The organism is Streptomyces sp. NBC_00104 (genome assembly GCF_045160825.1).
GTDB lineage: Bacteria > Actinomycetota > Actinomycetes > Streptomycetales > Streptomycetaceae > Streptomyces.
In genome coordinates, this window is sequence record NZ_CP108215.1 from 5,343,438 (window position 1) to 5,398,171 (window position 54,734).

Sequence of the window (54,734 nt, forward strand, 5' to 3'; positions counted from 1 at the left end):
AGCATCTCGGCGGCGAGCCGGCGGAACTCCTCGCCGTACGGCGTCCCCACGGTGACGTGGCGGGCCGAGGAACGGTGCCGGGCCGGGGCGTCCGTGAGGATCGCCGAAAGACGGTCGACCAGCGCCGAGGGCTCTCCCGGGGCCCCGTCCGCCGCGCCGCCCCGGCGGGCGAGTTCGGCACGCAGGATGTCGATACGGCCCTGGAGCAGCCGCCGCAGATAGCTGAGGTCCGCCTCGTCCCGCTGGGCGTCCCGGCGCAGGGTGCGCAGTTCGGGCAGCCGCAGCCGGGGCAGGTCGCGCTCGGCCGGGTCAGGCGGCGGCAGTGGGTCGCTGTCCGTGCGCTGGACCGGTGGCCGGCGGACGCCGGGGCCGGGCCCCGGACTTGTACGGTCAAATGTCGCAGTGCCCGGGGGCTGCCCGGTACTCGATGTGCTCATGCGCCTCAACCGTCCCCTCGACCGGTGTGTGTGAGCATCGTGCCACTCTCGGTGGCCACCAGGTGACCGAGTCCCCGCGATCCACCCCGAATGGTCGGTAATGGATCAATGAGAAAGACCGGGCAAAGCACTCTTCAAACCCCCGTGATCACAAACCCCCCGTAAGGGGGACCCCCTCGCGCACGTCCGATGGACGTCGGCGGCATGATGGTCGGCATGCGTGCGGTGGTGCAGAGGGTCGACGGCGCGAGCGTCGTCGTGGACGGTGAGACGGTCGGGCAGATCGAGGGCGAGGGGCTGTGCGTCCTCGTGGGGGTGACCCACGAGGACACCAAGGAGAAGGCGGCGCAGCTGGCGCGCAAGCTGTGGTCGGTACGGATGCTGCACGACGAGAGGTCGTGCAGCGATGTGGACGCGCCGTTGCTGGTGATCAGCCAGTTCACGCTGTACGGCGACGCGCGGAAGGGGCGGCGGCCCACCTGGAACGCGGCGGCCCCCGGGGAGGTCGCCGAGCCGCTGGTGGAGGAGGTCGTCGCGCAGCTGCGCTCGCTGGGGGCGACGGTGGCCACGGGGCGGTTCGGGGCGTCCATGCGGGTGTCGCTGACGAACGACGGGCCGTTCACGGTGCTGCTGGAGATGTAGGCGGAGGCCGCCGCTCCGGGACCGGAGGCCGCCACTCCGGGACGCCCCCGCGCCCCGGGAAGCCCTGCCTACGGCTCGACCACGGTCTCCTGGGCCGCCGCGGTGGTGTCGGCCAGGAGCCTGGCGTCCACCGGGACGTTCCGCTTGATCAGGGCCAGCGCCACCGGGCCCAGTTCGTGGTGGCGTACGGACGTCGTGATGAAGCCGAGCTTGCGGCCGTCGGGGCCGTCGTCGGCGAGGCGGAGCTCCGCGCCGCGCGGCGGGAGATGGACCTCGCTGCCGTCGAGGTGGAGGAAGACGAGGCGGCGCGGGGGCTTGCCGAGGTTCTGGACCCGGGCGACCGTCTCCTGGCCCCGGTAGCAGCCCTTCTGCAGGTGGACGGCCGTACCGATCCAGCCCAGCTCGTGCGGGATGGTGCGGTGGTCGGTCTCGAAACCGAGCCGGGGGCGGTGGTGCTCGACCCGCAGCGCCTCGTACGCGAGCAGGCCCACCGCGGGGCCCGCCTTCTCCGCGTACGACTCCAGGTCCGTCCGCGGAAGGAACAGATCACGGCCGTACGGCGTCTCCCGCACGACCGTCCCCTCCGGGATGTCGGCGATCGAACCGGCCGGGAGGTGGACGACCGCGACGTCGCCCGTCCGGTCGGCCACCTCGACCCGGTAGAAGAACTTCATCGACTCCAGGTACGCGAGCAGCGCCTCCTGGGTGCCGGGCTCGACGTGGGCCCATACGGTCGTGCCGTCGTCGACCAGGTACAGCGCGTGCTCGATGTGGCCGTTGGCGGAGAGGATCAGCGCCTCGGTGGCCTCGCCGGTGGGGAGTTCGCTGACGTGCTGGGTGAGCAGCAGGTGCAGCCAGCTGAGCCGGTCCTCGCCGGAGACGGCGAGGACGCCCCGGTGGGAGAGGTCGACGAAGCCGGTGCCGTCGGCGAGGGCGCGCTGCTCGCGGAACAGGTCGCCGTAGTGGGCGGCGACATCCTCGTCCACGCCCTCGGCGGCGACGGCTCCGGGCAGGGACAGCAGAGGACTCTTCATACGCCTAAGCCTACGACTCGGTAGTTGAACTCTTGGCAGTCGAGCTCTTGGTGGGAGAGCTCTCGGTTGTGGAGTACTTGCGGGAGCAGTCCTCGCAGCGGCCGAAGATCGCGAAGTGCTTCATGTCCGTGTCGAAGCCGAACGTCTCGCGCAGCTTGGCCGTGAAGTCCGCCGCCACCGACACATCCGCCTCGATCACGTTCGTGCAGTCGCGGCAGACGAGATGGATGTGGTGGTGCCGGTCGGCCAGGTGGTACGTCGGCGCCCCGTGCCCCAGATGGGCGTGGCTGACCAGCCCGAGCTCCTCCAGGAGCTCCAGGGTCCGGTAGACCGTGGAAATGTTGACCCCCGACGCCGTCTTCCTCACTTCCACGAGGATGTCGTCGGGGGTCGCGTGCTCAAGGGTGTCCACGGCTTCGAGCACGAGTTGCCGCTGCGGCGTCAGCCGGTAGCCGCGCTGCCTGAGGTCACTCTTCCAGTCGGTGCTCACCACACCACGAGTCTAGGACCACTTCGGGTGGACCCACTCGGTGTGGGCCTACTTGAAGAAGGCGATGCCGTCGTCCGGCATGTCGTCGGGGAGGGCCTTGGCCCAGCGCTCGACGTCCTCGGGGGTGACGACCTTCTTCAGGTGCGCGGACATGTAGGGGCGCAGCTCGACGTCGGGGGTCGACTTCTCGCCGACCCACATCAGGTCGCTGTGCACATAGCCGTACAGCCGCTTGCCGCCGCTGTAGGGACCGGAGGCCGCCGTCCGCGCGACCGCGTCCGTGACCAGGTCGATCTGCGGCTTCTGCTTGGCCAGCTCGCCGTACCAGACCTCGACGACGCCGTCGTGACGGGTCATGACGATCTCGACCTTGCGGTCGGCGTCCACACGCCAGAAGCCGGACTCGGTCTCCAGCGGGCGGACCTTGTTGCCGTCGTTGTCGAGCACCCAGGTGTGGGAGCGGTACTCCAGGAAGTCCCGGCCGTCGTGGGAGAAGGTGACCTCCTGGCCGAAGTTGCATTTCTCCGAGCCGGGGAAGTCATGGACACCCGCGCCCGCCCAGTCGCCGAGCAGGAAGGCGAGGGGGACGAGGTCCTTGTGCAGGTCGGACGGGATCTCGATCATGAGTGGCGGTTCCTGGAGTCGTTGACGTGGGTCAGCGCTGGCCCTGGTACAGCTTCTTCACGGCCAGGCCGGTGAAGGCGAGAACGCCGACGCAGACCAGGACCAGCAGTGCTTCGAAGAAGATCTCCACGGGGTGCTCCTCGGATGAGCGGAGGTTCGGTACTACACAAGGCCGGGCCCCAGCTTACGTGCTGGGGCCCGGGGCGGTTCGCCGGGTTCCGCGTTCTGCTCAGTCGAGGAGCTGGCTCTGAAGGACGACCGTCTGCTGGAAGGGGATCGCCTCGGTGGCGCCCTTCCTGGACTGGACGACGACGGCGAGGGTGTCGGCGGCGGAGAGATACGCCTGCCGCACCTGTTCCTCACCGTACGGCTTGCTCTCGACGTACGCGGCGCGCTCGATGTCGAGCAGTTCGGAGCGTACGGGGAAGTCCTCGTCCCGGGAGACGGTTCCGTCGATGCCACGCAGGTCGTAGCGCGGGCTGCCGTACCCGGTCAGCTCTACCGAGAACACCGCGTCCGCGACGACCGCCGTGTTGAACTGCAGCAGGTAGATACGGGTGCGGGTGCCGTCTGGCGTGGTCCAGCCACGGGCGGCGATGTGCCGTAGGCCGTAGTCGGTGAACACCTGGTCGAGCTCGTCCACGGCGTCGTCCTCCGGCGCGAACTCCGCGAGGAAGTCCTTCGTCGGCAGCCAGCCGTCCGCGCCGCCCAGCACGGTGTCCGGCTTCGCGCCCTTCGGCGCCGGCAGGACGAGGTCCCGCAGGTCGACGTGGTGGGTCCCCGCCTTGTTCGTCTCCGCGAACGGGCCCGGGCTGCCCGACGGCAACACCGGCTTCGTCAGCGTCGGGTACTCCCACCGCCCGTCCGACTCCGTCGCCAGGCCCGGCACGTCCGTCCGTTCCATGCCGATGACCCCGGTCACGGCCGCCGTCCCGACCGCCGCGAACACGACGACGGCGGCGGTCCAGCGCAGGACGGCCCGCAGGGCGCGGCGGTCCTTCTTGACCGGGGATGCGGTGGGGAGGGGCGAGGGCGGGAGCAGCGGAGGTTCGGGGACGGAGAACGCGGAGGCCGGTGGTACGGCGTCCGACGGCTGGGGGGTCGGCTGCTTCTGGACGGAGGCGGCCGTGTCCTGCGCGTCGGCAGCGGAATGCGCTTGTACGGGTACGGCGGCCGACTGCGCGTCGGGAGCGGCCTGCTGGTCGACGGCGGCCGGCTGGTCCTGTACGGCCGTCGGCGTCTCAGCAGGGATGGCCGGGGCCTGTGCGGTTGTCTGCCGGCCGGCGGGCGGGGCCTGTCTCTGGTCCACGGTGGGGCCTTCCCCGTCCGTCGTCGTCTGCTGGTCGGTCATACCGCCTCCCCCGGTTCGTCGATGCGGTCGAGTTGCTCGCGGACGAGCCGGGCGACCGCCTTGGTGTCCATCGGCTTGACGCCGTACGCGTCGACGGTGACCAGGACGTCTCCCTGGGCGGCGATGCAGAAGACCGCGTCGAGCTTGACGTCGGCGTCCTTCGGCGGCAGGAAACAGCTCGCGTTCTTGCGGCCCTCGATCTTCGGGCCCTTGCGGAAGACGTCGAAGATCTCCAGGAAGTCCTTCTGGAACGTCGCGACGTCGTTGACCGTGCCCTTGTCCATCTGGACGAGTTCGACGCTCGCGGTGAAGGTGTCCTCCGAGGAGAGCGACTCGGCCTGCCCCAGATAGCTGCGCATCGCCATGCCCTGGATGTCCTGCCGGTCGATCTGCCGTTCCAGCTGGCGGCGCTGGGAGCGGGGGAGGTCGCGGAGGGACTCCTTGCGGAGGTCCGTGGCCTGGGCGCCGCTGAGCGCGGCGTCGGAGCCGAACTCGCCGATGTCCGGGCCTCGGGTCCAGGCGTCGTCGTAGGGGACGAGCATGGCGGCGAGGCCGGTCCGGGCGGGGGCCTTCTTCTGTTCGGCCGTGGCCTTCGGGAACTTCCAGAGGGGGGCGCCCGGGTCTCGGTCGGCGGCGTCGACCGTTCGTACGGTGTAGCCGACGGCGCCGATGGTGGTGGCGAGCAGCAGCGCGCAGGTGGCGAGGGCGGCGATACGGCCGCGTCGGCGGGGTGTCTTCCCGCCCCCGCCGCCCTCACCCGTTCCCCTCCCTGGGGGCCGCGCCTCCGGACCCCCGCGGGGGAGCTGCGGCTCGGCGGATTCGTCCGCGGGGGCGTGGGTGGTGGCTCGGCCTTCGGCCGCGTCCTCGAATGGCGGACGGCCTGAATCGGCCGGAACCTTCGGAGAAGTCTCGTTCACAGCCGCTCCATCTGGCGCTCGGCCACGTCGAGGATCTTGGACTTGGGGATGGGCTTGGTGTCGGTGAGCCAGATTTCGAGGGCGATGTCGCCACGCCAGGCGTGGGCCTCGGCGGTGTAGTAGGGCAGATACCCGGACTCGATCTCGGGCTGGTTGTGGACGAACGCCATGCCGTCGCCGGTGCCGGGGATGGGCCAGCTGTCGGTGTCGTCCTCGTCGCCGGCCCAGTAGTACCCGTTCTCGGCATTGCCGGAGGCGCCGAGGAACTCCTCCTGGTGGTACTGGACGAGGCGGATCTCCACCTGGAACGTGCTGCCGACCCGCCAGCCGGTGACGGCCGCCCGACGGAACTCCTCCTCCACGAGCGAGGTGAACGCGCCGTCCGGCTTCTTGAAGAAGCCCGCGTAGCCGGCCATGTCCACCCAGCCGTCGCCACCCGTCACGGTCCCGGACTCGGTCGCGCCCTTCGGCTTCTTCAGCAGCAGCTTGCGCAGGTCACCGTCGGTGCGCACCTTCCGGTCCTGCTCGGCCGAGAGCGGCTCGGGCCCCTTCCCCTTCGCCTGCGCGAGCACCGGCTGCGACAGCGGGGGCAGCTTGGTGGGCTCCCGGTCGGCCTGTACGAGGAAGCCGGCGCAGGTCCCGGCCACCAGCCCGAGGGCGGCCGCCCCGGCGATCAGCGCCGCCGTACGTCCACGCCGCCGCCGCGGCCGGTCGGCGGGAACAGGAGCTTCAGCCATCTCCGCCGGCGCCACGACCACCTCGGCGGCATCGGGCACTTCAGAGACTCTCGGTGCTTCCTGCACTACCGGTACTACCGGCGCTTCCGGCGCTTCCGGCGCTTCCGGCAGTTCAGGTACTTCCGCGACTTCCAAGGCGATCCCCCACAGAACGTGAAGCGCGGATTCCGTATCCGCGCACAGGAGACCCACGGCCGACGCACCGGGTTGCGCGGGCATTGATTACGATTCGGACTACCATTCGGCCATGGCGAAGAAGCTCGTGATCAAGGTGACGGCCGGGGCGGACGCCCCCGAACGCTGCTCCCAGGCCTTCACGGTGGCCGCCGTGGCCGTGGCCAGCGGGGTGGAGGTGTCCCTGTGGCTGACCGGCGAGTCCGCGTGGTTCGCGCTGCCGGGCCGGGCCGCCGAGTTCGAGCTGCCGCACGCCGCCCCGCTCCCCGACCTGCTCGACTCGATCCTGGCCGGCGGCCGCCTCACCCTGTGCACCCAGTGCGCCGCCCGCCGCGACATCACCGAGCAGGACGTCATCAAGGGCGTACGGATCGCGGGCGCGCAGGTGTTCGTGCAGGAGGCGCTGGCGGACGACACCCAGGCGCTCGTCTACTGAGACGCCCGGCTGACGTCCTTCTGGCATCCTTCTGGCGTCCGGCTACTGAGACGCCCGTCCAGCAAGGGTTCGTAGCTGCTCGCTAGGGAGTGTGCACGAGGTCGAGTTAGCTCGATCGTGTGATGGTCAGCCCGCAGGCTTGCGGTGCCCTGGGCCGTCCGGGTTAGCGTGATCGTGCGATCTGGGACGCCGGGTGCGGTGCCAGCGTGCGGGGCCCCTGCTCCACCGGAGTGATGGTTCAGGGCCTCCCCGTCGCCTCTGGCTGCATCCACAGGCCAGGTCGTGAGGAACTCCGCCCTTCCGGATCGGACCACGGACAGGATCCGTGTCGCCGCCCGGTTGTGAAAGCGGACGACCAGTGCGCCCAAGACCGTTCGGGGCGTGCCAGTGGGCGGACTCACTCCCGCTCACTGCAAAGGAACGGTCAAGGCTGTTTCCTCGGGCGCTTCTTGCCGTCCAGTTCGTCCCACCACTCGTCGGACTTCGGGTCGCCGGAGGGGTCGTCCCACCAGCGGTCGTCGGGGCCGCGCCGGTTGGCGACGACGGCGGCGAGCGGCGGGATGACCATGGCGACCACGCACATGCCGACCGCGACCTGGACCGACCAGAGGCGCACGACGCCCCAGGCCAGGACGAAGAGGGCGAGACACGTGCCCATCATGGCGAAGTACACGTGGCGCCGGCGGGCGTACATGTGTCCAGGGTAGGCCCGCTCACGGCTGAGGGCCGTACCGCGGGTCGGAACCCGGGGTACGGCCCTCAGCCGTTCGGACGAACGCCTCAGCCGTTCGCGGCGGCTGTCTCAGACGGCGATCGCGACCTCCGCCAGGCCGCCCTTCTCGGCGACGACGGTACGGTCGGCGGTGCCGCCGGGGACGAGCGCGCGGACGGTCCAGGTGCCCTCGGCCGCGTAGAAGCGGAACTGGCCCGTCGCGGAGGTCGGGACCTCCGCCGTGAACTCGCCGGTCGAGTCCAGCAGACGGACGTAACCCGTCACCGGCTCGCCGTCGCGGGTCACCTGACCCTGGATCGTGGTCTCACCGGGCTTGATCGTCGAGGCGTCCGGGCCGCCGGCCTTCGCTCCACACATGTCTTTCTCCTGAAAGGGTCTGACCGGAAGGAAGGCCGGTCGGGATGAACGGGGTGTTCGCTTACTGCTGGTGCTGCGGGTGCTACCGGTACTACGGGTGCTGCCGGCCGCCGGTCCTACTTGTTGGCGCCGAGCTCGATCGGGACGCCGACGAGGGAGCCGTACTCGGTCCAGGAGCCGTCGTAGTTCTTGACGTTCTCCACGCCGAGCAGCTCGTGCAGGACGAACCAGGTCAGCGCGGAGCGCTCACCGATACGGCAGTAGGCGATGGTGTCCTTCGCCAGGTCCACCTGCTCCTCGGCGTACAGCTCCTTGAGCTGCTCGTCCGACTTGAAGGTGCCGTCGTCGTTGGCGTTCTTCGACCACGGGATGTTGCGGGCGCTGGGCACGTGGCCCGGACGCTGCGACTGCTCCTGCGGCAGGTGGGCCGGGGCGAGCAGCTTGCCGGAGAACTCGTCGGGCGAGCGCACGTCGACCAGGTTCTGCGAGCCGATCGCGGCGACGACGTCGTCACGGAAGGCGCGGATCGCGGTGTTCTGCGGCTTGGCCTTGTACGCGGTCGCGGGGCGCGCCGGCACCTCGTCGACCAGCTCGCGGGCGTCCAGCTCCCACTTCTTGCGGCCGCCGTCGAGAAGCTTGACGTTCTCGTGGCCGTACAGCTTGAAGTACCAGTAGGCGTACGACGCGAACCAGTTGTTGTTGCCGCCGTAGAGGACGACGAGGGTGTCGTTGCCGATGCCCTTCTCCGACAGGAGCTTCTCGAAGCCCTCCTGGTCGACGAAGTCACGGCGTACCGGGTCCTGGAGGTCCTTCGTCCAGTCGATCCGGATGGCGTTCTTGATGTGGTTCTTCTCGTACGCGGTCGTGTCCTCGTCGACCTCGACGATGGCGATGTTCGGGTCGTCGAGGTTGGCCTCGACCCAGTCTGCGTCGACCAGGACGTCGCTGCGGCTCATGCTCTTTCTCCTCCGGGGCAGTTGCGGCGGGGCGTGCGAGGCGCCTGACGGCGGTCGGGCCGGGCGCGCACGGGTGTGCCCTGGCTGGGCAGGGCGACGGGGAATGCGGCAGTCGTGGCTGCCACTCAGAAAGCGCGACAGAGCATGGCGGCGACGCGGCACAGGTCTACTGCCCGCCGCTTCGTGAGATCCGCCTGTCGCTTCATGATGGTCGATCGTAGGGACGGACAGGCGGGCGTGTCACCGGCATGTCGTATTCTGAGACGCGATCGTCCGGAATGCGGGATGAGTGGGCCGACGGAGCCGCCGTGCCAGGCCCGACGGGCCGGTGTAGCCGTCATCACATCTACGGTACGGACGGCGGCGTCTCGCTTCCTGGACGCCGCCGGTTCGGTCGCCGACGTCCTACCCGGCCAGCCTGACGTTCGAACCCCGCACCGTGATCTCCACGCCGTCCGGCGCCGCCTCGACCTTGTCGAGCTTGATGCCGCCGGGGAGGTCGTCGATGGCCTGCTGGAAGTCGGTGATCGAACGGACCACGTTCTCGGCGAGATCGGCACCGCCCAGGGCGGGCAGGGAGTCGGCCTGCACCTCGACCGTGTCGCCCTTCACGCTGACGCTGCTGAGGACGGAGACGGTCTGGGGTTCGAGGGCCGGCGGGTCGATCTCGACCGCGACCTTGATCTTGCCCTTGCCGCCGTCGGAGAGGCCGACGACGCGGGCGGTGAACCCGAGGCCGACATCGGTGGGCTCGGACTTGGCGGCCTTGAGCAACTCGTCGTAGGCGATGGTCGCGGTGCCGGTGGCGCTGGCGGCCGTGGCGGAGCTGTAGTCGCTGGAGAAGGCGACGCCGCGCATGTTCGCCTTCAGATCGGCGATGCGGATGCTCTCGTCGGCCTTGCCGGTGCTCGCCTCGAAGTTCTCGATGCCGACCTCGACGTCGTCCAGTTCGCCGCCCGCGACCTGGGTGAGGAACGGGAAGCCCTTGATGGACACGTCCGGGGTGCTCGCCAGCCCCTCGCTGGTCCTCAGCTGCTCGGCCGCCTCGTCCTCGGCGAAGCCGACGGCCACGCGGTCCGCGATCACGAAGAGGCCGCCCAGGATCACGGCGACGATGACAAGTATTCGCAGTGCGCGCATGTCTCGGTGTTCCCCACGTAGTCCACTCGGCGGTCGTTCCGGCCTCAACGACCAGAGTGGCCGTTCTACGCGAGAGTAATCCGGCGGGTGTGGGTCGGGGTGGGTTCGTCAAGCCTTGTTGATCAGCTGTGACAGGGCGGGCGCGGGTTCGGCGCGGCCGTCCCCGGGGTTCCCCGCTCCCCTGGAATCAGCCCAGCGCGCGGCCCAGCAGGTACACCGCCGGGGCCGCCGCCGTCAGGGGAAGGGCGACGCCCGCGGTGAAGTGGACGAAGCGGGAGGGGTAGTCGTAGGCGGCGACGCGGTGGCCGACGAGGGCGCAGAGGGCCGCCACTGCGCCGAGGAGCGCGCCGGACGTACCCAGGTCGGTCGCACCGCCGACGGCGATGCCCGCGCCGGTGGCCGCCAGCAGGGAGACGATCACCGAGGCCGGCGTGGGCAGGGGCAGGGCGCGGGCCAGGACGGCCACCGCCACCGCGACTCCGCCCACCGTCACCGCGTCCGCCACGGCCCCCAGATAGCCGGTCGCGATGATCGACAGCGCCGACGAGGCCACCGTCGCCATCAGGCCGTACATCCGCTCGTCCGGGTCCGCGTGGCTGCGCAGCCCCAGCACGAGGCAGAGCAGCACCCAGACGCCGAGCGTGCCGAGGATCGCGGCGGGCGCGTGTTCCCGGCCGGCCGCGAACAGGGCCGCGTCCGCCGCGAGGGCGCCCGCGAAGGCCAGCACGATGCCCTGCCGGGCCGGCCACATGCCGTTCAGCCGGAACCAGCCCGCCGCGGTCACGGCCTGCAGGATCACCAGGGGTACGGCGAGGGCGTACGCGCCGATCGCCGCCGCGCCGGCCAGCAGCAGACCCAGTGCGGCCGTGATCAGCGCCGGCTGCATCCCGGGCTCGATGATCGGCGACCGTCCCTCGGCCCGCGCCCGCTGGGCGTCGGTGACCCGGGTGTTGCCGGTCAGGGTGGGCGGGCCGTAGCCGGGCGCGGCCACCGGAGCGGGGTCGGCCGGGGGCTGGATGCGGGGCTGCGCCTGCTGGGGCGGCTGGGCCTGCTGGGCCTGCTGGGCCTGCTGGGCCTGCGGATGGACCTGGGGCGCGTGCTGCGCGTGCTGCCCGTACTGCTCGTTCTGTCCGTACTGCCCGTGCTGGCCCTGCTGCCCGTGCTGGCCGTGCTGGCCCTGCTGCCCGTGCTGGCCGTACGGGCCCTGCTGACCCTGCTGCCCGTACGGGCGGCCCTCCGGCTGCGGGGGCAGGTACGCCGTCTCCGTCAGGTTGGCGGCGGGTGGGGTGGCGGGCTGGATCTGGGTCTCCCAGGTCTGGCCCTCCCACTGCTGGGTGTACTGCTGGGCGTGGGCGGCCTGGTTCTCGTCGTGGCCCTGCCAGTGCGGCTGTGCCTGAGGCTGGGCCGCGTACTGCTGAGGCTCCGCCTGCGGCTGCTGGTAGGCGTCGTAGCCCTGCTGTCCCTGGTGGCCCTCGTACCCGTACGGCTGGTTGCTCATGATGTGGGGGTCACCCTCCTGCGAACGGCGGGAGCACCTCGACCGTGCCGCCCTCGGCCAGACGTACCGTCTCATGTTCACGGGTGCCCACGGGGTTTCCGTCGACGAGGAACGAGCATCGCCGCAGTACGCGGACGAGTTCGCCGGGGTGTCGGTCGCGGGCCGCGTTCAGGGCCTCCGCGAGGGTGACCGCCTCGTAGGGCTCCTCGGCGATGCCGGCCGCGGCTTTTGCTGCGGCCCAGTAGCGGACGGTGCCCTTTGGCATCTGCGTTCCTCTTGATTAGTCGTGACGGGGGTCAGGCTACGGGGGAGTCGGCGTGGTGGGGAAACCGCGGGCGGGCGGGGGCCGGTCACGCCCACGCGGCGGAGCCGCACATCGATACAGCCCCGCGTCCCTTGTCGGTGCACGCTCATCGGGGCACGCTCTTCGCCAGCCACGCCCCGATCCGGTCCAGCAGTTCCTCGCTCGCCGCGTTCTCCGCGTGCCCCATCCCCTTCTCCAGCCACAGTTCGCCGTCGTCGCCCGCCGCTGCCGCCAGCATCTCGGGGTGGTCGACCGGGAAGTAGCCGTCCCTGTCGCCGTGGACGATCAGCAGCGGGGTGGGGGCGATGAGGGGGACGGATTCCACCGGGGAGAGGGGGACGGGGTCCCAGTCGCGGTGGTGGATACGGGTGCGGAAGCCGTAGCGGCCGACCAGGCGGCCGGCGGGGCGGGTGATGAGCCAGTGGACGCGGCGCATCGGGGCCGTGCCTCGGTAGTACCAGCGGGCCGGGGCGCTGACGGAGACGACCGCGTCGGGGCCGTCGGGGCCGTCGGGGAGGGCCGCGTGGCGCAGGACGACCGAGCCCCCCATCGAGAAGCCGACCGTGGCGACCCGCTCGTGGCCGAGCTCACGGGCCCAGCGGACCGCCGCCGCGAGGTCGAGCACCTCGCGGTCCCCGACCGTGGAGTGGCCGCCGGACCGTCCGTGGCCCCGGAAGGAGAACGTCACGACGGCCCCGTACCGGGCGAGCACGTCCACCACCCTTCGAACATGCGGACGATTAATGTCGCCCGTGAAGCCGTGGGCGACGACGACGGCGAGGTGGCCGGAGGATGGAGTTCCGGTGTCGTCGGAGGCGTTGTATACGACGGACTTCCGGTTGTATACGGCCTCGATATTCACCCCGTCGTCAGTGCGTAGAAACCTGCGCAAAGGGGTTCGGGGCGCCCTCGAGGGGGTTCGATCGGCCGTCTCAGAGTTCGGAATGTCGAAAGATCGCGTCACATGACCTGCCGGACCAGCACTCATGTGGGCTATTCTGCTGGACAGAGGACTCGGGCAATGTCGCCCCCGGGTCCTTTTGTGCTTTCGGAAGCGTTGTATACGAGCGGGAAACGCCAGGTGACCGCAGGTGTACGGGCCCCGGGATCGCAGAGCAGAACACTGTGAACCCCGCAGTCGCAATCGCGGTACCGCAGTGCCGTAAACGTCCTCGCAGGGACCGAGGAGGAACCAGACATATGAGTTCTCTGCTGCTCCTGACCAACGCCCTCCAGCCTTCCACCGAGGTGCTTCCGGCCCTCGGCCTGCTGCTGCACAACGTGCGCGTGGCCCCGGCCGAAGGCCCCGCTCTCGTCGACACCCCCGGTGCGGACGTCATCCTGATCGACGGACGCCGTGATCTCCCACAGGTCCGCAGCCTGTGTCAGCTGCTCCGCTCCACCGGCCCCGGCTGCCCCCTCATCCTCGTCGTGACCGAGGGCGGTCTCGCCGCCGTCACCGCGGACTGGGGCATCGACGACGTGCTCCTCGACACGGCCGGCCCCGCCGAGGTCGAGGCCCGGCTGCGGCTGGCCATGGGCCGGCAGCAGATCGTCAACGACGACTCCCCCATGGAGATCCGCAACGGCGACCTCTCGGTGGACGAGGCGACCTACAGCGCCAAGCTCAAGGGGCGCGTCCTCGACCTCACCTTCAAGGAGTTCGAGCTCCTCAAGTACCTCGCCCAGCACCCGGGCCGCGTCTTCACCCGCGCCCAGCTGCTCCAGGAGGTCTGGGGCTATGACTACTTCGGCGGTACGCGGACGGTCGACGTCCACGTACGACGGCTGCGCGCCAAGCTCGGCCCCGAGCACGAGTCGCTGATCGGGACCGTCCGGAACGTCGGTTATCGATTCGTTACGCCCGAGAAGGCGGAGCGCGCCACCGACGACGCCAAGGGCAAGCCCGCCTCCTCAAAGGCGGAGGATGCGGACGAGACGGCGCCCCTGGACAGCGTCGAGATCACGGCCGAGGCGTAGTGGCCGACCGCGCCGGGTCCCTGTGGGGCGGCATACGCACAGCCACCGCACAGGGAGGCTCCCGTACGCCCTGCCCAGGGGCGTTTTATCCGCGTAGACTCCGCGCGTGGCCAAGGTGACTCGGGATGACGTGGCAAGACTGGCGGGTACGTCGACCGCCGTCGTCAGTTACGTCATCAACAACGGACCCCGGCCGGTTGCCCCGGCCACGCGCGAGCGTGTCCTCGCCGCGATCAAGGAACTGGGGTACCGGCCCGACCGCGTCGCCCAGGCGATGGCGTCACGGCGCACCGATCTCATAGGCATGATCGTGCCGGACGCGCGCCAGCCCTTCTTCGGGGAGATGACCCACGCGGTCGAGCAGGCCGCCGCCGAGCGCGGAAAGATGGTGCTCGTCGGCAACACCGACTACGTCGCCGAGCGCGAGGTCCACTATCTGCGGGCGTTCCTCGGGATGCGTGTCTCCGGGCTGATCCTCGTCAGCCACGCCCTGAACGACAACGCCGCCGCCGAGATAGAGGCGTGGGACGCTCGGGTCGTGCTGCTGCACGAGCGGCCCGAGGCGATCGACGACGTGGCCGTGGTGACCGACGACGTCGGCGGCGCGAAGCTCGCCGTGGAGCATCTGCTGTCCCACGGCTACGAGTACGTCGCCTGTATGGGCGGTATCGCCGAGACCCCGCTCGTCGGTGACCCCGTCTCCGACCACGTCGAGGGCTGGCGGCGGGCCATGGACGAGGCCGGGATCCCGACCGAGGGGCGGCTCTTCCACGCGCTCTACAACCGGTACGACGCGTACCAGACGGCGCTGGAGCTGTTGTCGGGGCCGGCTCGGCCACCGGCGATCTTCTGCTCCACGGACGACCAGGCGATCGGTGTGCTGCGGGCCGCGCGGGAGCTGCGGATCGAGGTGCCGGGCGAGTTGGCCGTGGCCGGGTTCGACGACGTCAAGGAGGCGGCGTTGACGGATCCGCCGCTGACGACGATCGCGACGGATCGTACGGGGATGGCGCGGGCCGCGGTGGATCTGGTGCTCGATGACGGGATCCGGGTGCCCGGGTCCCGGCGGGAGCGGGTGAAGCTGTTCCCGTCGAAGCTGGTGGCTCGGCGGTCGTGCGGGTGCGAGTAGCGCGGGTGCGGGTAGCGCCGTAGGGGCTTCGGTGCGTTGTCGGCCGCGGGTGCGTCGTGGCTTGTCGCGCAGTTCCCCGCGCCCCTTGACGGCCCCGGCGCCTTTATATGGGGCGAACGAGGTTCTGGTGGGGTTCTCAGGGAGCGCTCAGGAACGTCTCATGGTCGGGCGGCAGGCTCTGAGTCATGACCGAGAGCTTCCGCCGCAGCGGCGAGTACGAGAACCCCTACCAGGGGCAGCAGCACTCCGGGTACGCCGAGGGCGAGACCCAGCAGCAGCCCGCGTACCCCCAGCAGCAGGCCCCCGCCCCGGTGAACCCGGAGTGGCCGCCCCCGCCGGCGTACGACCCGGTGGCGTCTACGACCGGCCACGCCGGCTACGGGCAGCCCGCCGCCACGGCGACCTCGGCTCCCACCGCGCTCCTCACCGAGCCGGTGTCCTCCGCCGCCACCCCTGACTCCGCCGGGTCCGCGCCCGCGTCGAGAAGGCGTGCCCGGGGTCCCATCGCACTGCTGGCGGCCGTGGCGTTCGTCGCGGCGGCGATCGGCGGCGGTACGGCGTACGGCATCCAGGAGCTGACCGGTACGGGCACCGTGGCCTCCAGCTCCACCAGCACGAGCGTGGTGCCGACCAGCCAGAAGGGCACGGTCTCCGGGGTCGCCACGGCGGTCAGCCCGAGCATCGTGGAGATCAGCGCCACGTCGAACGCGGGCGAGTCCACCGGTTCCGGTGTGATCATCACCAGCGACGGCGAGATCATCACCAACAACCACGTGATCTCCGGCGCCTCCCAGATCAAGGTGACGACGAGCAACGGCAAGTCCTACACGGCCGAGGTCGTCGGCACCGACAGCAAGAAGGACCTCGCCCTCATCAAGCTGCGGGACGCCTCCGGGCTGAAGGCCGCGACCCTCGGCGACTCCGCCGGCGTCAAGGTCGGCGACCAGGTCGTGGCGATCGGCTCCCCCGAGGGCCTGACCGGCACGGTCACCAGCGGCATCGTCTCCGCCCTCGACCGTGACGTGACGGTCTCGACGGGCGAGAGCCAGGGTCAGCAGCAGCAACAGCAGGGCGGCGGCGGCCAGTGGCCGTTCGAGTTCGGCGGCCAGGAGTTCAACGGTGACACCGGCTCCTCCACGACCACGTACAAGGCCCTCCAGACGGACGCCTCCCTCAACCCCGGCAACTCCGGCGGCGCCCTCATCGACATGAACGGCAACATCATCGGCATCAACTCCGCGATGTACTCCGCCGCGGACGCCACCTCGTCCAGCGCCGGCAGCGTCGGCCTCGGCTTCGCGATCCCGGTCAACACGGTCAAGGCCGACCTGAGCACGCTGCGGGCGGGCGGCTCGGACTGAGGTCCGCCTCTCCGACCAGGCAGTTCCCTTCCGGTGCCTCCCAGTCCTTTCCAGCCCCTTCAAGCCGGGCCCCTTCCCGTCCCGCTGAGTCCGAGGAGTTCGACATGATCACGCAGATCAGGAACGGCGCGCAGATCACACAGGTCTCGCACGACGCCGCGACCGCCGGCGACCCGGCCGGGCTGGGCCTCGCCCTCGCGGTGGCCGCCGAACTGCACACGCCGGTGACCCGGGCCCCCGAGGTGGCGTCCGCCGCCCGAGGCACGGCCCGCCGCACCACGTCGGCGCGCCCGCGTCGGCGTACGGTTCGCGGCTGATCCTCACGGGACTCTCACGGGCTACTGCGCGGCCAGGGGACGTGCAAGGCTAGGGCGGTACCGCGCGCGCCCCTCCAGGGGCGCGGGGAACTGCGCGACCAGCCCCAACGCACCCGCACCAGGCAACGCACAAAGAACCCCCACGGCGCCCCCGGCCCTGTAAACCACCGCATCCGAGGAACGAAACCACCATGAGCCCCGCCGAAGGCGCCCACGAACCCCAGCGCATCCTCATCGTCGACGACGAGCCGGCGGTGCGCGACGCCCTCAAGCGCAGCCTCGCCTTCGAGGGCTACGGCACCGAGGTCGCCGTCGACGGCGCGGACGCGCTGGAGAAGGCGACCGCGTACCAGCCCGACCTGGTGATCCTCGACGTCCAGATGCCACGGATGGACGGGCTGACCGCCGCCCGCCGGATCCGCGGCGCGGGCGACACGACCCCGATCCTGATGCTCACGGCCCGCGACACGGTCGGCGACCGTGTCACCGGCCTCGACGCCGGCGCGGACGACTACCTGGTCAAGCCCTTCGAGCTGGACGAACTCTTCGCCCGCGTCCGCGCGTTGCTGCGCCGCAGCACGTACGCGGCCGCCGCGGCCGACACCGCCGAGGTGGACGAGGCGCTCACCTTCGCGGACCTGCGGATGGACCTGGCGACACGGGAGGTCACGCGGGGCGGACGCCCGGTGGAGCTGACCCGCACGGAGTTCACGCTCCTGGAGATGTTCCTGGCCCATCCGCGCCAGGTCCTCACGCGCGAGCAGATCCTGAAGGCGGTCTGGGGCTTCGACTTCGAGCCGTCCTCCAACTCCCTGGATGTCTACGTCATGTACCTGCGCCGCAAGACCGAGGCGGGCGGCGAGCCCCGGCTCGTGCACACCGTGCGGGGTGTCGGGTACGTCCTGCGACAAGGCGGCGCGGAGTGAAGAAGCTCCTGAGCCGCTACCGCTCCCTGCCTATCCGGGCCCGGCTGTCGATGCTGGTCGCGGCGGCGGTGGCGTTCGCGGTGGCGGCGGTGTCGGTGACCTGTTGGTTCATCGTGCAGGGGAAACTGTACGAGCAGATCGACAACGAGCTTAAGAAGTCGATGGCCATGAGGGGCCTCGACCAGCAGGCCATGGACGCGATCGCCTACTGCACACAGACCGTCGACGAAGACGATCCCCGTCCCCGGAGCATCTACTTCCAGGTGGTGTTGAAGGACGGAAAGGCCTGTGTACTCGACTTCTCCGCCGGCGCGATCAAGGTCACCCAGACCGACAAGGACGTCGTCAACGACACCAAGCGCACTGAGGCCATCTACCACAACAGCGTCGCCTCGGACGGCACCGACGTACGCGTCATGTCCAAGCCCGTGAGCTATTACGACCCGCAGACGGGAGAACCGGCCAACGCGGCGTTCCTCACGGCCCTCCCTCTCAACGGCACCCAAGCCACCCTCAACGACCTCGCCCTGATCCTCCTCCTCGTCTCCGGCATCGGAGTCGTCGGCGCCGGTGCGGCCGGTCTGGCCGTGGCCCGCGCGGGGCTCCGCCCGGTCGACAAACTCACGGAAGCCGTCGAACACGTGGCGCGCACCGAGGACCTGAGCATCCGCATCCCGGTGGAGGAGGAGAGCGAGGACGAGGTGGCCCGCCTGTCCCGCTCCTTCAACTCGATGACGAGCGCACTCGCCAACTCCCGCGAACTGCAACAGCAGTTGATCGCGGACGCGGGCCACGAACTCCGTACGCCCCTCACGTCCCTCCGCACGAACATCGAACTCCTCACCCGCAGCGAGGAGACGGGTCGTCCGATCCCGGCGGATGACCGCAAGGCCCTGCTCGCCTCGGTGAAGGCCCAGATGACCGAACTGGCGGCCCTGATCGGCGACCTGCAGGAGCTGTCACGCTCGGAGTCGGGCCAACAGGGAGGCCGGCACCTCCAGGTGGTCGACTTCCAGGAGACCGTGGAGGCGGCCCTGCGCCGGGCCCGTCTGCGCGGGCCCGAGCTGACGATCACGGCGGACCTGCAGCCCTGGTACGTCCGCTCCGAGCCGTCCGCGCTGGAGCGCGCGATAGTCAACATCCTCGACAACGCGGTGAAGTTCAGCCCCGAGGGCGGCACGATCGAGGTCTCGCTCGACACGGGTGTCCTCACGGTCCGCGACCACGGCCCCGGCATCCCCGTCGACGAACTCCCCCACGTCTTCGACCGCTTCTGGCGCTCCCCCAGCGCGCGGGCCCTGCCGGGCTCGGGCCTGGGCCTGTCCATCGTGGCCCGCACGGTCGAACAGGCGGGCGGCGAGGTGTCCCTGTCACGGGCCGAGGGCGACGGCACGCTGGCCACGGTGCGGCTGCCGGGGGCGGCTACTCCGCCGCCGGAGGCGGTGTAGGGAACTCAAGCGGGTCAGCTTCCTGCCAGAAGACCTCGTACACCAGGATCTGCGGATCCTCTCAGCGCCGATCGAAGCTATAGACCAGCCAGCCATAGCCCTTGTCGAAGTACAGGATGCGCGGCCCCTTGGGGTCGCTGGACCGCACTGGCTCGACGCGCATGCCCTCTGGGAGATTGCCATCGGCGTCGATGCCCCGGAAATACGGGTCCTTTGCAGTGACCAGCTCAGCGCGAGCCTCGTCAACGATATTCCGCGCATTCTCGGGCAGCGCATCACGGCCGACGAGGGCATCGAGCCGCCAGTCCATCTGCCAAGGCGGCCCCATGAACTCATCGGTCACTCGCCGGGCTCCAGCTTCCGCGTGCTGTAGCGAATCTTCGCCACCTCGTCGATCAGAGCCTTGGCCTCAGCGATGTCAGTCGCCTCTGCAGCACGGTGCTGGAGCCCGGTCACATGGGCGTCGAGCTGCGGATCACGGGCGATCGCGTACTCGCACCACCAGCGAGCCATGAACGCAGGCACAGGACCAGGGTCGTACGCGTCAGCGATCGCCCACTTCCAGTGGGCATCGAAATCAGGGAGCAGCACGGGAGCGTGCTGGGCGATGGCCCTGCGCAGCGCCATCGGGGTCCGCTCGGGCATGGGAGGGATGACCGACTCGGATTCCGCAGCGTGGGGAGCCATGACCGGGGTCCTCCTTCGTCCTGCCGTGTCTACGACCATAGCCGCGCTCACCGCCCCCGCGCGGTGCGTCCACGCACCGGCTCCGGCCACGACGCGTAGGGGTCGGCCGAGGCGTCCACCCCTCGGTCGAACTCTCCATCGAAGATCGCATTCACTGTCATGACGCCACGGTGACCGAACCGCGTGCCTGCCCGTCCCGGTTTCCCCGCCGATTCACCCGACGGGATGCGCTCCGGCCCACACGTTGACGGCTTGCCCGCACCTCGGCCACACACCTGCCCGAGGGTGCTCAGCCGGCCGCGACGACCTTGACGAAGGCGGACCAGGCCCCGGCGGAGAACAGGAGCGGGCGGCTGTCCGGGACCTTGCTGTCCCGGACGGGGACTATGCCGGGGACTTCGTCGGTGACTTCGAGGCAGTTGTTGTCTCCCCCGTCGCTGTAACTCGACTTGCGCCAGGTGGCAGTGCTGAGGTCGGGGGTGCGGTTCATGACCTGTGCTCCTCCAGTACATCCCTGATGAACGCCAGCGAGTCCGACGGGGACAGTGCCTGATCCCGAAGCCGATCGTAGGACAGGCTGTGGTGCAGAACGTCTTCCGGATCGTCCATCAGCATGCCGCTGCTGAGGCCTTCCGTGTAGGCCACAGCGCTTCCGTCCTTCTGCCAGAGGAGGGTCAGCGATCCCTTCCCCATGAGGTGGTGAATGCCGGCGGCGAAGGGCAGCACCTGGACGACGACGTTGGGCCACTCCGCGACAGCCTCGATGCGGAGCAGTTGACCGTCCCAGGTCTCCGCACTGGCAGAGGGGCGACGGAGCGCGTTCTCGTCGATGACGAAGCGAACGCAGGGCGCCGGTTTCTTGCCCAGGAGAAGTTGCCGTCCGAGACGTGCCGCCACCTGCTCCTCGACCGCGTCGGTGTCCTGCTCGGCCGTTGCCTGAGGCCTGGACAACACCTCTCGGGCGAACTCCTCCGTCTGAAGCAGTCCAGGCACGTTCGGCGTGTACTTGTACATCAGCCGTGCCGTCCCCTCCAGACGCATGAACTCCTTGTACTTGTCCTTGAAGGCGTCGATCCGAGCTGACCTCCAGAGACAAACCAGCAGGTCACCGGAGTCGTAGTACCCGTCCAGGTCCTCCATGACCGTCATCTTGGACAGCCGCTCACCCGACTCCAGACGGCTCAGGTAGCTCTTGTCGTAACCGGTCTCCTCGGCCAACTGCCCCAGCGACCTGCCCGCTTTCTCCCGTAGGAACCGCAGCGCCCGACCGAGCACCACACGGCCCGAATCCACGTCTACGTCAACCAGTTCGCCCATGTCACCCCTCACCGTTGTCTGGCGCTCCAGACAACGCCAGGCCTCTTCCCCAACGTACGTCGCAGCAGTGACGATCGGAACACGAACGGTAATCACCGCTCGTCAGATCGACCCTGAAATAACCCTGAGACGAAAGAGGGGCACCGGCATGCGCGCACTCGTCGTGAGGCTCTGCGAGGCACTGGTTCGGTGGGCCGCACCCGGCCCACCGCCGCCCGAGGTGGAGGAGCCATTGGAACCCGCCCCGCCCCCGCCGCCCCGGAAAACCGTCGACATCTGGCCGTTCGAGCCCTACGACAACTTCGTACGGCCCTACGTGCTCAGCGCGGAAGAGTTGTACAGCCACGGCTTCCACGCCAGTCATGGCATCCACGGCATCGAGGTCCCCGCATGATGACCGGCCTGCGTCTGCTGCCGTGGACCACCCCCGACGGCAAGCCCTGCTATCTCGACCAGGACACGGCCCACCCCGGGGTCCTCTCCCTCCTCGCCGACAGTGTGGAGGCGTCCCAACTGGGTTCGGCGGAGCAGGTGTTGGCCGGGAGCAGGGCCGTGCTCCAAGACCCCGCGGCCGGGGAGCGGGCCGTGCGGTTCGCGCTGACGCGGGCGGCGGAGTCGTTGGAGGACGTACTGCGGATCGCGGACAGCAGGGGGCAGCGGATCGGTGAGGCCGATACCGATACTGGTGCCGATGCCGAGGTCGGTGCCGAAGTCCGCTACGGCGCCCCCTAGTTGTCGGCGTTGAGGTGCAGGACGCCGTCCGCTCCGTCGAGGGTCACCTCGTCCAGGGGGAAGTACCGCGACTGTTGTGCGGAGGGGTGCGTGCGGGTCCGGGCGGAGGCCGGTTCGGGGGCCGGGATCAGGGACCAGGAGGTGGTGGTGCGGCGTTGCAGGGCGGCCTCGTAGGTGTCCGGGGCGGGGTCCGTGAGGCCGAGCGCCTCGCTGCGGCCCAGGCTGCCCGCGATGAAGGCGTACCGCTCGCCCACCAGCGGGCCCAATACGGCGCCGGCGCCGTACCAGTGGAGGTCCAGGTCGTCGCGCATGCGCATATGGCTGCGGCTGCGCTGGAGGTGCACGTTGTGGGCGAAGACCAGGGTCGGGCCACGGCCGGCCTCGAGGGTGCGGATGTCGAGGAGGTTCTCGACCATGAGGGCGTCCCGGGTGGCGAGCAGGCGGGATATACGGGTGCTCTCCTCGACGGGCTGTGCCAACTGCCTGTGATAGCGCAGCAGGCCGAGACCGGCGGTGAGGTGGGCCTTCGCCCTGAACCACTCGGCACGCGAGGTCGCCGCGATCAGTTCCGGTGCGCGGGCGTGGAACTCGGTGAGCAGGTCGTCCGCGAGGCAGCGGAGCGTCTCGGCCTCCGCCGTGGCGCCGAGGGACATGGCCGGGTCCATGACCGCCTCCGTACGACTCCAGCGTTCGTCGTCCCCGGCGAGGCTCGCGATGTCGACGGCCGAATCGGAGGCGAGAGCGAGGGGGGAGACGGGGCCCGCTTCGCGGGCGAGGTAGGCACGGGCGTGTTCGAGGTAGCGGCGCGGGCTGGGCGCGCTCATGTTCTCCATCTCGGCGTCGATGCCGTGGAAGGCGAGGCGTTCCGCGGGCGGGCGGGTCCGGTTGTACTCGCGCATCCAGGTGATCAGTTGCCGGTTTGGGGCCAGTTCGCCGCGGCCGAACGCGATGCCTTCGCTCATCACCTCGTCGAAGTCGCCGGCCCCCTCCTGGACATGGGCGTCCACGGCCAGCGCGGGCACGCGGTCGGTTTCCAGGGCGATCGAGCGGAAGCCCTGATCGACGAGTTGGGCGAACAGTTCGTTGCGGACGCGCGCGAAGGCCGGTTCCTGGTGGGTCGGTTCGCCGAGGGCCAAGAGGTCGCACGACGGGGTCACGAAGTCTCGAATGTCCTGACTCATGAGCCTCGATCGTATCCTTGAAAGGTCGGTTGAGCCTTGGGAGGCCCAAGCCGCATGACGGCAGCGACCACGTCCCGTAAAGTCTCAAACCGGTGACCACCATGCGACCTTCCGACCTCGCCCGCGAGCACGGCCTCTCGACCCAGGCGGTCCGCAACTACGAGCGGGACGGGTTCATCCCGGCCGCCGAGCGCACGGACAGCGGTTACCGGATCTACACCGAGGTGCACGCGGCGGCCCTCCGCGCCTTCCTCGCCCTCGTCCCGGCCCACGGCCACTCGGCCGCGGGACAGATCATGCGCGCCCTCCACGCGGACGCCCCCGGCAACGCCCCTGCCGACGCCCTCGACGACGCCCTGACGATCATCGACCGGGGCCACCACCAGTTGCTCCGCGACCGGGAGACCCTCGACGCGGTACGGAGGGCGGTGGATCACCTGATGGCGGAGGCCGGCACCACGCCCGCCACCGACCGGCCAACAGGGGCCAGCCGGTCGACAGGTGACGGCCCGCCAACAGGTCCCGGCCGGTCAACAGGTGCCGACAGACGAACCATCGGCGAACTCGCCCACCGGCTCCAGGTCACTCCGGCGACCCTCCGCACCTGGGAGAACGCCGGCATCCTCACCCCCGCACGCGACCCGCTCACCGGCTACCGCCTCTACCGCGCGACCGACGTCCGGGACGCCGAGCTGGCCCATCTCCTGAGGCGCGGGGGCTACCCCCTGGACCACATCGCCACCGTGGTCCGGCAGATCCGGACGGCCGGCGGCACCGACACCCTCTCCGACGCCCTGGACGACTGGCGGCGCAGGCTGACCGCGCGGGGCCTCGCCATGCTCGACGCGGCCACCCACCTCAGCCACTACGTGAGCCTGCTCGGCAGAGGCCCCTGAGCACGAAGCACCGACCCCTGAGCGTGCAGCGCCGCCCCCCGTGCGCGAAGCGGCGCTCCCCGTGCACGAAGCGCCGGCCCTTGACCGGAAGCGCCGCCGCGTACCGACGCGCACGCGTTGTGGATCTTGAGTGACGTGTTCGTGACAAGTTTCTGAGAGGACTCCGAGAAACCTCTGAGGCGCCTGTGATGACGGTCGTGTTCGCTACTGGTGAGTTGAGTTCTTCGAGTTCTCCGTTCCCCCAGACGACAGAACCGGTGGCCGCCGACGCCGGCGTACAGCAGTAGGAGCGCACACCCATGCGAACTGCAGTCAAGGCATCCCTGAAGAGCACGCTGAAGAAGACCGCACTCGTCGCCGCGTCCACCGCCCTGGCCGTGTCCGGTGCCCTGGCCGGCGCCGGTTCCGCCCAGGCGGCCACCGGGCCGGGCGGCGCGACGAACATCCGGGGCGTGGACCCCGGCAACACCGACTCGATGATCGAGCGGCTCTGCGCCCAGAAGACGAGCATGACGGGCGTGTACGGCGCGCTCAACGTCCGGACCGGCGAGTTCAAGACGCAGGACGAGTACCTGCGGGACGTCTTCGGGCTGTTCGTGCCCGCCGGGGACTGGGAGACCTTCCGCGGCTGGTGCGGCAACGTGCAGGCGTCGACCTGGTCCATCAAGGGCGCCCCCGTCCGCACCTCCCCCTGGATCGGCAACCGGGGGTCGCAGGCCGACAAGGAGACCTTCGTCAGCAGCTACAGCACCAAGACGTTCGCCAAGAAGAGCGTCGGGGCCCAGCTGAGCCTCTCCGTCGCCAAGAGCATCTTCTCCGGCAGTGCGGGCGGCAGCTTCTCGTACGAGTGGGGCTGGGAGAAGACGGCGAGCTTCGAGCGCCGCAGCGAGAAGGCGATCCCGCCGTGCACCCAGATCGCCGTGACCTGGACGCCGTACCAGCGTGTGGTCCGCGTCACCCCGGTCTTCTACGTCGAGGACTACTCCTGGAACAAGGGCAACGGCGAGAAGACCGTCCACACCTGGCGCAACCGCTCCTACCGCACGATCTACTCGCACGGTTACTACATCGACGGCACCTCCGACAAGCTCCTCCCCAACGGCCAGCCCGACGGCCGCGAGGACAAGTGGGAGGAGAAGCTGGACCCGAAGAGCTGCGCCCGCTGAGGCCCGTTCCTCCGGGGAAGCTCCGGGGAAGCCGTAAAAAAGAACTCCCCGCGCCCCTGGTCGCTCTCGCTTCCAGGGGCGCGGGGCTGTGACAGGTGCGGCTCCGCCGCGTGGGCGCCTAGCTGATGACCGTGATCCGGTTGGCCGTCGGCGGCGCGAGCGGGCTCGCGGCCGAGGAGTTGGCCAGCAGGTACTGCTCAAGGGCAGCGAGGTCGTCCCCGCCGACCAGGTCGTTCGTGCCCTGGCCCAGCGTGGTGAAGCCGTCGCCGCCGCCCGCGAGGAAGCTGTTGGTGGCGACGCGGTACGTGGCGGCCGGGTCGATGGTGGCACCGTTGAGCTTGATGCTGTCGACGACGATGCGGGCCGCGCCGGTCTTCGTGAGGTCGAGCGTGTAGGTCAGACCGGACGACGGCAGCAGCACCTTCGGGGTGGCCGCGTTGACGCCGGTGACCTGCTCCTGGAGAACCGAGACGAGCTGGGCGCCCGTGAAGTTCTGCAGGTTGACCGTGTTGGAGAACGGCTGGACGGTGAAGCCCTCGGCGTAGGTCACCACGCCGTCGCCCTCGGTGCCCTTGGCCGCGTAGGTCAGCGGCGCGCGCACACCACCGGGGTTCATCAGCGCGAGGTCGACCTCGGGGTCCAGCGCCTTGCCGTACCAGTACTGCGCGTCGGCGATCAGGTCACCCATCGGGGACTCGGTTCCGGCGTTGGGCACGTCGGCGGATATGTAGCCGATGGCGCGGTTGCCGATCGGGGCGGCGAGGGTGTTCCACCTGCTGATGAGGGCCGTCATGTCGGCGGCCTTCTCGACGTCACGGGTGACCACGTGGTTCGCGGAATCCACGGCCGTGCGGGCGATGTCGCCGGTCTTGCGGTCGTACGTCAGCGTCGTGTCGGTGTAGAGGCGGCCGAAGGACGCGGCCGAGGTGACCATGCGCGGCTTGCCCGCCGGGTCGTTGATCGTGCAGGCGTACGCGGCGTGCGTGTGGCCGGTGACGAGGGCGTCGACCTTCGGCGTGATGTTCTTGGCGATGTCGACGATCGGACCGGAGATGCCGTCACCGGCGCCGGGCGCGTCGCAGTCGTAGTTGTACGACGTGGAGGCGGGGGCACCGCCCTCGTGGATCAGCGCGACGACCGACTTGACGCCCTGGCGCTCCAGCTCCTTGGCGTACTTGTTGATCGTCTTGACCTCGTCCTTGAAGGTGAGGCCCTTGACGCCCTCGGCGGAGACGACGCCCGGGGTGTCCTCCAGGGTCACACCGATGAAGCCGACCTTGACGCCGTTCTTCTTCCACACCCAGTAGGGCTTCAGGAGCGGCTTCTTGGTCTTGTTCTCGATGACGTTCGCCGCGAGGTACGGGAAGTCGGCGCCCTTGAACTTCTTGCCCTTGACGTAGCAGCCGGCGGTCGGGTGGCAGCCGCCCTTCTGCAGACGGGCCAGTTCCTTCGCGCCCTCGTCGAACTCGTGGTTGCCGACGCTCGTGACGTCGAGGTCGAGCCCGTTCAGCGCCTCGATGGTGGGCTCGTCGTGGAAGAGGCCCGAGATCAGCGGGGAGGCACCGACCATGTCACCGGCGGCGGCCGTGATCGAGTAGTCGTCGGCGCGGCGGGCGTCGCGCAGGTGCGTGGCGAGGTACTCGACACCACCGGCGTTGATCGTCGTGGTCGTACCGTCCTCGTGCAGCTCGGTCACCCGGCCCGAGGAACCGGCCGGCGGCTCCAGGTTGCCGTGCAGGTCGTTGAACGACAGCAACTGCACGTCCTGGTACCGGCTCGGCTTCTCCTTGCCGGGCTGGTTCGGCTTCGCCTCACCGGCGCTCGCCGGAAGCGCGGCGGCCAGCGCCCCGACGGTCGCCAGGCCGGCCGCGGCGGCGAGGATCCGGTTACGGCGGCTTCTACGGCGGTGCGCTTGGGGTGTGGCTGACATGTGCCCCCCTGGATTCGTGAGAAGTGTGAGAAACGTGAGAACAGGCCCCGTGCGGCCGAAGCCTAGGGTCAACGCGCGTAGCGCGGCAGGGGGTTCATGGTTACGACCTGGTTGCCATCAAGGAGGACTCGCAACGAAGTTGGACATTCAGCGCCCCGGAGAGGCCCGGGGAATCGCGCGATCGACCACATCCGGCCAGTGGCCGCGTGTCAACGGTTTCCAGCCGAGCTCGTAGGCACCCTCCCTCCCCACGACTAACCTCGAACCCATGACCAGCGACGACACCGCCCGGCCCGGCCCAGCCGCAAGCGCAGCCGCCCGCAGTATCGAAACCCGCCTGGAACTCACCCCCGACCAGAAGGCGGCCGTCCTCGCGCTGCTGGACGAGGCCGCCCAGGTCGACGGCCAACAGGCGGTGTCCGAGCAGGGCCGCCTCCAACTGCGCGGCGGCCCCCGCGACGGCGTGCGCCATCTCCTCCTCAGCGCCGGGGACGACCTGGTCGGCTACGCCCAACTGGAGGACAACGACCCCGTCGAGGCCCCCGCCGCCGAACTGGTCGTCCACCCCTCCCACCGGGGCCACGGCCACGGCCGGGCCCTCGGCTCCGCCCTGCTCGCCGAGTCCGGCAAGCGCCTGCGCGTCTGGGCGCACGGCGGCCACTCCGCCGCCCGGCACCTCGCCCAGGTCCTCGGCCTCACCCTCTTCCGCGAACTGCGCCAGATGCGCCGCTCGCTGGCCGATTTCGACCCGCCCGAGCCGGTGCTCCCCGACGGCGTCACCGTCCGCGCCTTCGTCCCCGGCGAGGACGACGCGGCCTGGCTCGCCGCGAACGCGGAGGCCTTCGCCCACCACCCCGAACAGGGCTCCCTCACCCAGCGCGACCTCGACGACCGCATGGCCGAACCCTGGTTCGACCCGGCGGGCTTCTTCCTGGCCGAACGGCAGGGCGGCGAGGGCGGGACCGGCGGCGCCGAACTGATCGGCTTCCACTGGACGAAGGCGCACGCCGATGAACAGCTCGGCGAGGTCTACGTCGTGGGCGTCCGCCCCGGCGCCCAGGGCGGCGGCCTCGGCAAGGCCCTGACCACGATCGGCCTGCGCCACCTCGGGGCCCAGGGCCTGCCCACCGCGATGCTCTACGTCGACGCCGACAACAAGGCGGCGGTGACCGTGTACGAACGCCTCGGCTTCGTGACGTACGAGACGGATCTGATGTACCGCAGCGAAACCTGACACATCCTCACGCATCCGCACGTACGCGGAGTTGTCCACAGGCTGGGGGCGGTGTTGTTGACACCGCCCCCTCTCTTGCACCACCCTTTCACTACTCAATTAGTGAAAGGGTGGTTGTCCGAGTGGTCGAGTACCGCATCGACCGGCGCAGCGGTGTCGCCACCTACGTGCAGATCGTCCAGCAGACCAAACAGGCCCTGCGGCTCGGCCTGTTGGAGCCCGGCGACAAACTCCCCACGGCCCGCGAGGTCGTGGAGGCCACCGCGATCAACCCGAACACGGTGCTGAAGGCCTACCGCGAGCTGGAGCGCGAAGGCCTGGTCGAAGCCCGCCGCGGTCTCGGCACGTTCGTACGGAAGTCACTGGGCAGCACGCCCGTCGACTCCCCGCTGCGGGCCGAGCTGGACACCTGGGCCGTACGAGCCAGACAGACCGGGCTCGAACGGGACGACGTGGAGGCGCTCTTCACGTCCGTACTGGACGAACACTTCACACAAGATCAGCGAGACCGGAAAGATCAGGGGGACGAGGCATGACGGGGACCGCGATGAAAGCGGCCGCGCTCGGAAAGAAGTTCGGGTGGCGGCAGGGGAACTGGGCACTGCGTGACTGCACGCTGCGGCTGCCGACGGGGCGGATCTGCGCGCTCGTCGGACCGAACGGCGCGGGCAAGTCGACGCTCCTGGCCCACGCGGCCGGGCTGCTCGTCCCCACCGAGGGCGCCATCAGCGTGCTGGGGACGACCCCGGCGGCGGCCCGCGAACGCATCGCGTACGTCGCCCAGGACAAGCCCCTGTATCCGCAGCTGACCGTCGCCGAGACCCTGCGGCTGGGCCGTGAGCTCAACCCCCGGCGCTGGGACGCGGCCGTCGCCGAGCGGGTGGTGGACGAGGGCGAGCTGAACCGGCACGCGAAGATCCGCTCCCTCTCCGGCGGCCAGCGCACCCGGGTCGCGCTCGCCCTCGCCCTCGGCAAGCGACCCGAACTGCTGCTCCTGGACGAGCCGATGGCCGACCTCGACCCGCTCGCCCGGCACCAGCTGATGGGCACCCTGCTCGCGGACTCCGCCGAGCACGGCACCACTGTTGTCATGTCCTCGCACGTAGTGGCCGAACTGGAGGGTTCCTGCGACCACTTGTTCCTGCTGGGCGCCGGACGTGTCCGGCTCGCGGGCCCGCTGGACGAGCTCCTCGCCGCCCACACCCTGGTCACCGGCCCGGCCGGCGACCTCGCCCCGCACACCGTCGTCGAGTCCCGCACGACAGGGCGTCAGCTCACCGCGCTCATCCGCCCGCAGGGCCCGATCGGCACCGGCCGGCAGACCGCCGAGCCGACCCTGGAGGAGCTGGTCCTCGCCCACCTGAGGGCACCTCAGGCACCGGCCCTCGTCCTCGACGAGGGCGACGGCGACCACGCCGATGGGACCGAGGCGCGGGAGGCGGCCGTATGAGCACCACGACCACCGGGACCGCCGCGACCCCGGCCGCCCGCTCAGAGCACCCGACCCCCGCCCCGGCCATGACCCCGGTCCGGGGGCTGATCCGGGCGACGCTCCGCCTGCACCAGTCGGCGCTGTGGTTCTGGGGGCTGCTGGTGGTCCTCATCGCCGGCGGGCTGGTGTGGGCCGCCGGACCGGGGCTCGACGCGGCCTGGACCGAGTATGCGAAGAGCGGCTGCGAGAGGACCGACTACTGCTCGACAGGCGCCGCGTACACCCGCTACGGGCTGGCCGTCACCCTGGGCTCCGACCTCCTCACCCTCGCTCCTGCCCTGATCGGCACCTGGGCGGGCGGCGCCCTGGTCGCCCGCGAGCTGGAGAGCGGCACCGCCCGGCTGGCCTGGACCCAGTCCGTCTCCCCGGCCCGCTGGCTCGCGGCCAAGCTCGCGGTCCCGGCCGCCCTGATCGTCTCGGGGACGGTCCTGCTGACCCTGCTGAACCGCCTGGTGTGGTGGCGGGAGGAGCGGCTGCGGCACGAGCTGGGGACACGGGACTGGTTCGAGTACAGCACCTTCATGGGCAACGGCACCCTCGCCACCGCCTACGCCCTGCTCGCCCTGGCCCTCGGCGTCCTCGCGGGCGTGGTGCTGCGCCGCTCGCTGCCCGGGCTCGCCGCCGGGTTCCTGGGCGTGATCGTCGTCATGGGCACGCTCCGCACGTGGCGCCACGCCCTGTGGCCGGTCGAGACCCTCGTCTCCAAAACGCCGGACCGGGCCTGGACGGGTGAGCTGGTCGACCGCGGCCTGATCACCACCTCGGGCGCCCGCGTCTCCAGCGCCGGGTGCGAGGACATCTCCTGCGACCGGACCGACGTCGCCGGGTTCTACGCGGACTTCCACCCCTCCTCCCACTTCTGGCCCCTCCAGCTCGTCGAGACCGGCATCCTCCTCGCCCTCACCGCCCTGCTGGTCCTGACCGCCTTCCACCTGCTCCGGCGCCGTACGGAAGGCCCCTCATCGACCCGTACGGGAGGCACCCCATGACCGCCACCACCAGCGCGCCCGCCCCTGTCACCCGGGGCGGGCCCCGCCCCCGGGGCATCGTCTGGACCGTGCTGCGGCTGCACCGCTCGGCACTGCTGGTGTGGGCCGCGTACGTGCTGGTCATGGTCGGGTGGATGCTCTGGCTGCAGTACGTCACGGGGGCGGAGGCGCGTGCGGAGCGCGCCGCCTGCCGGAAGCTGGAAAGCGGGTGCATCGACCTCGAGTCGGCGTTCGCCTACTCCCAGGCCATGAGCTGGGTCGGCACCCTCATCGCCTACTTCTCCTACGCCGTGGCCGCCTGGGCCGGCGCCTCGCTCACCGGCCGCGAGATGGAGCGGGGCACGGCCCAGCTGGCCTGGACCCAGTCCGTCACCCCGGTCCGCTGGCTCACCGCGAAGCTGGCCGTGTCCGCCGTCGCGCTGACCGCCGGCACCGCCGTCCTGGTGCTGGTCTACCGCTGGGCCTGGTCCTCGGACCGGGACCTGAGCGGCGACGAGTGGTACTACACCGACCCCTTCGTGAACCGCGGCCCCGCCGTCCTCGCGTACGCCCTGTGCGCACTGGCCGTCGGCGCCCTGGCGGGCCTCGCCCTGCAGCGGGCGCTGCCGGCCCTGACCGTGGCCTTCGGCTTCATGCTCCTGTTCCACCTGTGGCTCGACGACCACTCCAACGAGCTGTGGCCCGCCAAGACGCTCACCGGCACCGCCGCCAGCCGACTGCCGATGACGGCGGAACAGCTGGACCTGGGCGCGATCACCGGCCCGGGCAGCCGCGCCGCCGACCTGAGCTGCTTCGACGCCGACGCCGACGTCGACTACACCCGCTGCATGAGCCAGAACGGCTTCACCGACCTGTACGCCGAGGTGCACCCGGTATCCCACTTCTGGCCCCTGCACCTCATGACCACCGGCGTCATCCTCGCCGTCGCCGTCCTCGCCACCGCCGCCGCCTACGGGACACTGCGCCGCCGCGCCCGCTGACGGCCCCCTGACCCGGCACGCCCTTCCTACGGGGGGATGGGCGTGCCGAAGGCGTACGCCCGGTGAACAGCGTGCGACGGCGTGCGAGGACGAAGGAGCGTGCGCCGGGGGCGCACGCTGGCCTCCGCGGAACCGGCGGTCCTCCCCGCGCTATCCCATACGTAAGGTCTCCGTAACCGGTCATTCAGACGGCCTTGCGACGCTTCCGCAATGAACCCCGTCGTGCCCGAGCCCTCGCCTCCCCCACGCAGCGGCCCCAGCAACGGGAAAAGCGCGGGGAGCGGCCCCCGTGCGACCGCGCCCGGCGCCCCGCACGCCGCCGATGTCGTCGCGCGCATCGACGCGGACATCGCCGAGAACGACGCCGTGAACGCCGCCTCGCCCCTCCCCGCACTTCCACCGGCCCTGTCCGACGCGCCTGTGATGCTCGCGGCGCGGAACAATGGTGTTATGAGCCAGTCCAACACCCAGGCAGCCCAGGTCCAGCACGCGCAGCCGTCCGTCGGCTCCATAACCGGCCACCGCCCCCACACGGTGTCGGCCGTGGTGTCCGACCTGGAACCCGACATCGACGCCGACCTCGACGCGTACGAGGAGGACGACCAGGGTGGCGAAAGGCTGCCGCAGGGCCGCTTCCTCGACCGGGAGCGCAGCTGGCTCGCCTTCAACGAGCGCGTCCTGGAACTGGCCGAGGACCCGAACACCCCCCTCCTCGAACGGGCGAACTTCCTGGCGATCTTCGCCAGCAACCTCGACGAGTTCTTCATGGTCCGGGTGGCCGGCCTGAAGCGCCGTATCGCCACCGGCGTCGCCACGAGGTCCGCCTCCGGTCTCCAGCCCCGCGAGGTGCTGGAGATGATCTGGGCCCGCTCCCGCGAGCTGATGGCCCGGCACGCCGCCTGCTTCCACGAGGACGTCGCCCCGGCGCTGGCTGAGGAGGGCGTGCACCTGGTCCGCTGGAGCGAACTGGAGGAGAAGGAGCAGGCCCGGCTCTTCACGCTCTTCCGTCACCAGATCTTCCCGGTGCTGACGCCGCTGGCCGTCGACCCGGCGCACCCCTTCCCGTACATCTCGGGTCTCTCCCTGAACCTGGCCGTCCGCGTGCAGAACCCGGTGACCGGCACCTCGCACTTCGCCCGCGTCAAGGTGCCGCCGCTGCTGTCCCGCTTCCTGGAGGCCTCCCCGGGCCGGTTCGTCCCGCTGGAGGACGTGATCGGCGCCCATCTGGAGGAGCTGTTCCCGGGCATGGAGGTGCTGGAGCACCACGCCTTCCGGGTCACCCGCAACGAGGACCTGGAGGTCGAGGAGGACGACGCCGAGAACCTCCTCCAGGCCCTGGAGAAGGAGCTCATGCGGCGCCGCTTCGGGCCGCCGGTGCGCCTGGAGGTCGAGGAGAGCATCAACCAGGAGGTCCTGGACCTGCTGGTGCGCGAGCTGAAGATCAAGGAGTCCGAGGTCTACCCGCTGACCGGGCCCCTGGACCTCACCGGCCTCTTCCGCATCGCCTCCCTGGACCGGCCGGAGCTGAAGTACCGCAAGTTCGTCGCCGGCGTCCACCGCGACCTGGCCGAGGTCGAGTCGGCGTCCGCGCCCGACATCTTCGCCGCCCTGCGCAACCGGGACGTGCTGCTGCACCACCCGTACGACTCGTTCTCGACGTCGGTGCAGGCGTTCCTGGAGCAGGCGGCCGACGACCCGGACGTCCTCGCGATCAAGCAGACCCTGTACCGGACCTCCGGCGACTCCCCCATAGTCAACGCGCTCATCGACGCCGCCGAGGCCGGCAAGCAGGTCCTCGTCCTGGTCGAGATCAAGGCCCGCTTCGACGAGCACGCCAACATCAAGTGGGCGCGCAAGCTGGAGGAGGCCGGCTGCCACGTCGTCTACGGCCTGGTCGGCCTGAAGACCCACTGCAAGCTCTCCCTGGTGGTCCGCCAGGAGGGCGAGACGCTCCGGCGCTACAGCCACGTCGGCACGGGCAACTACCACCCGAAGACGGCGAGGCTGTACGAGGACCTGGGCGTGCTGACGTCGGACCCGCAGGTCGGCGCGGACCTCTCCGACCTCTTCAACCGCCTCTCCGGCTACTCGCGCCGCGAGACCTACCGCCGCCTCCTCGTCGCGCCCAAGTCCCTGCGCGACGGCCTGATCGCCCGCGTCAACAAGGAGGTCCAGCACCACCGTGCCGGACGTCCCGCGCACGTCCGCATCAAGGTCAACTCGATCGTGGACGAGGCGCTCATCGACTCCCTGTACCGGGCGTCGCAGGCGGGTGTTCCGGTCGACGTGTGGGTGCGCGGCATCTGCGCCATACGCCCCGGCGTGCCGGGCCTGTCGGAGAACATCCGGGTCCGCTCGGTCCTCGGCCGCTTCCTCGAACACTCCCGGATCTTCGGCTTCGGCAACGGCGGCGAGCCGGAGGTGTGGATCGGCAGCGCCGACATGATGCACCGCAACCTCGACCGCCGGATCGAGGCCCTGCTGCGGGTCACCGACCCGGCCCACCGGGCGGCGCTCAACCGCCTGCTGGAGACCGGTATGTCCGACACGACCTCCTCCTGGCACCTCGGTCCCGACGGCGAGTGGACCCGGCACGCGACCGACGCCGACGGCCAGCCCCTGCGCAACGTCCAGGAGATGCTCATTGACGCCCGGAGGCGCCGGCGTGGCACAGCAACACCTTGACCCCACGGACCCCACGGTCGTACCCGCCGATGCCGTCGCCGGCTATCTGCGGGCCCGGGCCACGGAGTTCCTCCGCGCGCTGCGCACCCACCGCGAGACCGGTGGGGGCGCGGCGGCGGGCGCCGAGGAGTCCACCGACGCGGCCCTGGCCCTGCGCCGCTCGGCCCGCCGCATCAGCGGCACGCTGCACACCTTCCGCCCCCTCCTGGACGCCGACTGGTCGGAATCCCTCCGCCCCGAACTGGCCTGGCTGTCCGGCACACTGGGCCGCGAGCACGCGTACGCGGCCCGCCTGCACCGCCTGGTGACGGCCCTGAACCGCCTGTCCGGAGCCACGAACTTCCCGACCCAGACGGCGATCCCCACCCGCACCACCACCGCCTCTACGGGCAGCCGCTCCACCACCGCCGCCTCCGGGGGCAGCCGCTCCACCACCGCCGCCTCCGGGGGCAGCCGCTCCGCCACCTCAGCCTCCGCTGTGGGCAGTCGTTCCGCTGGGGCGGAACGGGTGGGCACAGCGGACCCCGGGACCGCCGGCCCAGGTACCCGCCCCCCGGCCGCCCCCGATCGCGGCAACCTCACAGTCGGCGCGGCCAAGGCCGGCGCGCTCCTGGACCGCCAGCTCACCCTCGCCCGCACCCGGGCCCACTCGGCGGCCCTCCAGGCCCTCGGCTCCTCCCGCTTCCACGCCGTCGCCGACAGCGTCGCCGTACTGGCCAGCGAGGTCCCCCTCACCCCCACCGCCCCCACGGCCGACCTGCGCCCCCTGGCCGCCGCCGCCCACGACCGCCTGCGCGACGCGGTCACCGGCCTGCCCCTGCACACCGCCGGCCACCCCTACAACGCCGAGGCCCTCATCCACGGCCTCTCCCCCGACACCGCACCCCACCCGCAGGACGCCCCCTGGCACCAGGTACGGCTCCTGCTCCGCCTCCACCGCTACGCCCTGGAGGTCCTGTACCCCGAGGCCGTCCCCGTCGACGTACGCCTCCTCGCGGCCGGCGAGGCCCTCAACCGCCACCGCGACGCCTCCGAAGCGGCCTCCGCGGCGGCCGCCGCCGCCCGCACCCCCCGTATCGCCCCGGCCACGGCCTACGCCCTCGGCGTCCTCCACGCCGACCAGCGCCACGAGGTGGAGGCATCCCGGTTCGCGTTCCAGCAGTCCTGGCAGAAGGAGGCGGTGAGCACGTCGTGAACGAGAACACCGACGCCGTGATCCGGGCGGCGGGCTGCGTCCTGTGGCGCCCCTCCCCCGACGGCGGGGACCTGCGGATCTGCCTGGTCCACCGGCCGAAGTACGACGACTGGTCGCACCCCAAGGGCAAGTTGAAGCCCGACGAGGACGCCCTCGCCGGCGCGCTGCGCGAGGTCGAGGAGGAGACCGGCCACCGCTGCGCGCCCGGCCCCCGGCTGCCCACGACCCACTACTTCGTCAACGGGCGCGCCAAGCGGGTGAGTTACTGGGCGGCCGAGGCGCTCGACGGCCACTTCACACCCAACCGCGAGGTGGACCGCATCCTCTGGCTGGACCCGGCCGACGCCCGCGCCCGCCTCACCCAGCCCCGCGACCGGGAACTGATCGACGAGTTCCTGGCGATCCTCCGCCACGCGTAACCCTCACCACGCGACCCCTCACCACGCGACCCCTCACACCCCGCCCGCCGCGTGCCCCTCCGCGTCCGTCCGGGCCAGGCTCCGCGCCCGTCTGGCCGGCCCGCGCCACCCACAACTGCATCTCGCCACACAGAATCGGCCCTGCTCGACGGTGTTCGTACGGTGCTGCTGCGGGGGTACCGGCTCGTCCTGGTGCGCCACACCCACAACGTTACCCAGGGCAAGTAAGCGTCCCCCCCCTCCCGCCACGGGCTATTGGGCGCACCGCGTGACAACCCTCCGCACTCGTCGTTATCCGGACAAGCGGGAGGACCCGGTACGGACCCGGCCAGGGGGTTGGCAGGCGATGGTGACGCGGCGGCACGGCAGGACGGGCGCGGTGCTCGTCGCGGCAGGACTCATCGTCGGCGCGGCCGGTGTCACCGGCTGCGCGTTCGGCGGCCTCGCCGACGACCCCCTCCCCTACGACCCGGTCGACCTGCTGCACCGCGCCGCCCCCGCCCTCGTCCGCGCGGGCAGCTCCAGGGCCCGTACGGAGATGGAGATGGCCACCGGCGGTACCCGCGTGACCATCCGCGGCGAGGGCGTCTACGACTACGGCAGACAGCTCGGCCGGCTCAGGGTGCTGTTGCCGCACGACCCCGCCGGCCGCAGCGAACACCGCCCGATCACCGAACTCCTCGCCCCCGGCGCCCTGTTCATGAAGAACCGGGGCGCGGGCGTCCCCGCCGACAAATGGGTCCGCGTCGACACGGGCGCCCTCTCCGACGGCAATCTGGTCACCGGCGGCGCCACCGACCCGTTCGCCGCGGCCGAGGTGCTGCGCGGGACGCGTACGGCGAGCTTCGTCGGCGAGGCCGAGGTCGACGGCACACGGGTCCGGCACTACCGCGGCACCGCCGACCTCACGATGGCCTCCCGCGCGGCCTCCGAGGGCAACCGGGCCCCCCTGCGCGCCGCCGCCGAGGGCTTCGCCACCGCCCGGGTCCCCTTCGACGCCTACCTCGACGACGAGGGCCGCATCCGCAAGGTCCGCCACCGCTTCAGCTTCGTCAACGGCGCCCGGCAGGACACGATCGCCGTCGCCTCGACGACCCTGCTGTACGACTTCGGCGTCCCCGTCGACGTACGCCTGCCGCGGCCCGAGGACATCTACGCCGGGAAGATCGCGGAGGAGTAGCCCCGAGGGGTAGCGGAAAGTACGGGGCCGGAAATGGTCCGTTGGTGCCATGCGCGGGCTGTGGGCCGCTGCCTACCCTAGGGGTCGGTGACGGCGGAGAAGAGGTGATGCACGTGGCTCCGGCAGGCGGTACGGCGGTTCAGGACCACGTGGCCCTCGCCGAGATCGAGCTCTGCGGCGATCTCATCATCGCGGCCTCCGCCACCGACGGCGACCGCCTCAGCCCCGACCGCATCGACGAGGTCCTGCGGGTCCGGGAAGAACGCTCCCACGAGGACGAACCGCGCCGGTAGCGGACCCCCGCGCCGGACGCCGTACCCGGCCGCCGTACCCGACAACCGCGTCCGGCGGCCGTACCCGACGACCGTCCCCGATGGCCGAAAAAGACCCCCGGCGGCACGGGCGGCCCCAGGCCCTCCGACCCTCAGGTCCGCAGCAGCCGCCCGATCGCCTTCGTGGCCTCCTCCACCTTCGCGTCGATCTCGGTGCCGCCCTTGAGGGCCGCGTCGGCGACGCAGTGCCGCAGGTGTTCCTCGAGAAGCTGCAGCGCGAAGGACTGCAGGGCCTTGGTGGAGGCGGAGACCTGGGTGAGTATGTCGATGCAGTAGACGTCCTCGTCGACCATCCGCTGGAGCCCGCGGATCTGTCCCTCGATGCGCCGCAGGCGCTTCAGATGCTCGTCTTTCTGCTGGTGGTACCCGTGGATTCCACGGTCGTGGTCGGTCACGACACCCGGCTCCACTCCGTCTACGGCGGAGGGCACTTCAGCGCCGGCCCCTGTGGTCGTCATCGCAGCCTCCAGACATATACCCCTACCGGGTATATCGTATCGAACTTTGGCGGGTATACGCCCTGCGGGCAGCCCCCCTGCCGGTGAATCTGGCTGATGGGCGACACTGGGGGACGGCCCATTAGCCGTGGCCGGATGATGCGCCTAGCATCAGCCTGACCGAAACCAATGCATACCGAGGACCCCACGTGCGCTTTCGTCTGACCCCCAGGGAGACGAGCTTCTACGACATGTTCGCCGCGTCCGCGGACAACATCGTCACGGGCTCGAAACTCCTCATGGAACTGCTCGGGGCGGACACCGCCGGCCGGGCCGAGATCGCAGAGCGTATGCGGGCCGCTGAACACGCCGGTGACGACGCCACACACGCGATCTTCCACCAGCTGAACTCCTCGTTCATCACGCCGTTCGACCGCGAGGACATCTACAACCTCGCGTCCTCCCTCGACGACATCATGGACTTCATGGAGGAGGCCGTCGACCTGGTCGTCCTCTACAACGTCGAGGAACTGCCCAAGGGCGTCGAGCAGCAGATCGAGGTGCTGGCGCGGGCCGCCGAGCTGACCGCCGAGGCCATGCCGAACCTGCGCACCATGGCCAACCTCACGGAGTACTGGATCGAGGTCAACCGGCTGGAGAACCAGGCCGACCAGATCCACCGCAAGCTGCTGGCCATGCTCTTCAACGGCAAGTACGAAGCCATCGAGGTGCTGAAACTCAAGCAGATCGTGGATGTGCTGGAGGAGGCGGCGGACGCCTTCGAACACGTGGCCAACACGGTGGAGACCATCGCGGTCAAGGAGTCCTGAACTCTTCATGGACACCTTGGCTCTGGTCGTGACCATCGGGGTCGCGCTCTTCTTCACGTACACCAACGGCTTCCACGATTCCGCGAACGCGATCGCGACCTCGGTGTCGACCCGCGCGCTGACGCCCCGGGCGGCCCTCGCCATGGCCGCGGTGATGAACCTCGTCGGCGCCTTCCTCGGCAGCGGCGTCGCCAAGACGGTCAGCGAGGGCCTGATCTCCACGCCCGAGGGCTCCAAGGGGATGGGCATCCTCTTCGCGGCACTCGTCGGCGCGATCACCTGGAACCTCGTCACCTGGTACTTCGGCCTGCCGTCCTCCTCCTCCCACGCGCTGTTCGGCGGCATGGTGGGCGCGGCGCTCGCGGGCGGTACGACGGTCTACTGGTCCGGCGTCCTCGAAAAGGTCGTCATCCCGATGTTCGTGTCACCGGTGGTCGGCCTGGTCGTCGGCTATCTGGTGATGGCGGGGATCATGTGGATATTCCGCCGCGCCAACCCGCACAAGGCGAAGCGCGGTTTCCGTATAGCGCAGACCGTGTCGGCGGCGGGCATGGCCCTCGGCCACGGTCTCCAGGACGCGCAGAAGACGATGGGCATCGTGGTGATGGCCCTGGTCATCGCGGACGTCGAGGACTACGGCGATCCCATCCCGGTCTGGGTGAAGATCGTCTGCGCGGTCATGCTCTCCCTCGGCACGTACGCGGGCGGCTGGCGCATCATGCGCACCCTCGGCCGGAAGATCATCGAACTCGACCCGCCGCAGGGCTTCGCGGCCGAGACCACCGGCGCGTCGATCATGTTCATCACGGCCTTCATCTTCAAGGCCCCCATCTCCACGACCCACATCATCACCTCGGCGATCATGGGCGTGGGCGCCACGAAGCGGGTGAACGCCGTCCGCTGGGGCGTCGCCAAGAACATCATCCTGGGCTGGTTCATCACGATGCCGGCCGCGGCCCTGGTCGCCGCGACGAGCTTCTGGATCGTGAACCTGGCGGTTCTCTGACCGCACGACGGTCCTCTGACCGCACGAGGACGGGCCCGCCCCCGGGAACACCGGGGGCGGGCCCTTTCTCTACCTCGCGGTGGCACCGCCATGCAGCACCGTGAGGGGTCTTGGAGGGGTCTTGAGGGTCGGCGAACGCCGCCGGCCTAGCCGAAGCGGCCGGAGATGTAGTCCTCCGTGGCCTGGACGGACGGGTTGGAGAAGATCCGCTCCGTGTCGTCCAGCTCGATGAGCTTGCCCGGCTGCCCCACGGCCGCGAGGTTGAAGAACGCCGTCCGGTCGGAGACCCGCGCCGCCTGCTGCATGTTGTGCGTCACGATGACGATCGTGAAGCGTTCCTTCAGCTCACCGATGAGGTCCTCGATGGCGAGCGTCGAGATCGGGTCCAGCGCGGAGCACGGCTCGTCCATGAGCAGCACCTTCGGCTCGACCGCGATGGCACGGGCGATGCACAGCCGCTGCTGCTGGCCACCGGAGAGGCCGGAGCCCGGCTTGCCCAGGCGGTCCTTGACCTCTTTCCAGAGGTTCGCGCCCTTGAGGGACTTCTCGACGACGTCGTCCAGCTCGGCCTTCTTCTTGGTGCCGAGCAGCTTCAGGCCCGCCGCCACGTTGTCGTAGATCGACATCGTGGGGAACGGGTTCGGGCGCTGGAAGACCATGCCGACCTCACGCCGCACGGAGACGGGGTCGACCCCGGTGCCGTACAGGTCCTCGTCGTCGAGCATGACCTTGCCCTCGACCCGGCCGCCCGGCGTCACCTCGTGCATCCGGTTCAGGGTGCGCAGGAACGTGGACTTGCCACAGCCGGAGGGGCCGATGAAGGCCGTCACGGTACGGGGCTCGACGGTCATCGAGATGTCCTCGATGGCCCGGAAGGAGCCGTAATAGGCGTTGAGGCCGCTGACGTCGATTCGCTTGGCCATGGGGATCACTGCTTCTTTCGCGAGGAATTCGCGGGGAATTCGAGGGAATCTGGTCGCTGTCATGGCCGCGTCAGCGACCGGACTTCGGCGCCTTCCAGCGGGCGATGCCGCGGGCCGCCAGGTTCAGGATCATGATGAAGGCGATGAGCGTCAGGGCCGCCGCCCACGCACGGTCGTAGGCCGCACCGGAGCCGCCGCTGTTCGCGTACTGCAGGTAGATGTACATCGGCAGCGACGCCTGCGGGTCGGCGAAGGGGTTCGCGTTGATGAAGTTCGAACCCCACACCAGGAGCAGTACCGGAGCGGTCTCACCGGCGATACGGGCGACGGCGAGCATCACACCGGTCGTGATACCGCCGATGGCGGTCGGCAGCACGACCTTCAGGATAGTGCGCCACTTCGGCACGCCCAGGGCCAGCGAGGCCTCGCGCAGCTCGTTCGGGACGAGCTTGAGCATCTCCTCGGTGGAGCGGACGACGACCGGCAGCATCAGGATGGTCAGCGCCATCGCGCCGGCGAAGCCGGAGGGGCCCATGCCGAGCAGCAGGATCCAGGTGCTGAGGATGAACAGGCCCGCGACGATCGACGGGATGCCCGTCATGACGTCGACGAAGAAGGTGACGGCCTTGGCGAGCTTGCCCCGGCCGTACTCGACCAGGTAGATCGCGGTCAGCACACCGATCGGCACGGAGATCACGGTGGCGATGCCTACCTGCTCCAGGGTGCCGAGGATCGCGTGGTAGATGCCGCCGCCGGGCTCGGTGTCGGCGACCACGCCCATCGAGTGGCTGAGGAAGTATCCGTCGAGGACCTTCACACCACGGCTGATGGTCTCCCACACGAGGGAGGCCAGCGGGAGCACGGCGAGCAGGAACGCGACCCAGACGAGGCTGGTGGCGACCCGGTCCTTGGCCTGCCGCTTGCCCTCGACGCGCGCGGCGATGCCGTACGTGCCGAGGACGAAGAGGAGGCCGGCGATCAGGGCCCACTGGATCGAGCTCTCCAGGCCCGCCACGGTGCTGATGCCGAGGCCCAGGGCGACCGAGCCGACGGCGACCGCCCACGCGAACCACCTGGGCAGGGACGCGGCCCGCAGCGTGCTGGGGCCCTTCGGGGAGAGAGTTGCGTTGCTCATGCGTTGGCCCCCGAGAACTCCTTGCGGCGGGCGATGATCAGCCGGGCCGCGCCGTTGACCAGCAGGGTGATGACGAACAGGACCAGACCGGAGGCGATGAGGGCGTCCCGGCCCATCTCGGTGGCCTCACTGAACTTGCTGGCGATGTTCTGGGCGAAGGTGCCGCCGCCCGGGTCGAGCAGGCTGAGGTTGATCTCGAAGCTGGACGACAGGACCATCGCCACGGCCATGGTCTCGCCGAGCGCGCGGCCGAGGCCGAGCATCGAGGCGGAGATGACGCCGGAGCGCCCGAAGGGCAGCACCGCCATGCGGATCACTTCCCAGCGGGTGGCGCCGAGGGCCAGCGCGGCCTCCTCCTGCATCTGCGGGACCTGCCGGAAGACCTCACGGCTCACGTTGGTGATGATCGGCAGGATCATGATCGCGAGCAGGATGCCGACGGTGAGCATCGAGCGGGGGGCGCCACCCTGCCACGAGAGGATGCCGGTCCAGCCGAGGTAGTCGTTCAGCCAGCCGTAGAGGCCGTCGAGCTGCGGTACGAGGACCAGGGCGCCCCACAGGCCGTACACGATGGACGGCACGGCGGCGAGCAGGTCGATCACGTACGCGATCGGACCGCCCAGCCTGCGCGGGGCGTAGTGCGTGATGAAGAGGGCGATACCGACCGCGACCGGGACCGCGATGGCCATCGCGATGATCGACGAGACGACGGTGCCGAACGCCAGGACCGCGATGCCGAAGACCGGCGGGACCGCGGTGGGGTTCCACTCGAAGGTGGTGAAGAAGTTGGCCTCGTCCTTGCTGATCGCGATGGCGGCGCGGTAGCTGAGGAACACGGCGATGGCCGCCATCAGCGCAAGGATGAAGATGCCGGAACCCCGGGACAGGCCGAGGAAGATCCGGTCGCCGGGGCGGGTGGCGCCGCGGGCGGCCCGCTTCTGCTCGGCGGTCTCGGACGTCGGTGGGGTGGGGGGAGCGGGATTTTCTTTGGTCGATATGTCCATCAGGTTCTCCGGTCTGCGGAGCCGTCGCAATACGGGCGGCGACTCGGGGCGGAGCCGCCCGCGGTGGCGGGAGGCTCCTGGCGGCGGTGCACCGGACGATGCGGTCCGGCCCCGGTGGGGGCCGGACCGCACTCAGGTCAGCTCAGTTCCGAGATGGTCGTGCGGACCTTGGTGATGATCTCCTCGGGCATCGGGGCGTACCCGGCCTCGGAGAGCAGCGCCTGGCCGTCCTCGGAGGCGACGTAGGTGAGGAAGGACTTGGTGGCGGGCAGGGTCTCCGCCTTGTTGCCCTTGTCACAGACGATCTCGTAGGTGACGAGGGTGATCGGGTAGGCGCCCTCGGCGGTCGGCGTGTAGTTGAGCTTCAGCGCCAGGTCCTTGCCGGTGCCCACGACCTGGGCCTCGGAGATGGCCTTGGTGGCGTTCTCGACGGTCGCCTTCACCGGCTCGGCGGCACCGGTCTTGACGTCCACCGTGCTGATGCCGTCCTTGGCGTAGGAGAGCTCCATGTAGGAGATCGCGCCCTCGGTCTCCTTCACGCCCTGCGCGACACCGGAGGAACCCTGCGCGGACTGGCCGCCCTTGGCCTGCCAGGCCTTGCCGCCCTCGTACTTCCAGCTGTCGGGGGCCGCGGCGATCAGGTACTTGGTGAAGTTGTCCGTGGTGCCGGACTCGTCCGAGCGGTGGAAGGCCTGGATCTTGAGGTCGGGCAGCTTGGCGTCGGGGTTCAGCGCCGCGATGGCCTTGTCGTTCCAGTTGGTGATCTTGCTGTCGAAGATCAGGGCCAGGGTCTTGGCGTCCAGGACCAGGCTCTCGACACCCGGGACGTTGTAACCGACGGCGATCGGACCGCCGACCATCGGCAGGTCGATGCCCTGACCGCCGGAGCAGACCTCCTTGGAGGCCGTGACCTCTTCGGGCTTCAGCGCCGAGTCGGAGCCCGCGAAGGCGACCTGGCCCTGGGTGAACGCGGTGATGCCCGCGCCCGAGCCGCTGCCCTTGTAGTTGATCACGACGTCCTTGCAGGTGCTCTGGTACTGCTTCACCCAGGCGTCGATCGCGTTCTTCTGCGCGGAGGAGCCGTCGGCCAGCAGCTGACCCTTGGCGTCGCCGCAGTCGATGCTGCTGTTGGCGGACGCCGTGCTGTCGCCGGAGCCGCTCGTGCCGCCGGTGTCGTCGGACCCGCACGCGGTGAGGGTCAGGGCGCCGGTGACGGCGACAGCACCGAGAGAAAGGGCGCGCAGTCGGTTCTTGCGCTGAAGCTTCACTTTCGGGGGTTCCTTCCAGGAGCCGCCGTCCACATGGCGGCGTGCGAAGTCGTCGTATCAGCCTCGGGGCGCATCCAGCTGATGCCTTCAGTCCCTCAGACTGCTGTCGTCACGGGCCGTGGGGCCGCATTCAGGCCCACACCCCGCACCGGGTAAGGCCGAAATTAGGCAGATCAGGTGAAGCCGCCGATGGACGGAAGTGAACGGCGAGTGAACCCCTGCCGAAAGTGCGGTGAGGTCACGGAATGCTCACGGGGAGAGCACGCACGGGTCCCGATGTCGCGGCCTCGCCCCCCTCACCCCACCCACACCAACGGACCCGGGTGTTCCATGTCATCCTCACCACCCCCACTCAGTCCATAACTCTAAGCACTCAACCGACTACAAGGAGACACCATCCCCGGTTGAACCCGCCCCTACGCGCACTCGCCCACCCCGGCCTGGTGCAAGGGGCGCGGGGAACGGCGCGACAAGCCACGACGCTCCGACACGTACAAACCCGCCCATCCCCCTCCCCCGGCAGGGGCCTGGGGGCGGCAGCCCCCGGAAAAAGGGGGTCGAAGGGGCACAGCCCCTGGAGGATGGGGACGGGTAGGGGCGGCGGGGGCGAGAATCCGGGAACCCCACCCCCACCCACCTCGTCTCGTTCCACGACCCACCCCACGCGGCGCACCGGAGACGCACATGGAACGACGCACGTTCATAGGCGGCGGCGCAGCCGCACTGACCACCCTCACCGCTGCCGCCTGCACAGGCACCGACCCCGGCCCCGGCCCCGGCACCCGCGCGACCGAAACCGACACCACCCTGCGCACGACGGCCACCGGCACGGGCGCGGGCACCGCCTCCAAGGCCACCGTCGCCAACTGGTCCGCCCTCGCCCGAGACCTCGACGGCCCCCTCATCCGCCCCGGCGACAAGGCCTGGCCCACGGCCCGCCTGCTCTACAACACCCGCTTCGACACCCTCAAGCCCACCGCCGTCGCCTACGTCGCCCACCCCGACGACATCCGCACCACCCTCGCCTACGCCAGGGCACACGACATCAAGGTCTCGATCCGCAACGGCGGCCACTCCTACGGGGGCTGGTCCTCGGACAACGGCCGCCTGGTCATAGACGTCTCGAAGCTGAACAAGGTCCGCGCCTCCGCGAACGAGGCGGTCGTCGGCGCCGGCGCGAAACTCATCGACGTCTACCGAGCCCTGGCCGCGAAGGGCGTGACCATCCCGGCCGGCTCCTGCCCGACCGTCGGCGTCTCCGGTCTGACCCTCGGCGGCGGCCACGGCGTGACCTCCCGCGCCTACGGCCTGACCTGCGACAGCCTCACCCAGGCCACGCTGATCACGGCGGACGGCACACAGCTGATCGCGAACGCCACGACGAACAAGGACCTCTTCTGGGCCCTACGGGGCGCGGGCAACGGCAACTTCGGCGTGGTCACCGAACTCCGCTTCAAGACCCACGCGGCCCCTCGGAGCGTCACCGCGTACCTCACCTGGCCGTGGTCCAAGGCCGCCGCCGTACTGAAGGCCTGGCAGGAGTGGGGCCCGACACAGCCCGACGAGATCTGGTCCTCCTGCCACCTCCAGAACGGCGGCACCCCGTCCGTCGCGATCGCCGCGTTCTCCCTCGGCACCTACGGCGACCTGGAGAACGCCCTCGACCGCCTGGCCGACCGCGTCGGCACCCCGGCCCGCAGCGTCTTCCTCAAGCGCCGCTCGTACGAGGCCGCCATGGAGGGCTACGCCGGCTGCTCCTCCTTCTCGACCGACGCCCAGTGCCATCTGCCCGGCTCGACCCCGGGCCGCTCCCCCCAGGGCGCGCTGGGCCGCGAGACGTACGCGGCCCGCTCGGACTTCTTCGACCGCTCGATCTCGTCGGCGGGCATCCAGACCCTCCTGACCCAGGTCACGGGCGTGAAGGGCGGGGCCGGCAGCATCGCCCTCACCGCCCTCGGCGGCCAGGTCAACCGCGTCTCCCCCACGGCCACGGCCTTCGTCCACCGCCGCTCCCGGATGCTGGCCCAGTACCTCGCCTCCTGGAAGCCGGGCACCTCCGGTACGACGGCCCAGTCCTGGCTCGACACGGCCCACAAGTCCATGACCCGCCACGCCTCCGGCGCCGCCTACCAGAACTACGCCGACCCCACCCTCACCCACTGGAAGAAGGCCTACTACGGCGACGCGGCCCCCCGCCTCACCACCCTGAAGAAGAAGTACGACCCCCAGCGCTTCTTCACCTTCCCGCAGGCGCTGTAGAGCCCCTGGGCCCTCTTGACGGGCCGCAGGCCCCGTCAGGGGCGCGGGGAACTGCGCGATCAGCCACACACACCCCGCACCCGCCGAAAACCAGAACCCCCCGAGCTATGAGGCGCTCAAGGGGGTCGAAGGGGCACAGCCCCTTTTATGGATGGGACGGGTAGGGGCGGCGGGGGCGAAAGAATCCCGGGCACCCTCAGGCCACCAGATCCCTCAGGCCGCCAGATCCCGCTCCTCCGCCGGCACCGACTCGACCCGCGCCCCCGGAATCACCGCACGCTCCCCGCCCCGCCCCCGAGCCCGCACGACCCACCCCACCCGAGGCGACCGCTCCACCGCCCTCATCAGCGGTGTGAGCAGAGCCATCGCCAAGGGCGACAGCAACAACACGACCGCGGTCCCGAGCGCGAACCCACCGATCACGTCCGTCGGATAGTGCACACCCATGTAGACCCGGATGAACCCGCCCAGCAGTCCGATGACGAGCCCGACCATCCCGAACTTCCGGTTGGCGACGAACAACCCCACCGCCATCGCCATGATCAGCGTCGCGTGATCGCTCACGAACGAGTAGTCGGTCTTGCCGGAGACCAGCACCTCCAGCCCCTCATGATCGAGGAAGGGCCGGGGCCGCTCCACGAACCCGCGTATCGGCACGTTCACCAGCACGGCGATCCCGGCGGCCAACGGCGCCCACACCAGCGCGGCCACGGACGGGGCGGCATCCTCCCCGCCCCGCTTCCGCACCCCCCACCAGCACCCCAGGATCAGCAGCACCATCGCGAAGAGCAGCCCGTACTCGCCGACGAACTCCATCACCCGGTCGAGCCAGGTCGGCGCATCCTTGGCCAGACCATTGATGTCGTACAGCAGCTCGACGTCGGGGTTCGATCCGGATTCAGCGGCAAGTGCGGCATGCGCGGCGAGTCCAGCCATCGTGCTGCGGCCCTTTCGTCATCGTTCTCGCGACCGCACCCTTACGTGCGCCGCGCTCTGCCACCCCCGTGGTGTACGTAGTGCTTCCGCGTGAGCGTCAACGGGCTACGTCAAATAGGAACGCACACTCTTCTCCAATGCGTTCCACCCTCCACTGAATGATCACTCAGACGTTATCGAAGAGAGACACGTCTGCGCAGCTCAGGGCAGGGGTTCACGGAGAATTGCGGCACCCTCAGACCGTCGTGGGCAGCGCTTTCGCGCCATCTTCGGTAACCCGGGTGGCACCAAAGTAGTCGGGGGTGTCAATCGGGTCGAACCGGATGACGGCACCTGTCCGCGGCGCGTCAATCATGTATCCGCCCCCCACATAAATCCCGACGTGCCGAATGGCGCGGGAGTTGGTGAGGTCGTCGGAGAAGAACACCAGATCCCCGGGCAGCAGCTCGTCCCGCGACGGATGCGGCCCGGCGTTGTACTGATCGTTCGCGACCCGCGGCAGCGTGATCCCCACACTCTTGTACGCCGCCTGCGTCAGGCCCGAGCAGTCGAAGCGTCCGCCCTGCTCAGCGGTACCGGTACCACCCCACAGATACAGCGTCCCGAGCTTCTTCTGCGCGTACGCGATGGCCCCGGCCGCCTGCTCGCTCGGATCGACCCGGGACGTGGGCGCGGCGAAACTCTCCGACAGCGTCGTGATCGTCTTGACGTAGTTCTGGGTCTCCTTGTACGGCGGGACGCCCCCGTACTTGATGACGGCGTACGCCCCCGCGTTGTAGGAAGCGAGCATGTTCGCCGTCGGATCACCGGGTACGTCCTTCACGTACTTCGCGAGGGAGCAGTCGTACGAGGCGGCCGACGGAATCGCGTCATTCGGGTCCCACACATCGCGATCCCCGTCACCATCCCCGTCGAGCCCGTGCGTGGCCCACGTCCCCGGGATGAACTGCGCGATCCCCTGCGCGGCGGCGGGGCTCTGCGCCTTCGGATTGAACCCGCTCTCCTGATACAGCTGTGCGGCGAGCAACGCCGGATTGATGGCGTCGCACAGATTGCCCCACTTCTGCACGAGCGTCTGATAGGCGGCGGGTACGGCCCCCTTGGCCAGCCCGACGGACTTCCCGGCGATCCCGCCCGCGAGATTCCCGGCGACCAGATAGACACCCACGACCAGCACCATCACGAAGCCGAGCCCGGCGCTGCCGGCAGCGATCGCCACGATCCACGCCTTACGCACCGTCAACCGCCCCTCACCGCGCGCCAGTCCGCCGCCAGCAAGTGTAGAGCGGACCCCGCCCCGACGGAATGATCACCCGGCGGCCCCACAGTCGACCCACAGCAGCTTCCCACCCTGTGAGACACCGAGGTCGCGCAACACGGACACGCCCCGCTCCTGGGAACAGGCGCGCACGAGCTGCAGCCCACGCCCACGCTCGGCGTCGAGGTCGACGGGCCGGGCGTCCTCCGTGAACCCCACCGGCACCCGCCAGTCCCGATCCCACACCCCCACACGCAGCCTCCCGCCGATCTCCAGCACCCGCAGGGCGTACTCCTGCGTGGTGTGCCGATGAGCGTTGGTGAGCAGCTCTGCGGCCAACAGTTCGGCGGTGGGGGTGAGTTCGGAAAGACCATGGGCGTCGAGCACGGCCCGGAGAGTGGCGCGGCCGACGCCCGGGGAGCGGGGGTCCCGGGGGAGACGAAGGGTGTAGTTCCAGGACGGGGATACGGTGGCCATGGAAGTCTCCGGTTACTGAGGGGAGTTGGTCGGATACTGCTCCTGGGAACAAGGTAGCGTCGAGTTGTAAGTTGTTAGACCTAGAAGCGCGAACTTCTTCAGTGTTCATACGTGTGGGTGACACAGCCCGCCGAAGGAGAGCAACGTTGGCCATGAGAGGCAGCCCCACCGGGCGTCAACTCCGGCTGGGTACCGAACTCCGCAAGATGCGCGACCGAGCAGGCCTGACCTCGACCCAGGCCGCGCAACTGCTCGGCATCAAGCAGAACCAGGTCAGCAACATCGAGGCCGGCCGCCACGGCGTGAGCCCCGAGCGCCTGCGCACCATCGCCTGCCACTACGACTGCTCGGACAAGGCCCTGGTCGATGCACTCACCGCGATGACCCCCGACCGCAAACGGGGCTGGTGGGAGGAGTACCGCGAGCTGCTCTCCAGCGGTCTGCTCGACCTGGCCGAAGCGGAGCACCATGCCCACTCGTTGCGCAGCACGACCACGGCCCGCGTCCCCGGCCTGCTCCAGACCCGCGAGTACGCGCTCGAAATCTTCCGCCAGGCGGTCGTCGAGCTCTCGCCGCCCGACATCGAGCACCGGCTCTCGTTCCGCATCAAGCGGCAGGCCGTCCTCTTCCGCGGGGAGAACCCCACTCCGTACGCGGCGATCGTCCACGAGGCGGCTCTCCGCATGAAGGTCGGCGGCCCCACGGTCGCCCGGCAGCAGCTGCAGCATCTGCTCGACATGAGCGAACGGGACCACGTCACCCTGCGCGCCGTCACCTTCGACGTCGGCGCCTATCCGGGATCGGGACAGTCGATCTACTACTTGCACGGCGCCGTACCGCAGCTGGACACCGTCCAACTGGACCAGTCCCACGGCGCCACATTCGTCGACGCCGAGGCCCAGTTGCACAAGTACCGGACCCTCTTCGACCGGGTTGAGGCGATCGCGCTCAGCCCCGACAAGACCCGGGACCTCATCCACAACGTGATGCGAGACCTGTGAGGGAACGCCCATGACGCCGTACTGGCAGAAGTCCTCCTACTGCAGCGAAGGCGAGGCCTGCGTCCACATATCCACCGGCCCCGCCACCATCCAACTCACCGAATCCGCCGACCCCACCCAAGCCACCCTCACCACCACCCCCGCCTCCTTCCGAGCCCTCCTCCACGCACTCAAACTCGACAAGGAACCCGCCCGTGTCTGACATCCCCCCGGACCTCGACTGGATCCGCGCCGCCCCCGACGACGCCACCGGCCCCGGCCCCTGGATCGAACTCGCCTTCGGCGAGGGGAACGGCGAGGACGACCCGGAAGCCCCCGTCTACATCCGCGAGACGAGCGACCCGGACAACGTCGTGACCACAAACCGCCGCAAGTGGGACGCGTTCGTACTGGGCGTACAGGCGGGCGAGTTCGACCACTTCGTGGAGGGGGTCGAGGGCTTCGAACCGACGGTGCGGCAGCCGGAGGCCTGAGCAGAGCAACACCGACCGGCCGCCCGACCCCTCCGAAGACCGGGCAGGCTAGACCGGCTCGAAGATCCCGTCGATCCGAGGCCCGGCACTCGGCGTCATACGGCTCACGACACCGGCCTCCACGATCAGCAGATCCGGCAACCACTCCTCGTAGAAACGGACATGCCCCACCACCCCTACCGTGCTGGTACGCGCCCCGAGCCAGCCCACCAGCCGCCGCAGGTCGTCGAACTGGTCAGGATGCACCTCCTGCCGCACCGTCAGAGCCCACCCCGACTCCCGCCCGACCAGCTCCCCCACCAGGACCCCGCCGATCCGCCAAGCCGCCCCTCGCTCGGCCAACAACGGGAATTCGTACGCGCCTTGGCCCTCACCGTCGCCGTCGTCTCCGTCCCTGTCGTTGCCTCCCTCACCCAAGTGCCGGCGCAGCAAGGTGAGATCTTCGGCCGGAAGGGACGCAGGAAGATCGAGATTGAGCTGAAGCTCGTGGTAGTCACCCATGCCGGGAGGCTACGAGAGTGTGGGGAGAGCCGCTGCCCTCAGGACTTGAACCCGATCACCCCGAACCCGGGTCGCGACTCCGCGTGCCGCAGCCACTGCAGGACCTGCATGACCGCCTCCACGACCTCCGGCTCCAGCGGCGGCGGCGCCTCGCCCTTCGCCTTCGTCGCTTCGAACTGCTCCAACGCCCGCAGACACTGCTCGTGCCCCCACTCACCGCAGCCCGGCATGTACGTCGACGGCAGCGGAGCCGGCAGACCTCCGTACCCGAACTCCTCCACGGACACCGCGGTGACCCCCAGTGCGCTCAGCCCCTCGTCGACCACCGACAGCCAGTCGCCGCGGTGCGGGGTGAAACAACTGTTGTCCAGGAACGACCCCGTGAGGGAACACAGCCGCTTGTACGCATACCCGTACTGGAAGGCGTGCTCCTTATCCTCACTGAACGGCCCCCCGTGCACGACCGCCCGCAACGCCTCGTACGCCGTCGGCGCCCCGTCCTCGATCTCGGACGCGAACCACTCGTCGTCACGCGCAAGATCGTCCCCGAACCCGCCGCGCACAGCCTCCAGCAACTGTTCGTCCGCGGACCCGACCAACGCCCGGGTAGCAGCCACATCCAGCAGATACACACTCAGAGAAGAACTCATACCCCCAACGTAGCCACGGCCACTGACAGCGCCTCAGCCGGAACTCAGGGCGCGAAACGGCCCGTTGGATCGGCCTGCGGTATTGGCCGTACGTCGGCGTCCGGCGTCCGCCGCCTCACGGTGTCCATGTCACTCCTGAGGAGGGCGGGAAGTCGGGGTAGCCCTGACCCGTCCACACCGCGCCCGTGACCTCGGTGCCCGGGTCGGCGAAAACCGGTGCGCACGTCTCGTACGAGGCGCCGGGCGGGAAGCTCTTGGTCTTCGGGTAGGAGTCGCAGGGGGCGAAGGTCCCGATGAGCAGGAGTTGCCGGGCGGCGGTCCCGTCGTCGAGCAGCCCGCCCGGCGGGTCGACAGCCGCGTGGGAGAGATCGTTCTCGCCCGCGTTCTTGATGGTCGACCGCACGTAGTACGGCGTCATCTTCTTGGCGTCGCCCTTCAGCCCCAGCGGGGCCACATCCTCCTTGCTGCCCTTCTCGATGCCGGTGACGGTGACCTCGAGAATGCCCGCCTTCGTCGCCCCTTCGTAGCTGAGCAGGGTCGGCTCTCCGAGCTTCGCCTTGGTCCCCGCCTTCGCCGTACCGTCCTCGTTCACGCTGGACGTGGGGGACGGCGAGGACTCGGGGGAACCAGAGGCGGAGACACGCGGCGCAGGCTTGTCGGCAGAGGGACCCGCCCCGTCGTCGGCACCGCAGCCGACGAGGGTGAACAGGAGAAGCAACGAAGCCGCGCGCGGCGCTGGCAGACGACGAATGCGGGTGATCATGCCAGGCAGCGTATCCGTCAGTAGTACTGCTCCCTGAGGGGTGGCGGGACGACGGCGCCCCTATGCGCACGTGATCGGGCCAGCTCGTGATCCATGACCGGCCGTACCCACCGGCAGCACGCTGGCTCGCGTGTTCTCGGTGAAGTCGCCAACGGTCGGCTCACATGTCGATCTCGCCCTCCCAGGCGAATTCCAGCAGCGCCTTCGGCAGATACTCGGACTCGACCTCGATGGGGATGCCACGCTCGCGGGCGAAACAAGCGATGGCCAGGGGGCCCAGGGCGACGAGGCCGTCGCTGTTGACGGCTCGTTCGTCGTCGGCGCTCCAGTACAACTTGTGGTGCCGCAGGGCGTCCACCAGTGCCTCGTTGAACTGGTCGTGATCCCCACGCAGCATGCGATAGAAGAGGATGATGGGCGGGGACAGGAGATGTGTCATCACCTCCTGGTCGGCGTACCGGGCGGCATCCGGGCCGGTTCCGTCGACGGCCTCGACCAGCTTCGAGGAGACGTCTCCCTCGCGGAGCCAATGACGCTGCAGGGTTTCCACCCACGAGTAGATGTACTCGTCGAAGACCGCACCCGAGGCACGCAGCAGTGACACCGGCACTCGGGCCAACTGCGTCAGGCGCTCCTTGTCACGGCAGATCAGCGCCAGGTAGTACGAGTTGACCCAGGTCCCCGCGTTCAGATGGGACTGGGGGCCGGTGGCGGGGATGCGCCAGTCCTTCTCCTTGATTCGACACGTCACCGTGGTGCCCTCGTCCGCGACAGCGGCGGCGAACAGCGCGGATCCCAGCTGCATAGCCGTGACCCAGGCCTCCCAGGTCTCGAACATCGCCCCCTCGGCATCCGCGGCACACCGCGTCTCGGCGAGGATCAGCGTCGACTCCATCACCTGGGCCCGGGCGATGTCGGATTCCTCGATGACCTCCAGCAGCCAGGTGGCGGTCTTGTCGAGCGACCGGATGCCCGCAGCCTTGTCGGCCATGGAGTGGTCGTGGCGAGGAATGCTCGTGACCACTGGTTCTCTCCCCATCAGTAAAGGTCGAAGTGCTCAAGCTTCGCACCAGCGTACGAGCCGGTGCTCTCGTTGGCCTTCACCATGACGTACTTGAGCTTGCGGCCCACAAGCGCTCGCAGGACGTCATCCGCGATGTCGCCGTTGGTCACTGTCTCCCCAGCACTGTTCCGGACCGGGTTGCCGGCGCTGTCCCGCGCCACCAGCTCCGAGTTCTTCTGCATCTCGCTGATGATGGTCAGGACGTAGTCCTGCGTTCCCTGTTTGACCATCCAGCCCTTCGCGGCGCCGGCGCCCTTTCGCCACATCAGCCCGCTCTGCGGTGCTTTCGCCTCCACGATGAGCAGACTTCCGTCGTCGAGCCGGTAGAGCTGGTCGAACATGTTGGCGCCGTTGGAGGTCTTGGGCAGGTCGATCCACTGGGCGTCCGGATACTTGGTCGGGATGACGTGCCGCGCGGCCGCTTCTTCGCCCAGTGCCTCGGCTATCGAGCTGTTGTTGGGCCGGTCCGGCATCGCACTCCGGAACGCCTCCTGCGCGTCGGCGAGAGCCTTTGCGTTCGCCTTCGTGGGATGCGCCTCGTACGCCTTCTCGGCGGCCGTGAGGTCCTTGGACAGCTGACGGTTCCTCGCCGCGTCCTCAAGGTGGTCGATCTCATGGGCCGGGGCAGACCCCCAGTCGTATGTCCCGTCGTCCGCCCAGCTCCGCTCGCCCGGTTTGGCCGGAAGGGAGTCCTTCGCGATCCAGTTGCCGTGCTCGTCCTTGGCCAGGATGGGCAGCGGGTCGCCGTTCTCGTCGGTCGCCTTGGTGCTCCAACGGTGGCCGTCCGAGCGGTAGTACTTGTCGAACCAGGTCTTGTTGGGGTCGTTCGCCTTCCGGATCTGCTCCTCGACGATCTTCTTCGCCTCTTCCGGGGTCCGCTTCGGCGGTTGCTGCCCCTCGTCAGCGGCCCCGGCCCCGTTGTCCGCCGTGTGCCCGGCCCCAACAGCCTCATCCCCGGCACGCCCCGCGTCACCGAGCCCGTCTTCACCGGCTCGCCCGAGATCGTCCAGGCCCCCGCTCCCGCCAGACCCCCCATCGCGCCCCGATGGCGTGTTTTCGCCGCTACGGCTCCCGCCGCCGCCCAGGTTGTCTCCCCCGCGCCCACCGACAGCCGCCGAATCACCCCCACGCCCACCCACAGCCACGGAGTCGCCCACCCGTGTCCCGGCCCCGGCCCCCACCAGCTCGCGCTCGCCGAGAGATCCCGGCGTCTGCTGCCGTCCCCCGGCCTCCCCCGCCCGCTGTTCCGCGCTCGCCTCGTGCCGAATGCTGTCCAGCGACTCCCGTACCGTCCCGTCGGCGTTGTGCATCACCAGCGTCTTGGTGTCGAGGTAGACGACCTCG

The 54,734-nt window shown here is 69.8% G+C and carries 61 protein-coding genes (2 of these 61 cut by a window edge); 28 read left to right on the forward strand and 33 right to left on the reverse strand.

From position 1 onward, the window contains the following. A protein-coding gene (locus OG272_RS23500; protein WP_327728960.1) for an AmfC protein crosses the window boundary here: on the reverse strand, positions 1-437 show its 5' portion. 196 nt of this gene lie to the left of the window's left edge; only the first 437 of its 633 coding nucleotides appear in the window; it begins with the start codon at positions 435-437; its stop codon lies beyond the left edge, outside the window. A gap of 216 nt (positions 438-653) precedes the next feature. Between OG272_RS23500 and dtd the strand changes: the two genes are divergently transcribed. Continuing rightward, entirely contained in the window at positions 654-1,079 is a 426-nt protein-coding gene (gene dtd / locus OG272_RS23505; protein ID WP_326581321.1) for a D-aminoacyl-tRNA deacylase, read from the forward strand. Between the two features lie 68 nt (positions 1,080-1,147). On the opposite strand, the gene OG272_RS23510 is transcribed toward dtd, so the two are convergent. The 6 genes from OG272_RS23510 to OG272_RS23535 form a co-directional block, all read right to left on the reverse strand. Continuing rightward, complete coding sequence (locus OG272_RS23510) at positions 1,148-2,113, reverse strand: folate-binding protein (protein ID WP_326581319.1); 966 nt, start codon at positions 2,111-2,113, stop codon at positions 1,148-1,150. 10 nt (positions 2,114-2,123) lie between these two features. After that, entirely contained in the window at positions 2,124-2,606 is a 483-nt protein-coding gene (locus OG272_RS23515) for a transcriptional repressor (RefSeq protein WP_326581317.1), read from the reverse strand. A 45-nt stretch (positions 2,607-2,651) separates the two neighbouring features. After that, positions 2,652-3,227, reverse strand: coding sequence for an FABP family protein (locus OG272_RS23520; protein WP_326581315.1), 576 nt, complete (start codon positions 3,225-3,227; stop codon positions 2,652-2,654). A gap of 229 nt (positions 3,228-3,456) precedes the next feature. After that, positions 3,457-4,578, reverse strand: a complete 1,122-nt coding sequence (locus tag OG272_RS23525; protein ID WP_405894744.1) for a hypothetical protein — start codon at positions 4,576-4,578, stop codon at positions 3,457-3,459. Continuing rightward, the gene (locus tag OG272_RS23530; RefSeq protein ID WP_405894746.1) at positions 4,575-5,495 is read right to left on the reverse strand and encodes a hypothetical protein; all 921 of its coding nucleotides are present in this window, start codon (positions 5,493-5,495) and stop codon (positions 4,575-4,577) included. The genes OG272_RS23525 and OG272_RS23530 overlap by 4 nt, the downstream gene beginning before the upstream one ends. Further along, positions 5,492-6,271 (reverse strand): hypothetical protein, encoded by a 780-nt coding sequence (locus OG272_RS23535; protein ID WP_405894747.1) that lies wholly within the window; start codon positions 6,269-6,271, stop codon positions 5,492-5,494. The genes OG272_RS23530 and OG272_RS23535 overlap by 4 nt, the downstream gene beginning before the upstream one ends. A 208-nt stretch (positions 6,272-6,479) precedes the next feature. Here OG272_RS23535 and OG272_RS23540 point away from each other — a divergent pair, with 208 nt between their 5' ends. Further along, positions 6,480-6,842 carry a DsrE family protein gene (locus tag OG272_RS23540; RefSeq protein ID WP_326581310.1) on the forward strand — a complete coding sequence of 121 codons (363 nt, stop codon included), beginning with the start codon at positions 6,480-6,482 and terminating at the stop codon, positions 6,840-6,842. A gap of 424 nt (positions 6,843-7,266) precedes the next feature. On the opposite strand, the gene OG272_RS23545 is transcribed toward OG272_RS23540, so the two are convergent. The 7 genes from OG272_RS23545 to OG272_RS23575 form a co-directional block, all read right to left on the reverse strand. Continuing rightward, positions 7,267-7,536 (reverse strand): DUF3099 domain-containing protein, encoded by a 270-nt coding sequence (locus OG272_RS23545; protein WP_326581308.1) that lies wholly within the window; start codon positions 7,534-7,536, stop codon positions 7,267-7,269. A 108-nt stretch (positions 7,537-7,644) separates the two neighbouring features. Next, positions 7,645-7,932, reverse strand: coding sequence for a DUF1416 domain-containing protein (locus OG272_RS23550; protein WP_019755963.1), 288 nt, complete (start codon positions 7,930-7,932; stop codon positions 7,645-7,647). Positions 7,933-8,048: 116 nt separating this feature from the next. After that, on the reverse strand, positions 8,049-8,888 hold the full coding sequence (locus OG272_RS23555; RefSeq protein WP_326581305.1) for a sulfurtransferase: 840 nt from the start codon (positions 8,886-8,888) through the stop codon (positions 8,049-8,051). Between the two features lie 405 nt (positions 8,889-9,293). Beyond that, positions 9,294-10,028, reverse strand: coding sequence for a DUF2993 domain-containing protein (locus OG272_RS23560; RefSeq protein WP_327728958.1), 735 nt, complete (start codon positions 10,026-10,028; stop codon positions 9,294-9,296). 187 nt (positions 10,029-10,215) lie between these two features. Then, complete coding sequence (locus tag OG272_RS23565; protein ID WP_405894749.1) at positions 10,216-11,526, reverse strand: hypothetical protein; 1,311 nt, start codon at positions 11,524-11,526, stop codon at positions 10,216-10,218. 10 nt (positions 11,527-11,536) lie between these two features. After that, the gene (locus OG272_RS23570) at positions 11,537-11,791 is read right to left on the reverse strand and encodes a MoaD/ThiS family protein (protein WP_326581299.1); all 255 of its coding nucleotides are present in this window, start codon (positions 11,789-11,791) and stop codon (positions 11,537-11,539) included. A 145-nt stretch (positions 11,792-11,936) separates the two neighbouring features. Beyond that, positions 11,937-12,818 carry an alpha/beta fold hydrolase gene (locus OG272_RS23575; RefSeq protein WP_327728956.1) on the reverse strand — a complete coding sequence of 294 codons (882 nt, stop codon included), beginning with the start codon at positions 12,816-12,818 and terminating at the stop codon, positions 11,937-11,939. Positions 12,819-13,030: 212 nt separating this feature from the next. Between OG272_RS23575 and OG272_RS23580 the strand changes: the two genes are divergently transcribed. The 6 genes from OG272_RS23580 (at position 13,031) to OG272_RS23605 (ending at position 18,991) form a co-directional block, all read left to right on the forward strand. Continuing rightward, positions 13,031-13,810, forward strand: a complete 780-nt coding sequence (locus OG272_RS23580) for a response regulator transcription factor (protein ID WP_327728955.1) — start codon at positions 13,031-13,033, stop codon at positions 13,808-13,810. Positions 13,811-13,916: 106 nt separating this feature from the next. Then, the gene (locus tag OG272_RS23585) at positions 13,917-14,939 is read left to right on the forward strand and encodes a LacI family DNA-binding transcriptional regulator (protein ID WP_328223516.1); all 1,023 of its coding nucleotides are present in this window, start codon (positions 13,917-13,919) and stop codon (positions 14,937-14,939) included. Between the two features lie 185 nt (positions 14,940-15,124). After that, positions 15,125-16,300 (forward strand): S1C family serine protease, encoded by a 1,176-nt coding sequence (locus OG272_RS23590; RefSeq protein ID WP_405894751.1) that lies wholly within the window; start codon positions 15,125-15,127, stop codon positions 16,298-16,300. 104 nt (positions 16,301-16,404) lie between these two features. Beyond that, positions 16,405-16,617: a hypothetical protein gene (locus tag OG272_RS23595; protein ID WP_327728952.1), complete on the forward strand. Its 213-nt coding sequence runs from the start codon at positions 16,405-16,407 to the stop codon at positions 16,615-16,617. A 191-nt stretch (positions 16,618-16,808) separates the two neighbouring features. Beyond that, positions 16,809-17,543: a response regulator transcription factor gene (locus tag OG272_RS23600; RefSeq protein WP_326581290.1), complete on the forward strand. Its 735-nt coding sequence runs from the start codon at positions 16,809-16,811 to the stop codon at positions 17,541-17,543. After that, positions 17,540-18,991, forward strand: a complete 1,452-nt coding sequence (locus OG272_RS23605; protein ID WP_405894753.1) for an ATP-binding protein — start codon at positions 17,540-17,542, stop codon at positions 18,989-18,991. Before OG272_RS23600 ends, OG272_RS23605 begins: the two co-directional genes overlap by 4 nt. 61 nt (positions 18,992-19,052) lie before the next feature. On the opposite strand, the gene OG272_RS23610 is transcribed toward OG272_RS23605, so the two are convergent. From OG272_RS23610 to OG272_RS23625, 4 genes are all read right to left on the reverse strand, one after another. Then, the gene (locus OG272_RS23610; protein ID WP_405894754.1) at positions 19,053-19,334 is read right to left on the reverse strand and encodes a hypothetical protein; all 282 of its coding nucleotides are present in this window, start codon (positions 19,332-19,334) and stop codon (positions 19,053-19,055) included. Then, on the reverse strand, positions 19,331-19,678 hold the full coding sequence (locus OG272_RS23615) for a hypothetical protein (protein WP_326581284.1): 348 nt from the start codon (positions 19,676-19,678) through the stop codon (positions 19,331-19,333). The genes OG272_RS23610 and OG272_RS23615 overlap by 4 nt, the downstream gene beginning before the upstream one ends. A gap of 289 nt (positions 19,679-19,967) precedes the next feature. Beyond that, positions 19,968-20,168, reverse strand: a complete 201-nt coding sequence (locus OG272_RS23620) for a DUF397 domain-containing protein (protein ID WP_405894756.1) — start codon at positions 20,166-20,168, stop codon at positions 19,968-19,970. After that, a complete protein-coding gene (locus tag OG272_RS23625; protein WP_405894757.1) occupies positions 20,165-20,995 on the reverse strand; it encodes a helix-turn-helix domain-containing protein in 831 nt (276 codons plus the stop codon). Before OG272_RS23625 ends, OG272_RS23620 begins: the two co-directional genes overlap by 4 nt. A 148-nt stretch (positions 20,996-21,143) precedes the next feature. On the opposite strand from OG272_RS23625, the gene OG272_RS23630 reads away from it, so the two are divergent. After that, positions 21,144-21,389 (forward strand): hypothetical protein, encoded by a 246-nt coding sequence (locus tag OG272_RS23630; protein WP_405894759.1) that lies wholly within the window; start codon positions 21,144-21,146, stop codon positions 21,387-21,389. Then, the gene (locus OG272_RS23635) at positions 21,386-21,727 is read left to right on the forward strand and encodes a hypothetical protein (RefSeq protein WP_405894761.1); all 342 of its coding nucleotides are present in this window, start codon (positions 21,386-21,388) and stop codon (positions 21,725-21,727) included. Before OG272_RS23630 ends, OG272_RS23635 begins: the two co-directional genes overlap by 4 nt. On the opposite strand, the gene OG272_RS23640 is transcribed toward OG272_RS23635, so the two are convergent. Continuing rightward, positions 21,724-22,908 (reverse strand): erythromycin esterase family protein, encoded by a 1,185-nt coding sequence (locus OG272_RS23640; RefSeq protein WP_405894763.1) that lies wholly within the window; start codon positions 22,906-22,908, stop codon positions 21,724-21,726. The genes OG272_RS23635 and OG272_RS23640 overlap by 4 nt on opposite strands. A 101-nt stretch (positions 22,909-23,009) precedes the next feature. Here OG272_RS23640 and OG272_RS23645 point away from each other — a divergent pair, with 101 nt between their 5' ends. Beyond that, on the forward strand, positions 23,010-23,804 hold the full coding sequence (locus OG272_RS23645; RefSeq protein ID WP_327728944.1) for a TioE family transcriptional regulator: 795 nt from the start codon (positions 23,010-23,012) through the stop codon (positions 23,802-23,804). A gap of 299 nt (positions 23,805-24,103) precedes the next feature. Beyond that, positions 24,104-24,970 (forward strand): hypothetical protein, encoded by an 867-nt coding sequence (locus tag OG272_RS23650; RefSeq protein WP_327728943.1) that lies wholly within the window; start codon positions 24,104-24,106, stop codon positions 24,968-24,970. Positions 24,971-25,088: 118 nt separating this feature from the next. On the opposite strand, the gene OG272_RS23655 is transcribed toward OG272_RS23650, so the two are convergent. Then, positions 25,089-26,900, reverse strand: a complete 1,812-nt coding sequence (locus tag OG272_RS23655; RefSeq protein WP_405894765.1) for a bifunctional metallophosphatase/5'-nucleotidase — start codon at positions 26,898-26,900, stop codon at positions 25,089-25,091. A gap of 268 nt (positions 26,901-27,168) precedes the next feature. Between OG272_RS23655 and mshD the strand changes: the two genes are divergently transcribed. From mshD to OG272_RS23705, 10 genes are all read left to right on the forward strand, one after another. Beyond that, positions 27,169-28,134 carry a mycothiol synthase gene (mshD, locus tag OG272_RS23660; protein WP_405894766.1) on the forward strand — a complete coding sequence of 322 codons (966 nt, stop codon included), beginning with the start codon at positions 27,169-27,171 and terminating at the stop codon, positions 28,132-28,134. 122 nt (positions 28,135-28,256) lie between these two features. Further along, the gene (locus OG272_RS23665) at positions 28,257-28,670 is read left to right on the forward strand and encodes a GntR family transcriptional regulator (RefSeq protein ID WP_326585746.1); all 414 of its coding nucleotides are present in this window, start codon (positions 28,257-28,259) and stop codon (positions 28,668-28,670) included. Then, entirely contained in the window at positions 28,667-29,584 is a 918-nt protein-coding gene (locus tag OG272_RS23670) for an ABC transporter ATP-binding protein (protein ID WP_405894768.1), read from the forward strand. Before OG272_RS23665 ends, OG272_RS23670 begins: the two co-directional genes overlap by 4 nt. Continuing rightward, positions 29,581-30,615, forward strand: a complete 1,035-nt coding sequence (locus OG272_RS23675) for an ABC transporter permease (RefSeq protein ID WP_405894770.1) — start codon at positions 29,581-29,583, stop codon at positions 30,613-30,615. Before OG272_RS23670 ends, OG272_RS23675 begins: the two co-directional genes overlap by 4 nt. Beyond that, entirely contained in the window at positions 30,612-31,595 is a 984-nt protein-coding gene (locus OG272_RS23680; protein ID WP_405894772.1) for an ABC transporter permease, read from the forward strand. Before OG272_RS23675 ends, OG272_RS23680 begins: the two co-directional genes overlap by 4 nt. 450 nt (positions 31,596-32,045) lie before the next feature. After that, positions 32,046-34,280 carry an RNA degradosome polyphosphate kinase gene (locus OG272_RS23685; protein ID WP_405896063.1) on the forward strand — a complete coding sequence of 745 codons (2,235 nt, stop codon included), beginning with the start codon at positions 32,046-32,048 and terminating at the stop codon, positions 34,278-34,280. After that, positions 34,261-35,475: a CHAD domain-containing protein gene (locus OG272_RS23690; protein ID WP_405894774.1), complete on the forward strand. Its 1,215-nt coding sequence runs from the start codon at positions 34,261-34,263 to the stop codon at positions 35,473-35,475. Before OG272_RS23685 ends, OG272_RS23690 begins: the two co-directional genes overlap by 20 nt. After that, positions 35,472-35,894: an NUDIX hydrolase gene (locus tag OG272_RS23695; protein WP_326581261.1), complete on the forward strand. Its 423-nt coding sequence runs from the start codon at positions 35,472-35,474 to the stop codon at positions 35,892-35,894. Before OG272_RS23690 ends, OG272_RS23695 begins: the two co-directional genes overlap by 4 nt. Before the next feature lie 346 nt (positions 35,895-36,240). Further along, complete coding sequence (locus OG272_RS23700; protein WP_326581259.1) at positions 36,241-37,074, forward strand: hypothetical protein; 834 nt, start codon at positions 36,241-36,243, stop codon at positions 37,072-37,074. A 107-nt stretch (positions 37,075-37,181) separates the two neighbouring features. After that, positions 37,182-37,367, forward strand: a complete 186-nt coding sequence (locus tag OG272_RS23705; RefSeq protein WP_326581257.1) for a hypothetical protein — start codon at positions 37,182-37,184, stop codon at positions 37,365-37,367. A gap of 131 nt (positions 37,368-37,498) precedes the next feature. On the opposite strand, the gene OG272_RS23710 is transcribed toward OG272_RS23705, so the two are convergent. Then, on the reverse strand, positions 37,499-37,864 hold the full coding sequence (locus OG272_RS23710) for a metal-sensitive transcriptional regulator (RefSeq protein ID WP_326581256.1): 366 nt from the start codon (positions 37,862-37,864) through the stop codon (positions 37,499-37,501). A 188-nt stretch (positions 37,865-38,052) separates the two neighbouring features. On the opposite strand from OG272_RS23710, the gene OG272_RS23715 reads away from it, so the two are divergent. Continuing rightward, positions 38,053-38,673 carry a DUF47 domain-containing protein gene (locus OG272_RS23715; protein WP_037688246.1) on the forward strand — a complete coding sequence of 207 codons (621 nt, stop codon included), beginning with the start codon at positions 38,053-38,055 and terminating at the stop codon, positions 38,671-38,673. 7 nt (positions 38,674-38,680) lie between these two features. Continuing rightward, positions 38,681-39,679 carry an inorganic phosphate transporter gene (locus OG272_RS23720; RefSeq protein ID WP_326581252.1) on the forward strand — a complete coding sequence of 333 codons (999 nt, stop codon included), beginning with the start codon at positions 38,681-38,683 and terminating at the stop codon, positions 39,677-39,679. Between the two features lie 146 nt (positions 39,680-39,825). On the opposite strand, the gene pstB is transcribed toward OG272_RS23720, so the two are convergent. The 4 genes from pstB to pstS form a co-directional block, all read right to left on the reverse strand. Continuing rightward, a complete protein-coding gene (pstB, locus tag OG272_RS23725) occupies positions 39,826-40,602 on the reverse strand; it encodes a phosphate ABC transporter ATP-binding protein PstB (protein WP_326581251.1) in 777 nt (258 codons plus the stop codon). Between the two features lie 70 nt (positions 40,603-40,672). Further along, positions 40,673-41,737, reverse strand: a complete 1,065-nt coding sequence (pstA, locus tag OG272_RS23730; RefSeq protein ID WP_326581249.1) for a phosphate ABC transporter permease PstA — start codon at positions 41,735-41,737, stop codon at positions 40,673-40,675. Next, entirely contained in the window at positions 41,734-42,741 is a 1,008-nt protein-coding gene (gene pstC / locus OG272_RS23735) for a phosphate ABC transporter permease subunit PstC (protein WP_326581246.1), read from the reverse strand. The genes pstA and pstC overlap by 4 nt, the downstream gene beginning before the upstream one ends. Positions 42,742-42,878: 137 nt before the next feature. Then, entirely contained in the window at positions 42,879-44,009 is a 1,131-nt protein-coding gene (pstS, locus tag OG272_RS23740) for a phosphate ABC transporter substrate-binding protein PstS (RefSeq protein ID WP_405894775.1), read from the reverse strand. Between the two features lie 684 nt (positions 44,010-44,693). On the opposite strand from pstS, the gene OG272_RS23745 reads away from it, so the two are divergent. Continuing rightward, positions 44,694-46,268, forward strand: coding sequence for an FAD-binding oxidoreductase (locus OG272_RS23745; RefSeq protein ID WP_405894776.1), 1,575 nt, complete (start codon positions 44,694-44,696; stop codon positions 46,266-46,268). A gap of 213 nt (positions 46,269-46,481) precedes the next feature. On the opposite strand, the gene OG272_RS23750 is transcribed toward OG272_RS23745, so the two are convergent. The 3 genes from OG272_RS23750 to OG272_RS23760 form a co-directional block, all read right to left on the reverse strand. Continuing rightward, positions 46,482-47,204, reverse strand: a complete 723-nt coding sequence (locus tag OG272_RS23750) for a phosphatase PAP2 family protein (protein ID WP_326581240.1) — start codon at positions 47,202-47,204, stop codon at positions 46,482-46,484. Positions 47,205-47,439: 235 nt separating this feature from the next. After that, a complete protein-coding gene (locus OG272_RS23755; protein WP_405896064.1) occupies positions 47,440-48,384 on the reverse strand; it encodes an NlpC/P60 family protein in 945 nt (314 codons plus the stop codon). 129 nt (positions 48,385-48,513) lie between these two features. Beyond that, positions 48,514-48,939 (reverse strand): ATP-binding protein, encoded by a 426-nt coding sequence (locus OG272_RS23760; protein ID WP_405894777.1) that lies wholly within the window; start codon positions 48,937-48,939, stop codon positions 48,514-48,516. Between the two features lie 152 nt (positions 48,940-49,091). On the opposite strand from OG272_RS23760, the gene OG272_RS23765 reads away from it, so the two are divergent. From OG272_RS23765 to OG272_RS23775, 3 genes are read left to right on the forward strand one after another with little or no spacing between them, the layout of a single operon-like run. Beyond that, a complete protein-coding gene (locus tag OG272_RS23765; protein WP_327728930.1) occupies positions 49,092-49,940 on the forward strand; it encodes a helix-turn-helix transcriptional regulator in 849 nt (282 codons plus the stop codon). 10 nt (positions 49,941-49,950) lie between these two features. Further along, entirely contained in the window at positions 49,951-50,142 is a 192-nt protein-coding gene (locus OG272_RS23770) for a DUF397 domain-containing protein (protein WP_405894778.1), read from the forward strand. Next, a complete protein-coding gene (locus tag OG272_RS23775) occupies positions 50,135-50,413 on the forward strand; it encodes a DUF397 domain-containing protein (RefSeq protein ID WP_257543731.1) in 279 nt (92 codons plus the stop codon). The genes OG272_RS23770 and OG272_RS23775 overlap by 8 nt, the downstream gene beginning before the upstream one ends. Before the next feature lie 48 nt (positions 50,414-50,461). Here the strand turns inward: OG272_RS23775 and OG272_RS23780 are convergent, their stop codons facing one another. From OG272_RS23780 to OG272_RS23800, 5 genes are all read right to left on the reverse strand, one after another. Then, entirely contained in the window at positions 50,462-50,914 is a 453-nt protein-coding gene (locus OG272_RS23780) for a hypothetical protein (RefSeq protein WP_328223538.1), read from the reverse strand. Between the two features lie 38 nt (positions 50,915-50,952). Then, positions 50,953-51,564 carry a hypothetical protein gene (locus OG272_RS23785; protein WP_405894780.1) on the reverse strand — a complete coding sequence of 204 codons (612 nt, stop codon included), beginning with the start codon at positions 51,562-51,564 and terminating at the stop codon, positions 50,953-50,955. A gap of 115 nt (positions 51,565-51,679) precedes the next feature. After that, positions 51,680-52,327: a hypothetical protein gene (locus OG272_RS23790; RefSeq protein WP_326581225.1), complete on the reverse strand. Its 648-nt coding sequence runs from the start codon at positions 52,325-52,327 to the stop codon at positions 51,680-51,682. Between the two features lie 160 nt (positions 52,328-52,487). Continuing rightward, positions 52,488-53,318, reverse strand: coding sequence for an immunity 49 family protein (locus tag OG272_RS23795; protein WP_326581223.1), 831 nt, complete (start codon positions 53,316-53,318; stop codon positions 52,488-52,490). A gap of 47 nt (positions 53,319-53,365) precedes the next feature. After that, on the reverse strand, positions 53,366-54,734 hold the 3' portion of the coding sequence (locus OG272_RS23800; RefSeq protein ID WP_405894781.1) for a hypothetical protein. 1,250 nt of this gene lie beyond the right edge of the window; 1,369 of the gene's 2,619 nt are visible here — the last part of the coding sequence; its start codon lies beyond the right edge, outside the window; it ends in the stop codon at positions 53,366-53,368.

Coding starts and splice junctions, on each gene's coding strand:
- dtd (WP_326581321.1), top strand. CDS start 654: ATGCGTGCGGTGGTGCAGAGGGTCGACGGCGCGAGCGTCGTCGTGGAC.
- OG272_RS23510 (WP_326581319.1), bottom strand. CDS start 2,113: ATGAAGAGTCCTCTGCTGTCCCTGCCCGGAGCCGTCGCCGCCGAGGGC.
- OG272_RS23520 (WP_326581315.1), bottom strand. CDS start 3,227: ATGATCGAGATCCCGTCCGACCTGCACAAGGACCTCGTCCCCCTCGCC.
- OG272_RS23525 (WP_405894744.1), bottom strand. CDS start 4,578: ATGACCGACCAGCAGACGACGACGGACGGGGAAGGCCCCACCGTGGAC.
- OG272_RS23540 (WP_326581310.1), top strand. CDS start 6,480: ATGGCGAAGAAGCTCGTGATCAAGGTGACGGCCGGGGCGGACGCCCCC.
- OG272_RS23545 (WP_326581308.1), bottom strand. CDS start 7,536: ATGTACGCCCGCCGGCGCCACGTGTACTTCGCCATGATGGGCACGTGT.
- OG272_RS23550 (WP_019755963.1), bottom strand. CDS start 7,932: ATGTGTGGAGCGAAGGCCGGCGGCCCGGACGCCTCGACGATCAAGCCC.
- OG272_RS23555 (WP_326581305.1), bottom strand. CDS start 8,888: ATGAGCCGCAGCGACGTCCTGGTCGACGCAGACTGGGTCGAGGCCAAC.
- OG272_RS23560 (WP_327728958.1), bottom strand. CDS start 10,028: ATGCGCGCACTGCGAATACTTGTCATCGTCGCCGTGATCCTGGGCGGC.
- OG272_RS23565 (WP_405894749.1), bottom strand. CDS start 11,526: ATGAGCAACCAGCCGTACGGGTACGAGGGCCACCAGGGACAGCAGGGC.
- OG272_RS23570 (WP_326581299.1), bottom strand. CDS start 11,791: ATGCCAAAGGGCACCGTCCGCTACTGGGCCGCAGCAAAAGCCGCGGCC.
- OG272_RS23575 (WP_327728956.1), bottom strand. CDS start 12,818: ATGAGTGCTGGTCCGGCAGGTCATGTGACGCGATCTTTCGACATTCCG.
- OG272_RS23580 (WP_327728955.1), top strand. CDS start 13,031: ATGAGTTCTCTGCTGCTCCTGACCAACGCCCTCCAGCCTTCCACCGAG.
- OG272_RS23590 (WP_405894751.1), top strand. CDS start 15,125: ATGACCGAGAGCTTCCGCCGCAGCGGCGAGTACGAGAACCCCTACCAG.
- OG272_RS23595 (WP_327728952.1), top strand. CDS start 16,405: ATGATCACGCAGATCAGGAACGGCGCGCAGATCACACAGGTCTCGCAC.
- OG272_RS23600 (WP_326581290.1), top strand. CDS start 16,809: ATGAGCCCCGCCGAAGGCGCCCACGAACCCCAGCGCATCCTCATCGTC.
- OG272_RS23615 (WP_326581284.1), bottom strand. CDS start 19,678: ATGGCTCCCCACGCTGCGGAATCCGAGTCGGTCATCCCTCCCATGCCC.
- OG272_RS23620 (WP_405894756.1), bottom strand. CDS start 20,168: ATGAACCGCACCCCCGACCTCAGCACTGCCACCTGGCGCAAGTCGAGT.
- OG272_RS23625 (WP_405894757.1), bottom strand. CDS start 20,995: ATGGGCGAACTGGTTGACGTAGACGTGGATTCGGGCCGTGTGGTGCTC.
- OG272_RS23630 (WP_405894759.1), top strand. CDS start 21,144: ATGCGCGCACTCGTCGTGAGGCTCTGCGAGGCACTGGTTCGGTGGGCC.
- OG272_RS23635 (WP_405894761.1), top strand. CDS start 21,386: ATGATGACCGGCCTGCGTCTGCTGCCGTGGACCACCCCCGACGGCAAG.
- OG272_RS23640 (WP_405894763.1), bottom strand. CDS start 22,908: ATGAGTCAGGACATTCGAGACTTCGTGACCCCGTCGTGCGACCTCTTG.
- OG272_RS23645 (WP_327728944.1), top strand. CDS start 23,010: ATGCGACCTTCCGACCTCGCCCGCGAGCACGGCCTCTCGACCCAGGCG.
- OG272_RS23650 (WP_327728943.1), top strand. CDS start 24,104: ATGCGAACTGCAGTCAAGGCATCCCTGAAGAGCACGCTGAAGAAGACC.
- OG272_RS23655 (WP_405894765.1), bottom strand. CDS start 26,900: ATGTCAGCCACACCCCAAGCGCACCGCCGTAGAAGCCGCCGTAACCGG.
- mshD (WP_405894766.1), top strand. CDS start 27,169: ATGACCAGCGACGACACCGCCCGGCCCGGCCCAGCCGCAAGCGCAGCC.
- OG272_RS23670 (WP_405894768.1), top strand. CDS start 28,667: ATGACGGGGACCGCGATGAAAGCGGCCGCGCTCGGAAAGAAGTTCGGG.
- OG272_RS23675 (WP_405894770.1), top strand. CDS start 29,581: ATGAGCACCACGACCACCGGGACCGCCGCGACCCCGGCCGCCCGCTCA.
- OG272_RS23680 (WP_405894772.1), top strand. CDS start 30,612: ATGACCGCCACCACCAGCGCGCCCGCCCCTGTCACCCGGGGCGGGCCC.
- OG272_RS23685 (WP_405896063.1), top strand. CDS start 32,046: ATGAGCCAGTCCAACACCCAGGCAGCCCAGGTCCAGCACGCGCAGCCG.
- OG272_RS23700 (WP_326581259.1), top strand. CDS start 36,241: ATGGTGACGCGGCGGCACGGCAGGACGGGCGCGGTGCTCGTCGCGGCA.
- OG272_RS23705 (WP_326581257.1), top strand. CDS start 37,182: ATGCACGTGGCTCCGGCAGGCGGTACGGCGGTTCAGGACCACGTGGCC.
- OG272_RS23710 (WP_326581256.1), bottom strand. CDS start 37,864: ATGACGACCACAGGGGCCGGCGCTGAAGTGCCCTCCGCCGTAGACGGA.
- OG272_RS23720 (WP_326581252.1), top strand. CDS start 38,681: ATGGACACCTTGGCTCTGGTCGTGACCATCGGGGTCGCGCTCTTCTTC.
- pstB (WP_326581251.1), bottom strand. CDS start 40,602: ATGGCCAAGCGAATCGACGTCAGCGGCCTCAACGCCTATTACGGCTCC.
- pstA (WP_326581249.1), bottom strand. CDS start 41,737: ATGAGCAACGCAACTCTCTCCCCGAAGGGCCCCAGCACGCTGCGGGCC.
- pstC (WP_326581246.1), bottom strand. CDS start 42,741: ATGGACATATCGACCAAAGAAAATCCCGCTCCCCCCACCCCACCGACG.
- OG272_RS23745 (WP_405894776.1), top strand. CDS start 44,694: ATGGAACGACGCACGTTCATAGGCGGCGGCGCAGCCGCACTGACCACC.
- OG272_RS23750 (WP_326581240.1), bottom strand. CDS start 47,204: ATGGCTGGACTCGCCGCGCATGCCGCACTTGCCGCTGAATCCGGATCG.
- OG272_RS23755 (WP_405896064.1), bottom strand. CDS start 48,384: ATGGTGCTGGTCGTGGGTGTCTATCTGGTCGCCGGGAATCTCGCGGGC.
- OG272_RS23760 (WP_405894777.1), bottom strand. CDS start 48,939: ATGGCCACCGTATCCCCGTCCTGGAACTACACCCTTCGTCTCCCCCGG.
- OG272_RS23765 (WP_327728930.1), top strand. CDS start 49,092: ATGAGAGGCAGCCCCACCGGGCGTCAACTCCGGCTGGGTACCGAACTC.
- OG272_RS23770 (WP_405894778.1), top strand. CDS start 49,951: ATGACGCCGTACTGGCAGAAGTCCTCCTACTGCAGCGAAGGCGAGGCC.
- OG272_RS23780 (WP_328223538.1), bottom strand. CDS start 50,914: ATGGGTGACTACCACGAGCTTCAGCTCAATCTCGATCTTCCTGCGTCC.
- OG272_RS23785 (WP_405894780.1), bottom strand. CDS start 51,564: ATGAGTTCTTCTCTGAGTGTGTATCTGCTGGATGTGGCTGCTACCCGG.
- OG272_RS23790 (WP_326581225.1), bottom strand. CDS start 52,327: ATGATCACCCGCATTCGTCGTCTGCCAGCGCCGCGCGCGGCTTCGTTG.
- OG272_RS23795 (WP_326581223.1), bottom strand. CDS start 53,318: ATGGCCGACAAGGCTGCGGGCATCCGGTCGCTCGACAAGACCGCCACC.